The sequence below is a fragment of the Stenotrophomonas sp. FR010 genome, assembly GCF_047520755.2.
GTDB classification, from domain to species: Bacteria; Pseudomonadota; Gammaproteobacteria; order Xanthomonadales; family Xanthomonadaceae; genus Stenotrophomonas; species Stenotrophomonas sepilia.
Genome location: NZ_JAXBQT020000001.1, coordinates 213747 through 268651, shown reverse-complemented (window position 1 = coordinate 268651; position 54905 = coordinate 213747). Strand labels below are relative to the sequence as shown.

The window sequence follows — 54905 nt, the reverse complement described above, 5'->3', positions numbered from 1 at the left end:
CCGTGAATCCCGGATGCTTGCGCCATCGTATTCATCTGGAGATCTCGATGGGCAAGGCACTCACCTGGCGCACCCTGGCCTGCACCCTGTTGCCGATGCTGGCGGCCGCCGGCGGCGCCCAGGCGCAGAGCTATGGCTACGGCTACGACGACGACCGCTACGGCGGCCGCGATGGCAGTGGCATCGTGCGCTGCGAGTCGGTCAAGAACCGCAGCAATGAGTGCCGCTTGGATGGCCGCGCGCGGTTGATCCGCCAATTGTCCGGTTCGCCCTGTGTGGAAGGTGAGACCTGGGGCCAGTCGCGCAACGGCGTCTGGGTCACACAGGGGTGCCGTGCCGAATTCGTCGGTGAATACCGCCGCGGCGGCGGCTGGGGCGGCAATGGCGGCGGCTGGGGCAACGGCAATGGATGGGGTGGTGGCGATGTGGTCACCTGCCATTCCAATGGCCACCGGCAGGAGTACTGCGATGCCCGCATCCGCCGGGGCGTGCGCCTGATCCGCCAGGACTCGCGCAGTGCCTGCATCGAAGGTCAGAGCTGGGGCTGGGATCGCCGCGGCATCTGGGTGAGCGATGGCTGCAGGGCGCAGTTCCAGGTGAACTGAGCTTTACGGGATCAACCCGTGAAAATCAGAATAATCTGATACAGCTCACATTTTGAACGACGTATCGTCTGTGATCAGGGCGCCCTGCGTGCCCTGATACCCGGTGATGTCGATTGCCGTAGCCGGCATCAGCATCGCGCCGCTGTCGATACGCTGCCTCAAGGAGTGAGCTGCATGTTGATCCGCCTGCAATGCGAACAGCGCCAGTGGCGCGTGCTGCACCCGGATAGGCCGGAGCCGATCGAGTTCCGTGATGGCGCACGAGCCTATGACTTTGCCGAGACCCTGGCCCGCCTGCACTTCGTCGACACCGGGCAGCGCGCCGCCGTGCGCGTGGAGGCCAGCGGGGCGTTCGTGGAAGCGGTCAGTTACGGTTGAGCGTGGGGCGCCTGCCGGGGTTCGGCCATCCACGCATGGCGTGGAACCACCTGCTTCCACCGTGGAAGGTGCGAGCCTTCGACTGCACCTTCCCGTGATGCGTGGATTCCTGATCGGCCTCAGCCTGCGGCACTCAGCGGCGGGCTGCCTGCGGCCAGCTGCGGCCAACGCTTGAGCACGGCGGCGCGGATGCCGGCCGCATCGATACCGGCTTCGGCCAGCAGGTCCTCGCGGCTGGCGTGGTGCTGGTAGCTGTCGGGCAGGCCCAGGTGCAGGATCGGACGCAGCACGCCTTCGGCATTGAGCAGTTCACCGACACCGGAACCGGCACCACCGGCCACGACGTTGTCTTCGATCGTGACCAGGCCCTCGTGCTGGGCGGCCATGGCCAGCACCAGCTCGCGATCCAGTGGCTTGATGAAGCGCATGTTGACCACGCTCAGGCCCAGTTCGCGGCCGACCTGCTCGGCGGCGGGCACGGTGCTGCCGAAGGCAAGCAGGGCGATGCGGTTGCCCTGCAGGCGCAGCTCGCCCTTGCCGATCGGCAGGGTCGACAGGTCGGTGCCGGCCGCAACGCCGGTACCCGTACCGCGCGGGTAGCGCACGGCAGCCGGACCCGGGTGCTGCAGGCCGGTGCTGAGCATCTGCCGGCACTCGGCTTCATTGGAGGGTGCCATCACCACCATGTTCGGCACGCAGCGCAGGAAGCTGAGGTCGAGGTTGCCGGCGTGGGTCGCGCCGTCCGGACCGACCACGCCAGCGCGGTCGATCGCAAACAGCACGTCCAGATCCTGGATCGCCACGTCGTGCACCAGCTGGTCGTACGCACGCTGCAGGAAAGTGGAGTAGATCGCCACCACCGGCTTGCCACCCTGGGTGGCCATGCCGGCGGCGAGGGTGACCGCGTGCTGCTCGGCGATCGCCACGTCGAAATAGCGCTGCGGATATTCCTTGCTGAAGCGCACCAGGCCAGAGCCTTCGCGCATCGCCGGAGTGATGCCGTAGAGGCGCGGCTCGGCGGCGGCGGCATCGCACAGCCAGTCGCTGAATACATCGGTATAGGTCGGCTTCTTGGCCCCGGCCTTGGCCACCAGGCCCTTGTCCGGATCGAACGGGCCCACGGCGTGGTAACCGATCTGATCGCCTTCTGCCGGCTCGTAGCCCTTGCCCTTGGTGGTCATCACATGCAGCAGCTTCGGGCCCTTGGAGGCGCGCAGCGTCTTCAGGGTGGACAACAGCGCCGGCATGTCGTGGCCGTCGATCGGGCCGGTGTAGTGGAAGCCCATTTCCTCGAACATCGTGGAGGGCACGAACATGCCCTTCCAGTGTTCTTCCCAGCGCTTCACGAAACGCGCCGGGTTGTTCTTCTTGTCACCGAGGATCTTCTTGCCACCTTCGCGCAGCGCGTTGAGCGTACGGCTGCCGGTCGCTCGGCCCAGCATCTTGGTCAGGCCGCCCACTGCCTCGGAGATCGACATGTTGTTGTCGTTGAGGATCACCAGCAGGTTCGGCTCCGGCTCCATGCCACCGGCGTGCATCAGCGCCTCGAACGCCATGCCGGCAGTCATCGCGCCGTCACCGATCACTGCCACGACCTTGCGGTCGTCGCCTTCGGACTGGCGGGCAATGGCCATGCCGAGCGCGGCCGAGATCGAGGTGGAGGAGTGGCCGACGCCGAAGGTGTCGTACTCGCTTTCCTCGCGCTTCGGGAACGGCGCGACACCGTCCTTCTGCTTGACGGTATGGATCTCGTCGCGGCGGCCGGTCAGGATCTTGTGCGGGTAGGTCTGATGGCCGACGTCCCACACCAGCTGGTCGACCGGGGTCTGGTACAGGTAGTGCAGGGCCACGGTGAGCTCGATGACGCCCAGGCCGGCGGCGAAGTGACCTCCGCTCTTGCCCACCGATTCGATGAGGTAGGCGCGCAGTTCGTCGGCGACCGCCCTCAATTCGGATTCGTCGAACGTGCGCAGGTCATCCGGTGTCTGGATGCGCGCGAGGCGGGGATAGCGGGCAGAGTCGATCATCATGTTCGCACTTTTTCTGAACGCCCATTTTCGCCCTCAAACGGGGGTGGGGCAAGCAAACGCCGCCGTCCGTGACAGGACGGTGAGGGTTGCATGTTCGGGCGTTCAGGTGCTGAGTTTCGAGCGCTTGGGCAACTGCGCCTTCAGGAAGGCCATCTGGTCGGCCAGGATGTTGCGGTTGGACAGGATCAGGTGCTCGATCCAGCTGGGCCGGTAGGGCACTGCCAGCAGGGGCATGCCGGCCTGCTGCGGGGTGCGGTCGCTCTTGCGCGAATTGCAGTGGAAGCACGCGGTGACCACGTTTTCCCAGCAGTCCAGGCCACCTTTGGACAGCGGCATGACATGGTCGCGGGTGAGCGTGGGGCGGGTGAACTGCTGGCCGCAGTACATGCACAGATGGGCGTCGCGGGCGAACAGGGCCTGGTTGGTCAGGTTCGGCGTCGGGTCGATCGCGCGGGAGCGGGCGTGGCCGCGGGCAGCGATGATCGGGTGCAGGTCCATGCCGCTCTGCAGGCCGCTGAAGCGGTTGGTGCCACCGTGGATGTGCAGGCAGGGATCGCCGAGCGTCCAGGCCACTGCCTCGCGGGCGTAGAGGCAGGCCGCATCCTGCCAGGTGATCCAGTCCAGTACGCGTCCGTGGGCATCAAGCGAGAGCAGCCGGACCGAACCGGGGCGATGCAGCGTCGTGGCGTTGGGCGATGCTTCGGCGCCCGGAGCAGAAAACGGAGCTCCGGCTTCGATCAGACCCAAGCGTGTAGTGTCTGTCTCCATCGGGAGAACAGCTTATACCTGAATGTTGACGATTTGTGTATCGCCGACAGGCGATACACAAATCGTCAACATTCAGGTCCGCGCATTCCTCCTATCCCCCGCACCTGTCGGTGCGCCCCCCTTAACAAAGGGGGGCTTTTCTCCAGATGGATTCCGGTGGTTCTCATCCACGCGTGGCGTGGATCTACGGCAGTTCGCGGGGAACTGTCAGAGGCGGGGCGGTGTGGGGTGGCAGGACCGTTGGCGCCATGGATGGCGCCATCGAGCCCCCATGGATGGGTTTACGGCGTGTCCTGCCAGGCCACACCGCCCCGCCATCCACCGGGATGCAGCTGTTGCTGTTGCGGTTGCCGGCCAGCGGCCGGCACTACCGTGGGTGCCGGGCGGCAGCCCGGCTCAGACGCCGAATCGCTCGTCGTCCATCGCCATCAGCGGGGCGGCGCCGGACTGGATCGCGGCGGCGTGGCTGAGGGTGCGCGGCAGCACACGGGCGAAATAGAACCGCGCAGTCTCGCGCTTGCCCTGGGCGAAGGCGGCGCCGTGCGCGCTGGCATCGGCGGCGGCCACGCTGCGGGCCCACCAGTAGGCCAGCACCACGTAACCCGAATAGAACAGATAGTCGTAGCTGGCCGCGCCCAGTTCGTCCGGATTGCCGGCCGCGCGCTGTAGCACGTCCATCGTCAGCTTGCCCCAGTCGGCGGCCTTGGCGCGCAGCGGGCCAATGAACTCGGCCAGCGCTTCGTTGCCCTCGTGTTCCTTGGCGAAGGCTTCGATCTCGGCCAGCATCAGCTTCAGGCCGGCGCCCTGGCTGGACGCGGTCTTGCGGCCGATCAGGTCCAGCGCCTGGATGCCGGTAGTGCCTTCATACAGCGTGGTGATGCGGGCGTCGCGGGCCAGCTGCTCCATGCCGTGCTCGCGGATGTAGCCGTGGCCACCGAAGCACTGCAGGGCGTTGTAGGTGTTCTCGATGCCCCATTCGGTCTGGCAGGCCTTCGAGATCGGGGTCAGGAAGCTCACCAGGGTGTCGGCGCGCTCGCGCTCAGCGGCATCCTCGGCATGGTGGGCAACGTCGATGAGGGTGGCGGCGTGCAGCGCCAGCAGGCGGCTGCCTTCGACCAGCGACTTCACCGTCAGCAGCATGCGGCGCACATCCGGGTGGACCAGGATCGGGTCGGCCGGCTTGTCCGGGAACCTGGCACCACTCAGGGCGCGCGACTGCAGGCGCTCACGGCTGTACTTCAGCGCGTTCTGGTAGGCGCGCTCGGACAGGCCGATCCCCTGCAGGCCGACCCCCAGGCGCGCGGTGTTCATCATGGTGAACATCGCCTGCAGGCCCTTGTGCGGCTGGCCGACCAGGTAGCCCTGCGCGCCATCGAAGTTCATCACGCAGGTGACCGACCCCTTGATGCCCATCTTGTGCTCGATCGAGCCGCAGCGCAGTGCGTTGCGCTCGCCAACGTTGCCGTCGCGGTCGACCTTGAACTTCGGGGTGACGAACAGCGAGATGCCCTTGGCACCCGGGGGAGCGTCGGGCAGCTTGGCCAGCACCAGGTGCACGATGTTCCCGGTCAGGTCATGCTCGCCGGCGGTGATGAAGATCTTGGTGCCGGTGATCGAATAGCTCCCATCGGCGTTCGGCTCGGCCTTGGTCTTGAGCAGGCCGAGGTCGGTACCGCAGTGCGGTTCGGTCAGGCACATGGTGCCGGTCCAGCGGCCCTCGATCAGCGGCTTGAGGAAAGCCTCGTGCTGCCAGGCCTCGCCGTGCTGCTTCAGCGCTTCGATGGCGCCGTGCGAGAGCAGCGGGAAGTTGCCCCACGCCAGGTTGGCGGCGTTGATCATTTCGTTCAGCGGCACGCCCAGGGTGTGCGGCAGGCCCTGGCCGCCCAGCTCCGGCGAGGCGGTCAGGCCGGTCCAGCCGCCATCGACGAACTGGTCGTAGGCCTGCTTGAAGCCGGGCGGGGTGGTCACTTCACCGGTGGCCTGGTCGAGCACGCAGCCGATCTCGTCGCCGACGCTGTTGAGCGGGGCCAGCACGGTGGCGCTGAAGCGGCCGGCTTCCTCCAGCACGGCATCGACCACGTCGGCGGTGGCGTCGGTGAAGCCCAGGCGGGCGAACAGGGGTTCGACCTTGAGCACGTCGTGCAGCGCGAAACGGAGGTCGGAAAGCGGGGCGGTGTAGCTGCTCATCGGTACGTCTCGATTTGATCAGGGCAGGGGAGAGCGGCGCCGGGCGCCGCCACGAAAGGCGGGTTCAGCGCAGCACGCCGGGCAGGCCGGGGGCCTGGTTGAGGGTGCTGCGGCTGTTGATGTCGAAGCTGCGCTGCTTCTTCTCCTGCGGCGTGGCCGCCACCGTTCCCTTCAGGCCATAGGCCAGGGTGCGGTTGCTGGCCAGCGCATCGGCCACCACCAGGCGCGCGGCCGAGCTGGGCACGAGGTCGACATTGATGACGTCGGCGGAGGTGCCGCCGATGGAGATGCCGGGCTTGGCCTGCAGGGTGCCGGCTTCGTTGTCGCCGACGGTCAGCGCCAGCGAGACGTCATCGAAGGTCATCGGCATCGAGCTGAAGTTCTGCAGGCGCAGGGCCACGGTCCAGTTGCCGTCGGCACGCACGGTCAGCTGCTGCAGGCTGGCCGCCGGTTCCGAAACACGCTTGACGATGCCGTTGTTGCAGGCAACAAGGGCGAGGGTGCACAGGACAATCAAGGCGATACGGAAACGGTGGAGCATGGGCGCAAGTCCTCTGGAGGGGTGCGTTTGAATAAGCATACTACGGCGTATGGTCGTTTGGATCGCCTGTGGCGACCCGTCGCAGAGGGTAGCGCGTGAAGATGGTGGCCGGGCGTGCGCGGCGCCGCGGTTGCGACGCGGTTCAATCGGCGGGCGTATCGCGAAGCGGGGCCATCAGGCGCAGCGGGCGCAGGTCGTAGCCCATGGCCTCGGCTTTTTCTTTCAGCGCTTCGAAGCGTGCGCGATCCATTTCCGGCAGGCGCGAGAGGATCCACAGGTACTTTCGGTCCGGTTCACCGACCAGCGCCCACTGATAGTCCGGATCCAGCGCCAGCACCCAGTAGTCGGCCCAGACCAGCGGGACCCAGCTCAGCCAGTCCGGCGCGAAGCGCACCTGCAACTGGCCGGGATGGCCGGCCACCGCGCGAGCCACGCCTTCGGCGACCACGCGCTCACCGTCGCCGTTGCGGCAGGCGTTGGTGACACTGATGCGGCCATCGCTGCGCAGTCCGTAGTTGGCGGTGATCTCGCCCACGCACTGCTTCTGGAACGAGACCGGAAGATGCGCAATCTCGTGCCACTGGCCGGCGTAGCGATCGATGTCCAGGCGCTCGACCGCGCGCACAGGTTCAGTGGCGATCACCGGGAAAGCGGCCAGCAGCAGGCAGGCGAACAGGGCGGGGCGCAGAGGCATCGTCAGGCTCCAGGCAGGAGTCTGGAGCGTAGGTGCCGCCGCGCATGCCGGTGTAAATGTTTCGTCAACCGGGCGTGTGCGCAGGCGCCGCATCCGCCACTCGTGCAGTGCGCGAAGCACGGACAAAAAAAGACCTGCATCTCTGCAGGTCTCGAAAGATGGTGGCCGAAGACGGAATCGAACCGCCGACACGGGGATTTTCAATCCCCTGCTCTACCAACTGAGCTACTCGGCCAAACTGTGTGGCAATCACGATCAACTGCGATTCCCGAAAAAAAGACCTGCATTTCTGCAGGCTGTCGAACGTGGTGGCCGAGGACGGAATCGAACCGCCGACACGGGGATTTTCAATCCCCTGCTCTACCAACTGAGCTACTCGGCCACGTAGTTCATTGCAGCGAGGTCGCTGCCAAGGACGCGCATATTACGGAGGTCAGCCGCCTACGGCAAGCATTTTGGCAAAAAACCTTCACATTGCCGTCTGCGCAGGCGCAAGTACTTGATCCGCCGTCGCGGAGCGGGGGCGCGCTGGATGCCGATTCAACCGGGTGCGGCGGCGCGGTGATCATCGCGTGCGGCGGAATTCAGCGGGCCACGGTGATCGACAAACGCGGCGTGGCGCGGCCTGCGCGTGGACGGCACCAATACCGGACATGGAACGCTGTTTTCGTGACCGCCATGGGGGAACGCTGCGGCGTAGTGTCGGCGTTCCTTTCCTGATGCTGGCAACAGCAGAGACCGTCGTCATGTCCGACTCATCGACCACCACCCGCATCGTGCTGGCGTCGCGTCCGCAGGGGGCGCCCACCGCAGCCAATTTCCGCCTGGAGCAGGCCGCGCTGCCGCCCTTGGGCGACGGCGAGGTGCTGCTGCGCAATCGCTACCTCTCACTGGACCCGTACATGCGTGGACGCATGGATGAGGGACCGTCGTATGCCGCGCCGGTGGCAGTGGGGGCTGTGATGGAAGGCCAGACCGTGGCCGAGGTGATGCAGTCCAGGGCCGAGGGTGTCGCAGTGGGCGAACGGGTGCTGGCGCCGGGCGGGTGGCAGACCCACGCCGTGCTGCCGGCCAAGGCGCTGGGCCGCCGCCTGGACCCGGCCGGGCTGCCGTTGAGTACGGCGCTGGGGGTGTATGGCATGCCGGGCTTCACCGCCTATTCCAGCCTTCATGAAATCGCCCGCCTGCAGCCGGGAGAGACGCTGGTGGTGGCCGCCGCAACGGGGCCGGTCGGCGCGACCGTGGCGCAGTTGGCCAAGCTGCAGGGCGCGCGCGTAGTGGCTATCGCCGGTGGCGAGGCCAAGCGTGCCTATCTGCAGACGCTGGGCGTGGACGTGGCGCTGGATCATCGCGCGGCTGATTTTGCCGAGCAGCTGCGCACGGCGGTACCTGCGGGTATCGACGTGTACTTCGAGAACGTCGGGGGCCATGTGCTGGATGCGGTGCTGCCGTTGCTCAACGACTTCGCCCGCATTCCGGTGTGCGGCACCATCGCCACCTACAACAATCGTGGTGTTGCGCAGCCTGGCCCGGACCGCCTGCCGGTGCTGTTCAGCCAGATCCTGCGCCAGCGCCTGACCGTGCGCGGTTTCATCGTGCACGACTTCAAGCACCTGTGGCCGGACTTCGAGCGCGAGATGGCGCAGTGGCTGCGTGAGGGCCGCATCCAGTACCGCGAGGATGTAGTGGAAGGGCTGGAAAATGCACCGGAGGCGTTCTTCGGGCTGCTGCAGGGGCACAACTTCGGCAAGCTGGTGGTGAAGCTGGACTGAGGGCTTGGCCGATGCCGGCCAAGGTTGGTGGCTACCGGAGGTTGGGTGCGCCGACAAGGTCGGCGGCTTGCGGGTCGCGTCAGCCGTTGGCGACCTTTTCCCGGCGCAGCAGTTCGCGCTTGCGTGCCACGCCCCAGGCATAGCCGGACAGGTCGCCGTCGCGGCGCACCACCCGGTGGCAGGGCACCGCCACGGCCAGCGGATTGCTGGCGCAGGCGCGTGCCACCGCGCGGCTCGATCGCGGCGCGCCGATACGCGCGGCGATTTCGGCATATGAGGCCGTCTGTCCGCGCGGAATCTGCTGCAGCGCCTGCCATACACGTTGCTGGAAAGCCGTGCCGCGGATGTCCAGCGGCAACGTGGCGCCTCGCGAGGGATCCTCGACCAGGCCCACCACCTGTGCCACCAGTTGCTCATAGCCGCTGTCGGCCCCGACCAGTTCGGCCTGGCGGAAGCGCTGCTGCAGTGACTGCAGCAGCGCTTCCGGATCGTCGCCGAGCAGGATCGCGACCACGCCGGTGGCACTGCTGGCCACCAGCACGCTGCCCAACGAACTTTCGGCAAGCGCGAAGTGGATGACTTCGCCGCGACCACCGGCACGCCATTGCTTCGGCGTCATGCCCAGCAGCTTCGGCGCGTTCTCGTAGAAGCGTCCGCTGGAGCCGAAGCCGGCATCGTGGAAGGCGTCGGTGATGCGTTCCTTCTGCTGAAGTCCGCTGCGCAGGCGGTCGGCGCGCAGCGCGGCAGCGTACTGCTTCGGGGTCAACCCGGTTGCTTCCTTGAAAAGGCGATGCAGACGGGTTGGGCTGCAACCCGCGATCCCGGCCAGTTCCTGCAGCGAGGGTTCGTCGTGGCTGGCTTGAAGGTGGCGGCAAACCCGTTCGACGCGGGCATCGAGGGCGGTGGTGGCGGTGCTGTCCATGGCCGGATTCTGGCACGTGCTGGTTCTGCGGAAACTCCGTTTCCTGCACCGATGGGCCGGGCCCGGAAACGGAGTGTTGGCAGGCGATAGGCGCGGCATCGTGGCGGCCACTTCACAACCGGTACCACGACCATGCGGCTGAACAACAAGATCGCTCTCATCACCGGTGCCAGCGCCGGCATCGGCCGCGCCAGCGCCCTGCGCTTCGCTGCAGAAGGGGCAAAGCTGGTGCTCAACGCACGGCGGCCGGAGCCGCTGCAGGCGCTGGCCGAGCAGATCCGCGCCGCCGGTGGCGAGGTGGTGGTGCATGCCGCGGACGTGGCTGATCCGGCCACGGCACCGGCGCTGGTGGAACTGGCCCAGCAGTCATTCGGTGGGTTGGACATCGCGCTCAACAATGCCGGCATGCTCGGCCCCGGTGCACCGGCAGCAGAGTTCCCGGTGGATGCGTGGCGCGAGGTGATGGCCACCAATCTCGATGCCGCCTTCCACGCCGCACGCGCCCAGTTGCCGGCGTTGCTGGCACGCGGCGGTGGCTCGCTGGTGTTTGTCGGCACCTTCGTCGGCCACACCGTCGGCTTCCCGGGCATGGCGGCCTATGCGTCGAGCAAGGCGGGGCTGATCGGCCTGAGCCAGGTGATCGCGGCCGAGTACGGCGCGCGCGGCGTGCGCAGCAACGTGCTGTTGCCCGGCGGCACCGATACCGAAATGGGCCGGCAGGCGGCACCGACCGGTGATGCGCGTGATTTCGTGCGCTCGCTGCATGCACTCAAGCGCATGGCCGAGCCGGAAGAGATCGCCAATGCGGCGTTGTTCCTGGCCAGCGATGAAAGCAGCTTCGTTACCGGTACCGCAATGCGCGTTGAAGGCGGCGTGTCGATCACCCGAACCTGAGCGCCGTCACGTGCGAGGCGAGTAGCGGATGCCGCTGCTCGCCATGAATCCCTTCGGGTCGAACCGGGCCCAGGCCTCGCCCCAGCCGAAGCGGGCGTGGCCGCCGCTCAACGTGCGACCCAGGGCTGCACCCAGCGTGCGGCGCATGAAGGCAACTTCGGCATTGATCGCGGCCTGGCTCGGCCAGCCGTCTTCCAGCGTCGCACCAGGCAGGTCGACACTCATGGTCACCATGTCGAGGTATTGGCCGTGGAAGCACACGCTGATGCCAGCGGGTGCACCGCCCAGGCTGAGCCGGTGCAGGCTCAGCCAGACGTAGCCGGTGCCGACATCGCGCTCGCCATGCGTCAGCGTGGCGAAGGCGATGCGCGCCTCCTGCAGTGAGAGGCTGGGACAGATCAGGTTCGGCAGCGTGCCGAGCTGGATGCTGCCGTCGGTTGGATTGAAGTTCATCGGCACGGTGTGTGCCGCGTGCTGGGCGGGCGGGGGCATGGGTGTACGCGGAGTTCGTGCTGCATCGGATTCTGGGCGTGTGTTCACCGTCGCAGCAAGTGGGTTCGTGCACACGCTGTTGGCGCGGGACTGACCTGTGGATTACCCGCCGGCCTCTAGCGTGGGGCAGAACGTCGGCCTGATGCCGATGAGGGAGCAATCAGATGAACGAGCCAGACAAGGATCAGGACCCAAAGCAGGGTATCCAGGAAAGCCGCCAGGACAGGAAGCAGGACGATGTGGCCAAGCAGCGGCCGGGGCAGCGCGATCAACAGGTGCGCGATGCGCACTCGCGCGGCCCGCAACGCAAGGATGGTGACCAGGAGCCGGCCTGAGCCGGAGGCGCTGAAAAGAAAAAACCCGCAGATCATGGCGATCTGCGGGTTCTTCTGAAGAGTGGTGGAGCCAAGGAGGATCGAACTCCTGACCTCGTCATTGCGAACGACGCGCTCTCCCAGCTGAGCTATGGCCCCACGGCAGGCTTTCAGTGTAGCGCCGCCCGCCGCGCTTGCCAAGCGCCCGGCCGGGACGTGGCGGGGACGGGATCCACCGCCGTCCCGGACCGTTTCAGGCCAGGGCCTGCCGCAGCAGGGCGAATTCGACAGAGACCAGGCGTTGCGCAAGGCAATGCCGGGGGCGGCAGCAATGAGCAGTCGTTCCGCGAAGCCGCGACGCCGTAGCGCGAAGCCGCGGCGCCGTAGAAGTAAAGGCGAGAGTTGGTTTCGCAGCGCGCACGCGGGCGACTTGCGAGGGTCGATGTCGCGCTGACCCGGCTGCCAGGAGCTTCGGGGTCAGATCCGTTTTCCTTGGGAGAACGGAGCTGACCCCAAGGTGGTGCCGGCGTACTGTGCCGAAACCGCTTGTTTCGCCGGGTTCGGGTGCCGCGCAACGAAATCGTAACAATTTGGGGGATAATGGCCGCTTGCGCAGTTTCCCCCCTTTTTGCCGCCCGGCTCGCGCAGGCCGCACGGACGCCTCCTCAGAGCATTCCATGCCCTCCCATTCCGATTCCCGCCGCCTGTCGGGTCTGTCGTCTTCCTTCGTTTCCTTCCGCCGCCATCCGCTGGCCCTGGCCTGTGCCGGCCTGGCCCTGGTCGGCAGCTTCGGTGCCGCCGCGCAGGACAGCGCGCCGACCCCGACCGGCCTGGACACGATCACCGTGACCGCCGAACACCGTGAGCAGAACCTGCAGGAAGTGCCGGTTTCGGTGGGGGTGGTGCAGGGCGAGCGCATGCGCGACTTCACCGCCGGCGGCGACGACACCCTGCTGGCACTGTCCGGCCGCGTGCCGAGCCTGTATGCGGAAACCACCACCGGCCGCATCTTCCCGCGCTTCTATATCCGTGGCCTCGGCAATATCGACTTCTACCTGGGTGCCTCGCAGCCGGTGTCGATCATCCAGGACGATGTGGTGCTGGAGCACGTGGTGCTGAAGTCCAACCCGGTCTATGACGTGGACCAGGTGGAAGTGCTGCGTGGCCCGCAGGGCTCGCTGTTCGGCCGCAACACCACCGCCGGCATCATCAAGTTCGACACCCTGAAGCCGACCCAGGACTACACCGGCCGGGTCAACGCCAGCTACGCGACCTACAACAGCGTGTCGATCGACGGCGGCTTCGGCGGCCCGATCAACGACATCGCCTCGTTCCGCGTGTCGGCGCTGTACCAGCACCGCGATGACTACGTCGACAACACCTACAAGGGCCCGAGTGCCGACGGCACGGTCAGCCCGAAGAAGAACGCGATGGGCGGCTTCGATGACCGCAACGTACGTGCGCAGCTGCTGCTGACCCCGAGCGACCAGTTCTCGATCCTGGCCTCGGCCCACGCCCGTGACTACGAAGGCACCTCGACCCTGTTCCTGCGCGGTGCGCTGACCAAGGGTTCGAACAAGACCGACGTGCCGCGCGACCAGGTCGCCTACGACGAAGCCGACAACAACCCGCAGGCCTACAAGACCTACGGCGGCTCGGTGAAGGCGCGCTACGACTTCGGCGCGATCGACTTCACCTCGATCACCGCCTACGAGACCACCTCCGGTTACAGCCGTGGCGACACCGACGGCGGCGCTGCGGTGAACTTCCCGGTGAACGGCGTACCGAACGGCTACGGCCAGTCGATGGGCCGCATCCGTGACCTGGATCAGTGGACCCAGGAATTCCGCCTGGCCAGCCATGACGACAGCGCGCTGCAGTGGCAGGCCGGTGCCTTCTACTTCAACGGCAGCGACACCACCGACTTCTACCAGCGCGCCTGGTTCCTGCAGGGCGCGGCCCGCAACCCGAACAACTGGGTGCGCCTGCGCAACAAGAACACCTCGTGGGCCGGTTTCGGCCAGCTGAGCTATGCCTTCACCGACAAGTTCACCGTCACGGCCGGCCTGCGCCAGACCCGGGACGAGAAGCACACCCGCCTGCTGAAGACGGCTGACACTGCCGCTGGCGTGGTCACCTACAAGGGCCGCACCGACGTCAAGATGTCCGACACCACTCCGAGCTGGGATCTGAGCGCGATGTATCAGATCACGCCGGACGTGAGCGTCTATGCCAAGGTCGCCCGCGGCTTCCGCGGCCCGACCATCCAGGGCCGCTCGGCCGTGTTCAATGCTGACTTCACCACCGCCGATTCCGAGACCATCCTGTCCTGGGAAGCAGGCGTGAAGAGCAGCCTGTGGGACAACCGCCTGCGCTTGAACGCCACCGCGTTCACCTACACCGTCAACGACATCCAGCTCAACGGCAACGATTCGGACGGCAACGGCGTGCTGTTCAACGCCGACAAGGCCAAGGCCTATGGTTTCGAAGCGGACATGGAGCTGCGCCCGATCCCGAACCTGACCCTGAGCGCCGGCCTGAGCCTGCTGCACAGCGAAATCAAGGACAAGCGCGTCTACGCGCAGGTCTGCGGCCTCAACGGCCAGGTGGTGTGCACGGTGAATGACCCGACCATCAAGGTCGGTGCCAACACCTTCGCGCAGATCGACGGCAACCCGCTGCCGAACGCGCCGAAGTACAACGTCAACCTGGCCGCCCGTTACGACTTCCCGGTCAGCGACGCGGGCACCATGTTCGTGTCCACCGACTGGAACAAGCAGGGCTACACCAGCTTCGTGCTGTACGACAGCAAGGAGTTCAACTCCAAGGGTGATTTCGAAGGCGGCCTGAAGATCGGCTACTCGGGCAACTACGGTGCCTACGAAGTGGCGCTGTTCGCGCGCAACATCACCAACGAGAATAACCTCAAGGGTGTGATCGAGAACTACATGGCTGCGGTCTACAACGAACCGCGCACCGTCGGTGTCTCGCTGAACATGAACTGGTAAGGCGTTGCCACGGTGGCGGGTCTTCCCGCCATCGCACTGCTGGAATGCAAAGGGCGGCCCGGTGATCCGGGTCGCCCTTTTTCATGGCCTTCCACGGTAGCCGGACCGCAATCCGGCGCCGTGCTCGGCGCTTCAACGTGCCGGCAGCAGCGCCTGCAGCCGCGACTCCAGCTCCTGCTGGCGCCAGCCGGCCAGTGCGGCCGGCCATTGGCGGCGCTCCAGGTAGCTTTCCAGATGCTTGCGCGAGGCCAGCACGCCATCCGGCAGGCCCAGCTCGCGGCTGCGCTCGGCAACGGCGTCCTGCAGCCTCTTCAGTGCCTGCTTGTTGGTGTCGTTGGCGGGCAATGCCAGTGGTGCCTCGGCCTCATCGGCCAGCGGCGTGTCCAGCGCCTGCCACACCGCGCCGGCGAGCTTGCGCGGTGCCTTCGGGAACTGTTCAAACAGCGTGGCCAGCGCGGCGGCATCGGCCGGTGGCGTGCGTGCCAGCGTGGCGGCCAGTTCGTTGTCCAGGATCCAGCTGCGCGGGCGGTCGCTGCTGCGTGCCTGCACATCACGCCAGCGCAGCAGGCGCAGCAGGCGGCGCTGCGCGGGAGCATCGAGAAACTGCGCTGAGCGCATCGCCAGATGCGGCCAGCGGTCCTCGTCATTGGCGACGCTGGCCAGCAGGCGCTCGCCGTCGTCGTGCAGCCACTGCTGGCGGCCCAGCGCCTGCAATTTGGCATCAATGGCATCATGCAGCGCGAACAGATGCTCGACGTCGTCGGCGGCGTATTGCAGTTGCGACTCCGAGAGCGGACGGCGCATCCAGTCCGAGCGCGTTTCGCCCTTGGCCAGCGCCACGCCGGTGATTTCCGCGACCAGCTTCTGGTAGCCCATGCCGCCACCAATGCCGGCCAGCGAGGCGCCGATCTGTGTGTCGAACAGCGGTCGCGGCAACACGCCGCAGGTCCACTTGAAGGCAACCAGGTCTTCGCTGGCGCTGTGCATCACCTTGGTGATCGATTCATCGGCCAGCCAGGGCGCCAGTGCCTCGGTCATGCCGGGAATCAGCGGATCGATCAGCAGGATGTCCTGCCCGACCGCCATCTGCACCAGAGCCAACTGCGGCCAGAACGTGCGTTCACGGATGAATTCGGTGTCCAGGCCGATGCGGGCCGGACGCTGCTGGAAGTACGCATCCAGCTCGGCGGGGGTGGTGATCCAGGTTGCCACGGGTCAGGGCCTACTACTCGGGTTTGCTCAGGCAGGGGAGAATAGCCTAACGTCGGTCCGCGTCCGTGCCGAAGGAGATCCTGCTTGCGTTTTCCGCTGTCGTCCGTGCTGTGCACCGCTCTGGCCGTGGCCCTGGCCGGTTGCACACCGTCGCCCTCGGCGACACCGGAGCCGGGGCCGGCTGCTGGCGAAGACGCGCGGCCGCAGGAAGGTTCACTGGCGGAGCCGACACCGGGGACCGGGCAGGGCAGCGTCACCATTGCCGGTGAGGATGCCACCGAGGACGTGCAGCGGTGGACACCGCCACGGGTCGACCGGCAGGGCCGCAGCGTCGCCCAGCTGCGCCGCGCAGCCGAAAAGGCGTTCAGCGAAGGGCACCTGTACGAGGACGCCGACGCGGCGGTTCCGCTGTGGCTGGCGGTACAGGAGGAAGACCCGGATGACCGCCTGGCCCGCAGCGGCCTGCAGCGTGCTCGCCAGCGCCTGCAGCAGCAGGCCGATGCCCTGCTGGTTCGGCCGCTGCGGCAGCGCGAGGCGCTGGCCGAGGCGAGTCGCCAGGCACTGGTGCTGCTGACCCTGGCGCCGAAGGATGAGAAGGTGCGCGCGCTGCAGGGCCGGGTGGAGCTCGCCCAGCGCGTGGTGGCCTATAACCGTGCCGGCGAGGAAGACCTGCGATCGGGGCGGATCGGCGAGGACGGTGACGGTGCGATCGGCAACTTCCGTGAAGCGCTGGCTCTGGACGAACACAACAGCCGGGCGCGGCAGGGCCTGGCGGCGGCCGAAAGTGGCCTGATCCGCCGGGCCGAGGACGCCGCGCGCGTACGCGACTTTGCCAGTGCGGGCACCTGGCTGGCCGAAGCCAGCAAGGTCCGTGACTCGTCACCGACCATTGCCGATGCCTTCGAGCGCATCGAGCAGATCCGCGCCGCCGCGCTGCTGCAGCTGCGTGATGAGGGCCTGCGCGAGCTGGCGACGCCGCAGGGGCTGAAGCCGGCGCGCGAAAAGCTGGCCGAGGCCCTGCGCATCGCCTTGCCGGGGGATACGGTGGTGGCCCAGCTGCGCGAACGCATCGATCTGGCCACCCATTACGGCAGCTTCCGCCCGGGGCAGGTGTTCAGCGACGCGATGCGTGATGGTGGGCGCGGTCCGCAGATGGTGGTTGTGCCGCATGGCGGCTTCCAGATGGGCGCGGGTGATGCCGAGCCCGGCTCCACCGACGCCGAGCGCCCCTCCCATTACGTTCGCTTTGACCGCGGCTTCGCGATGGCGATCACTGAGGTTACCGTCGGCGATTTCGAGCGCTATGTGAAGTCGACCAATGCCCGACCACGTGCGACCCGGCGCGGCCACTCGGTGGTCTATGACGAGCGCAGCGGCAATTTCATCCGCCGCAGCGGCGTCGACTGGCGTTCGGATTACGATGGCGCGCGCGCACTGGGCAACTCGCCGGTGATGCATGTCAGCGTGCGGGATGCCGAGAACTACGCGGCATGGCTGTCCGAGCAGACCGGACGCAGCTACCGGCTGCCGAGCGAGGCCGAATTCGAATATGCGCTGCGCGCCGGGAGCAGTGGCCGCTACCCCTGGGGAGACGCGGGTACGCCGCCGCCGGGCAGCGGCAATTTCACCGGCAGCAAGGACGTCTCGCCTTCGGGTCGGCACTGGCACAACGCTTTCATCGGCTATGGCGATGGCTGGTGGGGACCGGCGCCGGTGGCCAGTTTCCAGGCCAATGCTTTCGGCCTGCACGACATGGCCGGGAATCTGAGCGAATGGGTGGCCGACTGCTGGCACGCCAGCTACCGGCGTGCGCCGTCCGACGGTGTCGCCTGGTTCAACCCGGGCTGCCGGTCACGGGTGATCCGGGGCGGCAATTGGGCCAATGCGCCCGAGCAGACCCGTGCGGCCTGGCGGCAATCGCAGGATTCGGACACCACCAATGCGCGCATCGGCTTCCGTCTGGTGCGCGGCATCTGAGCGGCGTCGGGCTTCACCCGCTGCTGGCGTCCGCGCACTAAGATTGCGCCGTGCCCGCCAGCCGGCGGGGTCTGCTGGAAGACCACCGATGCGCAACGATCCCTTTTCCCGCTCGCCCCAAGGCCCGCAGCGACGCGGCCTGTTCGGCAACATCCGCTGGTGGGTGCTGCTGCTGGCGGCGGGCTATGCGGTGTTCTACTGGTTCTCCAATCGCACCGTCGATCCCTACACCGGCGAGAAGGTGATGATCGACAGCAGCCTGGATGCGCGCCAGGAGACCGCGCTCGGTCTGCAGGCCTACCAGCAGATCCTCTCGCAGGAACGGCCGATGGATCCGAATGCGCCGATCGCGCGCGATGTGCGCGACATCGCGCAGCGCCTGATCGCCAAGGTGGATGTGGTGGAGACCGCGCTGGCACAGGAGCACGGCGTGCAGCCGGCGCATTTCGCGCGGGATTTCCAGTGGGAAGTGAATGTGATCCCGTCCGAGCAGGCCAATGCGTTCTGCCTGCCGGGCGGCAAGATGGCGGTCTACACCGGCCTGGTGCCGGTGGCGCGTACGCGTGATGCGATGGCGGTGGTGATGGGCCATGAGATCGCCCACGCGCTGCTGCGCCATGGTGCGCAGCGGATGGCGCAGCAGAAGCTGACCCAGATCGGGCAGATGGCCGGTGCCGCCAGTGGCATGGATGCGCAGCAGCAACAGATGATGATGTCGGCGATGGGCTACGGCTATCTGCTGCCCTATGCGCGCAGCCACGAGACGCAGGCCGACGAAGTGGGGCTGATGCTGGCTGCAGCGGCGTGCTTCGATCCCCGCGAGGCAGTGCCATTGTGGCAGCGCATGGGCCAGGCCAGTGGTGGCCAGGCGCCGCCGGAGTTCGCTTCCACCCACCCGAATCCGGGCACCCGCATCCAGAACCTGCAGGCACTGATGCCGAAGGCGCTCGAGTACCGGCAGAAGTTCTGCGAGCAGGCAAAGTAGGGGGTTGTTCGTCAGGGCTGCGCCCTGCACCTGCCGAAGCCAGAGCAACAGCAACAGCAACAGCAACAGCAACAGCAACAGCAACAGCGTGCATTCCGTGGGATGGCGCGGTGGGTCCGGTTGCGGGGGCCGCTGCAAGTACGTCCATGTAAGCTCGGTCGCCGCATCCATGCGGCTCACGCCCCCGCAACCGGACCCACCCCGCCTTCGACATATTTCTGCTGCTGTTGGTAGGTGTAGACCTTGGTCGACACGGTAGATCCACGCCATGCGTGGATGCTTGTCGATCTCGATTCGAAGTATTCGATTTCGATGGAGATTCATCCACGCATGGCGTGGATCTACCCCATCGCGGAAAACTGTCAGAGGTGGGGCGGTGCCGGAGTGCGGGGTGTCAGCCGCATGGATGCGGCTGCCAAGCCCCCATGGACGGGTTTACGGCGTCCCCGCACTCTGGCACCGCCCCGCCAACCCGCGGAATGCCAGCTTTTGCTGTTGCTTCGGCCGTTGCTTGAAGCCTCTGCGGGTGCAGGGCGCAGCCCTGCCGAACCCCCCTCTACTTGACCTGTACGTCGATCACGCCGTCACCAACGCGGGCCTGCAGCGCGTCACCGGGCTGTACCTGATCAACCTTCCGCACCAGCGTACCGTCATCGCTGCGGGTCAGGATGCTGTAGCCACGCGCCACGGTCGCCAGCGGGCTGACTGCTTCAAGTGAACGCGCCAGTCCGCGCAGTCGCAGTGCATCGCGCTCCAGCAGACGCTGCATCGCTGCCTGCGGCCGCCCACGCAGGGCGGTCAGGCGACGCTGCATCGCGTCCAGCTGGCGCTGCGGATGATGCCCACGCAGTACCGCAGACGCGTGACGCAGGCGCGCGGTACGGCGCTCCTGCTGCTGGTTGAACGCGGCATGCAGGCGCCGGCCCAGATCGAGCTGGCGTCGACGCAGCAGATCCAGTCGTGCCTGCGGGCTCTGGGCGTTCAGGCGCAACAGGGCGCGGTCGGCGCGCTGCATCGCCTGCTGCATCGCATGCCGTTGCAGCTGCACCATGCGGGCGGCCGTGCGGCGCAGGCGCAGGACCAGTTCGCGCTGGTCGGGTACCAGCAGCTCGGCCGCCACCGAGGGCGTTGGTGCACGCAGGTCGGCGGCGAAGTCGCTCAGGCTGAAGTCGGTTTCGTGGCCCACCGCCGAGACCACCGGCGTGCGGCTGGCGGCGATCGCACGGGCCAGTGTTTCATCGTTGAAGGCCCACAGGTCTTCCAGCGAACCACCACCGCGGGTCAGCAGGATCACGTCGTAGCGGCCACTGGCATCGGCGGCCTGCAGCAGCCGGGTGATCTGCGCGGCGGCACTGCTGCCCTGTACCAGGGTCGGCAGCAGGTCCACTTCCAGCAGCGGGAAGCGCCGGCCGAGCACGCTCAGCACGTCGCGCACGGCGGCGCCGGTGGGCGAGGTGATCACGGCCAGGCGCTGCACGTGCGCCGGCAGCGGCCGCTTGCGTGCCGGGTCGAACAGGCCCTCGGCCTCCAGCCGTGCCTTCAGCTCCTCGAAGGCGCGGCGCAGCGCGCCTTCGCCGGCTTCCTCCATGTGGTCCAGCACCATCTGGTACTCGCCACGGGCGTCGTACAGGGTCACCTTGCCGCGCACCAGCACGCGCATGCCTTCGCGCGGCACGAACTTCAGGTACTGCGCCTTCATCCGGAACATCGCCGCACGCAGCTGCGCGCGCGCGTCCTTCAGGGTGAAGTAGAGGTGTCCGGAGGCAGGACGCGCCACGCTGCCCAGTTCGGCCTCGACCCAGATCGCCGGGAAGCTGCCTTCCAGCAGGTTGCGGGCCAGGGTGTTGAGCTGGCTGGGGGTGAGGATGTCGTTGTTGCGTGGCTGCATGGAAACGGCGTGCTGCGGGCGGAACGGGGGCTCAGGATCGCACGTCAGCGCGCCGTGTGCTGGCCCAGTGCCCACTGCACGTGTTCACGCACCAGCGGCGAGGGATCGTCGATGCGGGTCTGCAGCGCAGCCAGCGCTTCGGCCGAGGACGGCGCATTGCCCAGCGCTACGGCGATGTTGCGTAGCCAGCGCTCATGGCCGCTGCGCCTGATCGGGCTGCCTTCGGTGCGGCGCAGGAACTCGGCCTCGTCCCAGGCGAACAGCTGGTCCAGGCGCGCGGTATCGAGGTTGTTGCGCGCGCGGAAATCGGCTTCGTCGGTGCGCTTGGCGAACTTGTTCCAGGGGCAGACCAGCTGGCAGTCGTCGCAGCCATAGATGCGGTTGCCGATCAGCGGGCGCATCTGTTCGGGAATGGCGCCGTCGTGTTCGATGGTCAGGTAGGAAATGCAGCGCCGCGCGTCCAGCCGCTGCGGGCCGGTGATGGCCTGGGTCGGGCAGACATCGATGCAGCGCGTGCAGGTGCCGCAGTGCGCCGTGGCCGGCGTATCGATCGGCAGCGGGATGTCGATGTAGATCTCGCCGATGAAGAACCAGGAACCGCCATGGCGGTCGATCAGGCAGGTGTGCTTGCCGATCCAGCCGAGCCCGGCGTTGCGGGCCAGTGCGCGCTCCAGGACGGGGGCGGAATCGACGAACACGCGGTAGCCCAGTGGCGCGACTTCGTCGTTGATCTGCGTGGCCAGCTTCTGCAGGCGGTTGCGCATCAGCTTGTGGTAGTCGCGGCCCAGCGCATAGCGCGCCACGTAGGCGCGGCCCGGGTCGGCCAGCGTCGCCCACGCTTCGGTGTCATCCTTGTGGCTGTAGTCCATGCCCACCGAGATCACGCGTACAGTGCCGGGCAACAGCTCGGCCGGTCGTGCGCGCAGGGTGCCGTGGCGCGCCATCCAGTCCATCGTGCCGTACAGGCCCTGGCCCAGCCAGTCGGCCAGGTGCGCCTCGTCCTCGCCGAGCTCGATACCGGCGATGCCGCAGCGCTGGAAGCCATGCGCACGGGCCAGTTCGCGGATGCGCTGCACGGCCTGGGCTGGATCGACGGGGGAGGGGGCGAGGGACATGCGCACCAGTATAAAATCCCTGCATGGCCAACCTCGCCGATCTGTTCGATTCCGCTGCCGCGCGTGCGCTGGATGCCCAGGCGTCCACCTTGGCGGGGGATGCTGGCTGGGGACTGATGGCGCAGGCCGGCCAGGCCGCCTGGCAGTGCTTGCTGCAGCATTGGCCGCAGGCGCAGCGCATCGGCGTGGTGGTCGGTGCGGGCAACAATTGCGGAGACGGCCTCGTGCTGGCTCGCCACGCGTTGCAGGCCGGGCGCGAGGTGAGGGTGATCGCCCTGCCGGGCCGGGCGCCATCGACCGCGCTGGCGCAGCGTGCAACATCGGAGTTCAGGTCCGACGGCGGCGCCATCACCGAGTTCGACGGCGCGCTGCCCGAGGCCGACCTCTGGGTCGATGCCCTGTTCGGGCTGGGTTTCGATCGCGCGCCGGAGGGCGCGGCGCAGGCGCTGATCGTTGCGATCAATGCGCAGGCGGCACCTGTGCTGGCCCTGGATGTGCCCAGTGGCGTCGATGCCGACCGCGGTGCGGTACCTGGCGCGGCAGTACGCGCTGCGCTGACCCTGCAGTTCATCGTGGCCCATCGCGGGCTGTACACCGGCGACGCGCTGGATCATTGCGGGCACAAGGCCCTGGCACCCCTGCAGTTGCCCGCGGCCGCATGGCAAAGCGTGTCGCCTGCCGTGGAGTACTGGACGCAGGCACGGTTGCCTGCCCTGTTGCCGCCGCGCCGCGCAAATACCCACAAGGGTGAATCCGGCCACGTGCTGTGCGTCGGCGGCAACCACGGCAGCGGCGGTGCCATCGCCATGGCAGCCGAGGCCGCCTTGCGCGCAGGGGCGGGGCTGTTGAGCCTGGGCACCCGCCGCGACCACGTCGGTCCACTGCTGGCTCGGCTGCCCGAGGCGATGACCCACGCGCTGGAAGACGGCGAGGCGCTGCCGGCCTTGCTTGACAGGGCGAAGGTGGTAGCGATCGGGCCCGGTCTGGGCCAGGACGAATGGGCGCGCGCACTGTTTGCGCGGGTGCTGGCCAGCGCCAGACCACTGGTGGTCGATGCTGACGCGCTGAACCTGCTGGCGCAGGATCCGCGTGCCTTGCCTGGCGCCGTCCTCACACCGCACCCGGGCGAGGCCGCACGCCTGCTCGGCTGCAGCACCAGCGACATCCAGGCCGATCGCTACGCCTGTGCGCAGACGCTCGCCGAGCGTTTCCACGCGGTGGTGGTGTTGAAGGGCGCCGGCAGCATCGTGGCGGCGCCCGGGCAAACGCCCCGGTTGATCGCCGCCGGCAATCCCGGCATGGCCGTGGGGGGCATGGGCGACCTGCTCACCGGCATCATCGCCGGCCTGCGTGCGCAGGGCCTGGCCGCCTTCGATGCCGCCGCGGCGGGCGCGTTGCTGCATGCGCTGGCCGGCGACGCGGCTGCCGCTGACGGCGCACGCGGCCTGCTTCCTACTGATCTGCTGGCGCCGCTGCGGCGACTGGCCAACCCGGAACGCTTCCCATGACCGATTTCTTCCTTGCCGACAGCGACGCCACCGAACTGCTCGGGCAGTGGCTGGCGGCCACCCGGCCGCCGCAGGCGCTGATCGAACTGCGCGGCGACCTGGGCGCCGGCAAGTCCACTACGGCCCGCGCGCTGCTGCGCGCGCTGGGCGTGCATGGCGCGATCCGCAGCCCCACCTACACCCTGGTCGAGCGCTATCCGCTGGCCAGTGGCGGTGAGGCGTGGCACCTGGACCTGTACCGCATCGGCCAGGCCGGTGAGCTGGATTTCCTCGGCCTGGACGAGGGCAGCGCGGTGCTGTGGCTGGTGGAATGGCCGGAACGGGGCGCCGGCGCGCTGCCGCCGACCGACCTGGTGGTTGCACTGGAGATCGAAGGACATGGACGCCGCGCCAGTCTCACCGCGGGCAGCGACGTTGGACATGAATGGCTGAAACGGCTGCCCCAAGGGGGCGACTTGCAGGCCATTTCTGTCGGCTGACGAGAACAAAGATCGGCAGGTTACGGATTATTAAGGAAAAAGGTGTTGCATTCCGTTCAGCGCGGTGATTGAATCCTGAGCCATGCGCCCGGGGAACCGTCTCATCGCCATCTGTGCCGCCGTCGGACTGGGTCTGGCGAGCGTCAGTGCGTGGGCGGGTGAAGTCCGCCAGGTGCTGCTGAACACCGGCGCGACCGGCACCCGTGCCGAGATCTCACTGGTCGGCAGTGGCGGCTACAAGACCCTGTCGCTGGCCGGCCCGAACCGCCTGGTGGTCGATTTCCCCGACTCCAGCGCCGTACGCAACCTGAAGATGCCGGCCGCGCAGGGCGTGGTCACGGCGGTGCGTACCGGACAGCCGGTCCCGGGCACTTTCCGCGTCGTGTTCGACCTTGCCGAATCGGTGGCGCCGTTCCGCCCGCAGATGCAGCGCGAGGGCAATGAATCCAAGCTGGTGATCGAATGGCCGGGTGATGGCCCTGCCGTGGCCACCACCAGCCGCCCGGCGACGCCACCGGCGGTGCAGCCGCAGGCGGCCGCTGCGGGGGGCTCAGTCGCGCCCACGCCGGCCGAGAACGCGCAGTCACGCACCGATGCTGCGCGGGCCACCGCCCTGCTGACCGCACAGGTGCAGCAGCAGGCCAGCGCCAGCGCCGCCGCACCCGCCACGCCGACCCCCGCACCGACCAGCGCGCCGGCCCAGGTTGCTGCGGCAGGCGTCGCGGCCAGCAGCACGCCTTCATCCTCGCCGGCTGCAATCCTCGCCGGCCAGCGCACTGCTGCGGTGGTGACCACGCCGCCGGCAACGGCCCCTACACCGGCACCGACGCCGGCCGAGCCGCCGCGTCCGGCCATGCCCAGCGATGCATCGCGCATCCGCATGCAGCCCGGCATGCGCCATCTTGTGGTGGCGATCGATCCCGGTCATGGTGGCCAGGACCCGGGTGCGATCGGCCCGACCGGCAAGCGCGAGAAGGATGTCACCCTGGCCGTGGCGCGTGAGCTGGCCCGCCAGGTCAACGCCACGCCGGGCCTGAAGGCCTACCTGACGCGCGACAGCGATGTGTTCATCCCGCTGCCGATGCGTGCGCAGAAGGCGCGTGCGAACAAGGCGGACATCTTCATTTCGATCCATGCCGACGCGGCCGAGAACCGTTCGGCCACGGGTTCGTCGGTGTACGTGCTGTCGACCAAGGGTGCCTCTTCGCAGCGCGCCCGCTGGCTGGCAGACAAGGAAAACGCGGCCGATCTGGTCGGTGGCGTTCGCCTGCAGCAGACCGAGGGCACGCTTGCCAATGTGCTGTTGGACCTGGCGCAGAGCGGCTACATGAAGGCGTCCGAAGACGCCGCCGGCCACGTGCTGGGCGGCCTGAAGCGGATCGGCAACAACCACAAGCCGAACATCGAGCGCGCCAACTTCGCGGTGCTGCGCACGTCGGACATGCCAGCGATGCTGGTGGAAACGGCGTTCATCTCCAATCCGGATGAAGAGCGCCGCCTGACGGACCCGGCTTACCAGCGCAAGGTCGCTGGCGCTGTGCTGGATGGTGTGCACACCTTCTTCAGCCGCCAACCGCCGCCGGGCACGTTGTATGCCGCCCGCGCGCAGGCCGAGATCGACGCCGCAGCCACCATGGCCGGCGGCAGCAAGTAAGCCGCCGAAGGCGGATTACTGCTTTCCGTAGAGTCGACTGTCAGTCGACTGCGCGCGCAGTGTGGGGGTTTCGGTGGCCGGCGAAGAGCAGTCGACTGACAGTCGACTCTACATGCGCAGCCTCCGTTATCATCCCCGCATGACGTCTGCTACCCATCCGCGCCCGATCCGGCCGTTGCCGGAGATCCTCATCAACCAGATTGCCGCGGGCGAAGTGGTCGAACGACCCGCGTCGGTGGTCAAGGAGCTGGTCGAGAACGCGATCGACGCCGGCGCCAGCCGCGTTGATATCGATCTTGAAGAGGGCGGCGTGCGCCTGATCCGCATCCGCGACAACGGCAGTGGCATCGCGCCCGAGCAGTTGCCCCTGGCGGTGTCGCGCCATGCCACCAGCAAGATCGCCGATCTTGACGATCTCGAATCGGTGGCCACGCTCGGTTTCCGGGGAGAAGCGCTGCCGTCGATCGCATCGGTCAGCCGCTTCACCCTGTGCTCGCGGCGCGCGCACGACGAGCACGGTTCGGCACTGCAGATCGAAGGCGGCAAGATCGGCGAGGTGACCCCGCGCGCGCATGCGCCGGGCACCACGGTGGAAGTGCGCGAGTTGTTCTACAACGTGCCGGCGCGGCGCAAGTTCCTGCGCGCCGAGCGTACCGAACTGGGCCATATCGAAGAGTGGCTGCGTTCGCTGGCACTGGCACGGCCGGATGTCGAGCTGCGCGTGTCGCACAACGGCAAGGCCTCGCGGCGCTACAAGCCGGGCGATCTGTACTCCGATGCGCGCCTTGCCGAAACGCTGGGCGAGGATTTCGCCAACCAGGCCGTGCGCGTGGACCACAGCGGCGCCGGCCTGCGCCTGCATGGCTGGATTGCGCAGCCGCGTTATTCGCGCGCGAGCGCCGACCAGCAGTACCTGTACGTCAACGGTCGCTCAGTGCGTGACCGCAGCGTCGCCCACGCAGTGAAGATGGCCTACGGCGACGTGCTGTATCACGGCCGCCAGCCGGCCTATGTGCTGTTCCTCGAACTGGATCCGACCCGCGTCGACGTCAACGTGCATCCGGCCAAGCACGAGGTGCGCTTCCGCGATTCGCGGCTGGTCCACGATTTCGTCTATCGCACGTTGAGGGATGCGCTGGCCGATACCCGTGCCGGCATGTCGGCGCAGGAGATCGGTGCCGGCCCCGCACATCCGGTGGACGCCGCCGCCGTCCCGACCGCATCGAGCGCCGGCGCGTCGGGGTTCGGGCTGGTGCGCGGGGCTGCGCCCGGCTCGGGAGGTGGTGGTGGCGGATTTTCAGGCTGGCGTCCGCAGCAGCCGCTGGGCCTGCAGGTGGCCGATGCACCGGCCGCCTACGCCGCGCTGTATGCCACGCCGGCCGGTGCCGAACGCGCAGCGGCGTTGCCGCCGATGCCGAGCGAGAACGGGTTGCCGGTGACCAGTGCCGACGCGGGTGTACCGCCGCTGGGCTACGCGATCGCGCAGCTGCATGGCATCTACATCCTGGCCGAGAACGCTGAAGGCCTGATCGTGGTCGACATGCATGCGGCCCACGAACGCATCGGCTACGAGCGCCTGAAGAATGCGCACGATGGCATCGGCCTGCAGTCGCAGCCGTTGCTGGTGCCGATCACGCTGGCGGTGGGCGAGCGCGAGGCCGACACCGCCGAAAGCGAAGCCGACACACTGGCGGCGCTCGGCTTCGAGGTGACCCGGGCCGGCCCCGGGTCGCTGCACGTGCGCAGCATTCCGGCACTGCTGGCGCATGCCGAACCGGAAGGACTGCTGCGCGACGTGCTGACCGACCTGCGCGAGCATGGCCAGAGCCGCCGCGTGGCCAGTGCACGCGACGAGCTGCTGTCGACCATGGCCTGCCATGGCGCGGTGCGTGCCAACCGGCGCCTGACCGTGCCGGAAATGAACGCGCTGCTGCGCGACATGGAAATCACCGAACGGTCCGGCCAGTGCAACCACGGCCGACCGACCTGGGCCCGTTTTTCGCTGGCGGAGATCGACCGCTGGTTCCTGCGCGGACGTTGAGGGGAGCATCGATGCGTTATCGGGGAGTGGCGGGCCTGCTGGCCGCCGTGGTGTTGGCCGCCTGCAGCCCGGCAACTCCGCCGGCGCCGACGGTCGCTGAAGATCCGGCCTACGCGGCCGCGCAGCAGCAATGGCGTGTAGCGCGCTACCAGGACCTGACCCGGCCCGATGGCTGGACGGCCCTGGTCGGCCTGCACTGGCTGCAGAACAAATCCCATTTCGTTGGCAGCGGCGCCACCAACGGCATCCGCCTGTCGGTCGGCCCGGACAGGCTGGGCCTGCTGCGCCGCGACGGGACGCAGTGGTGGTTCACGCCTGAAGCCGGTGTCGATGTCAGCCACGACGGCCAGCCGGTGCGTGGCCGCATCCGTGTCGACACCGACAAGGACGCGCAGCCGACGCTGCTGGCCTTCGATGGCGGCAAGGGCCAGCTCAGCATCATCCGCCGGGGGCCACGGGACGCGCTGCGGGTCAAGCATGCCGAGGCACCTGCGCGGCGTGATTTCGCCGGCCTGCAGTACTGGCCGGGCGGCGCGGACTGGCAGGTGCAGGCGCGCTTCATCGCGCATCCGCCGGGGAAGACCTTGCCGATCGTCGACATCACTGGCCTGACCACCGAGATGCCCAATGCCGGTGCGGTGGAGTTCGAACGTGATGGCCGCAGCTGGCACCTGGAGGCGATCGGTGCGCCCGGGCAGCCACTGTTCCTGATCTTCGCCGACCGCACCAGCGGCCGCGGCAGCTATCCGGCCGGGCGCTATCTGGATACCGAGGCCCCCGCTGCAGACGGCACGGTGCGCATCGATTTCAACCATGCCTACAACCCACCGTGCGCGTTCACCGCCTACGCGACCTGCCCGCTGGCGCCGCCGGAAAACCGGTTGGACCTGCGCGTGGAAGCCGGCGAGAAGGCCTACCACCTGCCTGAAGGAGAAGGCTGACCATGCCGATCAAACACCTGTTCCGTACCGCGCTGTTGCTGGCGGCCTGCGCAGTGGCGCCACTGGCCACGGCCCGCGATGGCCAGGCCAGCCCTGCCGCGGCCGCGGCCGCAACGGCGGCCAAGCCGCCGGTACCCCTGTTGTGGAAAGTCACCGGCCCGGGCGATGCACGCGTGTACCTGCTGGGATCGTTCCATCTGCTGAAGCCACAGGACTACCCGCTGTCGCCCGATGTCGAGCAGGCGTTCGAAGCCTCGCAGCGGGTGGTGTTCGAACTGTCGCCGGAAGACATGCAATCGCCCCAGCTGGCCAGCCGCATGGTGCAGGCTGCGACCCGCACCGATGGCAGCGAGCTGAAGCGTGATCTGGATGCGGCCACCTGGCAGAAGCTGCAGGCCTTTGCTGCCCAGAACCAGTTGCCGCTGGCGCAGATGCAGGGCATGAAGCCCTGGTTCGTCGGTCTGAGCATTTCGATCGGGCAGATGCAGAAGCTGGGCCTGGACCCGGCGCTGGGGCTGGACCGCCACTTCATGGAACGCGCGCAGAAGACCGGCCGCAAGACCGCGGGACTGGAAGATATCGATACCCAGATCGGCATGCTGGACGGGATGACGGTGCAGGAACAGCGGCAGATGCTGGCCGAAGCACTGGACCAGGCCGGCAAGGCCGATGAGCAGGCGCGGCTGCTGCATGATGCATGGCGTCGCGGCGACGAGCGCCTGCTGTGGACCAAGATGGCGGCAGAGATGCGCCAGCAGTATCCGCAGCTGTACCAGCGCATCAACACCGGTCGCAACGATGCCTGGGTGCCGAAGCTGGAGCCGTACCTGCAGGCCGGGCAGGGCGGTACGCTGGTGGTGGTCGGCACACTGCACCTGCTGGGCAGTGATGGCGTGGTCGAGAAGCTGAGGGCGAAGGGCTACAAGGTCGAGCGCGTGTGCACGGGGTGCAAGGCCAAACGCTGACGCACGGTTGGCGCGATGCCAAACAAGACGGCGCGCCAGGGGCGCGCCGTTTTCGTATCAGCCGTTGCTGCAGCTCAGCGGCGGGTCTTGCCGCCGGTGCCGGTACCGGTGCCGGGTTCGCCGGGCTTGTTGCCGGTTCCCGTTCCGGTGCCGCCCGGGCGCGGGCCACCGAAGCCGCTGCCCATGCTGCGCTGGAATTCCTGCCACAGCTCCAGATTGCGCTCGGTCAGCTGGTTCATCATCGCCCACGGGGTCTGGCCCAGCAGGTTGCCCATCTGCTGGCGGAACTGCTGCTGCTGGTCGAGGAAGACCTGCATGCTGCGCTCCAGGTAGTTGCCCATGAAGCCCTGCAGGGAATCGCCGTAGAAGCGGATCAGCTGGCTCAGCAGCTGGGTGGACAGCATCGGTTCGCCGTCCTGTTCCTGGTCGGCGATGATCTGCAGCAGGACCGAACGGGTGAGGTCGTCGCCGCTCTTGGCGTCGCGGACTTCGAAGTCTTCACCGTCCAGGATCAGCTGGCGCACGTCCTCGATGGTGATGTAGCTGGAGATCTCGGTGTCGTAGAGACGGCGGTTCGGATACTTCTTGATGATGCGGGTCGCAGCCATGAAGCGGTACTCGTCACAGTAGACGCGCAGCATGGCGCAGTGCAGCAGCGGTTGCAACCGCCCCAGCCCCCGCCAGGCTTGGCTTTCAGCAGCGATCATGTTGCGCAGCAAGGGTTTGCGTGCTGCGCAGCATGACCATCGGCAGGGGCCGTCAGCGCACGCCGCAGCGGCCCCTGCGCGGCTTACCAGCCCATGTGGTGGCCGCCGTTGATGTCCAGGTTGCTGCCGGTGATCCATGAGGCTTCCTCGGCCACCAGGAAGGACACGCCATAGGCGATTTCCTCCGGCTTGCCGAGGCGCCCGGTGGGGATATCGGCGATGATCTTGGCGCGCACGTCCTCCGGAACCGCCATCACCATGTCGGTGGCGACGTAGCCGGGCGAAATGGTGTTCACGGTGATGCCGAAGCCGGCGTTCTCGCGGGCCAGCGAAATGGTGAAGCCGTGCATGCCGGCCTTGGCCGCGGCGTAGTTGGCCTGGCCGTACTGGCCCTTCAGGCCGTTGATCGAGCTGATCTGGATGACCCGGCCCCAGCCGCGGCGCCGCATGCCTTCGATGACCGGACGGGTGACGTTGAACACCGAATTGAGGTTGGTGTTGATCACATCGTGCCACTGGTCCGCGCGCATGCGGTGGAACGTTGTGTCGCGGGTGATGCCGGCGTTGTTGACCAGGATCTCGACCGGGCCCAGCTCGGCCTCGACCGCACGCACCAGCGCCTCGGCGCTGCCTGGATCGGAGACATCGCCCGGGAAGATCGACACGTTGTAGCCGCGCTCGGTCATCGCCTGCTGCCATGCGCGGGCCTTGTCCTCGTCGCGGTAATTGGTGGCGACCCGGTGGCCCTGGTCGGCCAGGCGTTGGCAGATGGCGGTACCGATGCCGCCGGTTCCGCCGGTGACCAGTGCGACGCGAGATGTCATGGAGTGCTGTCCGGGAATCAGATGGGGAAAGGGGGATTCTGCAACATCGGCGCGGAAAGTGCGCCGGCCGGCAACAGGATGTCGGTCCGCGGCAGTCGAACCGGGTCGAATGCCCGTTGCGCAGCGTGCAGCAGCGCATCCCGGTCATCGGCGCCGTCCAGTGCGGCAGGGGCCTGGCCCAGCAGCTGCCAGAGCGCGCGCAGTACCGGCACCGGCCGTGTACTGTCCACCGGCAGCGACGCCAGCGACTTGGACAGTTTGTGGCCGGGGGCGTCGAGCAGCAGCGGCAGGTGCCAGTAGCGCGGCACGGCCAGGCCCAGCGCCTGCTGCAGCAGGATCTGCCGCGCGGTGGAATCGAGCAGATCGGCGCCGCGCACCACTTCGGTCACCCCCTGCGCGGCGTCATCGACCACCACCGCCAGCTGGTAGGCCCAGCAGCCGTCGGCACGGCGCAGCACGAAGTCGCCGACTTCGGCATGCACGTCCTGCTGCTGCGGGCCACGCAGGCCATCGTCGAAGTGCACGACGCTGCCCGGTGGCACGCGGAAGCGGACGGCAGGGTCCGGTCGCGGTTGCCGCGCAACGCAGCGGTGGTGGATGCCGCCGCTGGCAGCCAGTTCGCTGCGGCTGCAGTGGCAGATGAAGGCCTGGTCGCTGGCCAGCAGCACGTCCAGCGCGGCCTGGTAGGCCTCGCCTCGAGCGCTCTGCCACAGGACCGGGCCGTCGTGGACCAGGCCGAACGCAGCCAGTGCCTGCAGCTGTGACTGCGCGGCGCCGGGCACGGTACGCGGCGGGTCAACGTCTTCGATGCGCAGCCGCCACAGGCCGCCGTGGTGGCGGGCCAGCAGCCAGCTGCCGAAGGCGGCAAGCAGGGATCCGGGGTGGAGCAGGCCGGTCGGCGAGGGCGCGAAGCGGCCGCAGGGAACAATGGCGGTCATGCAGGCTGAATCGTCGGTCAGGTTGGCGCTTGAATTCAAGCTGAGCGCACCGCAAATTGACGGATATCGACCCCTTCCGAGCCGGATTTTCCCATGTTCACCCGTATTGCCCTGTTCCTGGCGACCAACCTCGCGGTCCTGATCCTGGCCGGCATCGTCATGTCGATCCTGGGCGTGGACGCGCGTTCGATGAGCGGCCTGCTGGTGATGGCCGGCATCTTCGGTTTCGGTGGCTCCTTCATCTCGCTGCTGCTGTCCAAGTGGATGGCCAAGCGCTCCACCGGTGCGGTGGTGATCACCGAGCCGCGCAACCAGACCGAGCGCTGGCTGCTGGCCACGGTCGAGCGCCAGGCCAAGGCCGCCGGCATCGGCATGCCGGAAGTGGCGGTCTATGACGGCCCGGAGATCAACGCCTTCGCCACCGGTGCCAACCGCAACAACGCGCTGGTGGCGGTGTCCACCGGCCTGCTGCACAACATGAGCGAAGACGAGGCTGAAGCCGTGCTGGGCCACGAGATCGCCCACGTCGCCAACGGTGACATGATCACCATGGCGCTGCTGCAGGGCGTGCTGAACACCTTCGTGATCGTGCTGGCCCGCGTGGTCGGCGGCATCATCGACAGCGCGCTGTCGGGCAACCGCGAAGGCGGCGGCCGTGGCTTCGCCTACTACATCATCGTGTTCGTGCTGGAGATGGTGTTTGGCCTGTTCGCCACGATGATCTCGATGTGGTTCTCGCGCCACCGCGAGTTCCGCGCCGATGCCGGCGGTGCCGCGCTGGCCGGTCGCCAGAAGATGATCGCCGCGCTGGAGCGCCTGCAGCTCAACCACGGCCAGAGCACGCTGCCGACCCAGATTGCCGCGTTCGGTATTGCCGGTTCGACGGCGAAGAAGCTGTTCATGAGCCATCCGCCGCTGGAAGAGCGCATTGCCGCGCTGCGGGCGTCGACGGTGGCGTAAGCTTCTGCTTTCAAGATAGTGCAGGAACGCCTGGCCTCGCGCCGGGCGTTTTTGTTTGCGCGCACGGAGAGTCATTTCCGCGACCGCGGAGGGGTGTCACTTTCTTTGCTCGTGCAAAGAAAGTAACCAAAGAAACACGCCGCCGGGGCGCGAGCCGATGCTGCGCATCGGTACCCTGTGCTCCTCGGCCCGTCGAGGGACGGTGCGGGAACTCGCTGCGCTCAGACACCGGCACCTCTTCGCCCTCGCCGGACCTGCGGTGCTCGGCTCGCTCAAGGCGGACCCAAGGTCAAATGCCACAGCTGCACCCAGTACATCTTCGCGACGGGTGGATGCTGTTGTTCTTGATCTTGATCTTCCAGTCCGCCTTGAGCGAGCCGAGCATCGCAGGCGAATCAGGGGCGAAGAGGCGCCGGTGTCTGAGCGCAGCGAGTTCGGCGCCGTCCCCTGATTCTCCGAGAAGCGCAGGGCACCGGCGCGCAGCGACGGCTCGCGGCTGGCGGAGCGTTTCTTTGGTTACTTTCTTTGCGCGCAAAGAAAGTGACACCCCCCGCGGTCGCGGAAACGAATCTCCGTGCGCACAAACGAAAACGGCACCCTCGCAGGCGCCGTCTCCATGAACCGCTTTACACGGAACCTCAGAACTTCGCGTCGAACTCCGCCGCGTAGCCAGTGTTCACCAGTACCTTCTGCAGCGACTCGGCCACCTTCAGGTTGCCGGCCACGATCTGGTGGGTCTCCGGGCCACGGTTGTCCATGCGGCCCAGGGTCGCGCCCTTGAAGTCACAGACCTTGCCGCCCGCCTCGCGGACCAGCAGCAGGCCGGCAGCGATGTCCCACGCCTTCACGCCGGCTTCGAAGTAGGCATCGGCACGGCCGCAGGCCACGTAGGCCAGGTCCAGTGCCGCCGAACCGGTGCGGCGGATGTCCTCACCGTGCACCAGCAGGGCGTCGACCGCCTTCAGCTGGGCGCTGGCGCGGCTGCGCTCGCGCGGGGCGAAACCGGTGTGGATCATCGTGCCTTCCAGATCCTTGCGGTCGGCCACGCGGATGCGGCGGTCGTTCAGCACGGCGCCGGCGCCACGGCTGGCGGTGAACAGTTCATTGCGCAGCGGGTCGAAGATGACCGCGTCGGTCGGCTCGCCGTTCTCGACCAGGGCGATCGACACGCAGTAGTGCGGCACGCCACGCAGGTAGTTGCTGGTGCCGTCCAGCGGGTCGATGACCCACATCTGGCGGCGCTCGCCCTGCACGCCACCTTCTTCGCCGAAGATGCCGTAGTCCGGGTAAGCGCGCTTGAGTTCCTTGACGATGACCTTTTCCGCGTCCGCATCCACTTCGCTGGCATAGTCCATCCGGCCCTTCTGCACCACGTTCAGTGCCTCGAGCTTGTTGATGTTGCGCAACAGGACGTTGCCGGCGAGGCGGGCGGCCTTGACCATGACGGTGACGGCGGGTTTCTGCATGGCGTGGGCTCCCGGAAAGGCAGAAGAGATGGACTGGCGGGGGAAAAGAGCGGGTCCGGCGCAGTGGCCGGCCGCACAGTTTACCATTGGTCATCGTCCAGCTCGACCTTTTCCCTGTTCATGTCCCAGTTTCCCGCCGCCACCCGCCTCCGATTCGTCCTGGTCGGTACCCAGCACCCCGGCAACATGGGGGCCGCCGCCCGTGCCCTGAAGACCATGGGCCTGGCCCGCCTGGTGCTGGTCGCCCCCGAGAAACCGCTGGACGAGGAGGCCTTCCGCCGCTCGGCCGGTGCCGAAGATGTGCTGGGGGACGCCCCGGTGGTCGCCACCCTGGCCGAGGCCGTGGCCGATTGCCGCCTGGTGCTGGGCTGCACCGCGCGTGCCCGCCGCGTGCAGCTGGAGGAGTACCTGCCGGCCGATGCCGCCGCTCGTGCGGTGGCCAAGGCGGGCGAGGGCGCCGAGGTGGCGCTGGTGTTCGGCCGTGAGCGCACTGGCCTGACCAACGAGGAGCTGCAGCTCTGCCACGCCGCAGTGCACATCCCGTCAGACCCGGCGTTCAGCTCGCTCAACCTGGCGGCCGCCGTACAGGTGCTGGCCTATGAAACGCGCATGCAGCTGCTGGGCGCGCAGCCGGCCCCCAATGCCGAGCCCGGCTTCCGCGAACAGGCAGCAAGCCATGAACAGATGGAGAGCTTCTTCGCCCAGCTCGGTGACACGCTGGACGAGATCGATTTCCACAAGGGCCGCGCCCCGGAGTCGGCGATGCGCAAGCTGCGCCGCCTGTTCCTGCGCAGCGAGCCGAGCGAGCAGGAAGTGCGCCTGTTGCGCGGCATCCTTGCCGACACCCAGCGGATGGCGCGGCTGGCACAGGCGGGCAACAAGGACAGCTGACGACGTTCTCATTTTTTCGGGTAGTCTGTCCGGATACCCAGGGGGGATGAAGCCTGTGTCGGGTCTGCGAAGGGCAGTGCAGAGGGGACTGCTGAGCCTGGTCATGATCCTGCTGGCCGGGACGGTGCATGCAGCACCGGACCCGGTGCTGGTGCTGGGCCGGATCAGCGATGATCCCAAGGCCCATTACGAGCAGCTGCAACCGTTGCTGGACTATGTAGTGGCACGCATGCACGACGTCGGCATCACCGAAGGGCGGATCCTGATGGCACGCGACCCGCAGCAGATGGCCAGCTATCTGCGGCGGGGGCGGGTCGACTGGGTCACGGAAACGTCGGGTACGGCGGTGGCACTGGGCCAGCGCAGTGGCGCGCGGCCGCTGCTGCTGACCGAGCGCAACGGCGTGCGTGAGTACCAGACCGTGTTCTTCGTGCGTCGCGACAGTCCGATCCAGCGGATCCAGGACCTGCGCGGGCATCGCCTGGCGCTGCAGAACACGGCGTCCACCAGTGCCTACCTGGTGCCGGTGATGACGCTGCTGCAGGAAGGGCTGGCGCCGCAGATCCTGGCCGGTGTGTGGGACGTGCCGGGCCGGGACAGCGTGGGGTACGTGTTCGCACGTAGCGAGTTGAACATCGCCACGTTCGTGCACAAGGGCATGGTCGAAGTGGGGGCGGTGAGCAGCGTGGACTGGAATGACGAGCGACGGATGCCTGCGGCATTCCGGCGCGACTTCCGCGAACTGCTGCGCACCGAACCCTACCCGCGGGCGGTGGAAATGGTTCGCGCCGACCTTGACCCGCGGGTGCGTGACCGGCTGCAGGACGTCCTGCTGCAGGCGGCCAGCGACCCGCAGGCACAGGGGGCGCTGCATCGGTTTTTCGGCACTTCCGGTTTCCACCGCGTCGATGCGCATGCGCAGCAGCGGCTGGATGAATTGAAACAAGGATTGACGCGCGTGCGGATGGAAGTGGAATGAAGTGGCTCGGCTCGGGAATGCAGGCCCGGTTCCTGCTGGCGATGGGCGGGGCGATGGTCGTGGTGGTGGCGATCCTGGCGGTGTTGCTGGGGCGGCAGGCAGCGATGCAGGGTGAGGTGCGCAACCTCAGTGGTGGCGTCATCCATGAACTGTTCGACCGCAGCGTGCGCAGCCGCGGCGAAGCAATGGCGCGCGAGCTGTCCGACGCGCTGGCCAACCCGCTGTACTACCGCGACCTGGCTCAGGTCGGTGCGCTGGTGCGCAACTCCGCACGGCAACCGGTCGTGCGCTATGTGCTGGTGTTCGACGAACGCGGCCGGCTGGTGCATGACGGCTCGATCGAGGTGTCCGGCTTCGGCCAGCCGATGACCGACCCGCTGGCCCCCAAGGCCGCGGTGGCGCAGGCACTGGTGGTGCAGGAATCGCCCAAGGTGCTCGACAACACCATGCCGATCATGGTCGGCAACCAGCGCATCGGCGGGGTCCGCGTCGGCATGGCGCTGGACGAGGTGCAGCAGCGCGAACAGGCCGCCAATGCCACGCTTGGCGAGCGCCTGCAGCAGGTCGGCAGCCGCCACCTGGGCTGGCTGCTGCTGATGCTGGGCCTGCTGGTGGTGATCGGCGTGGTGGTGATCCTGTACGTGCAGCGCACCCTGGTGGCGCCGATCCGGGACCTGGCCGCTGCGGCGCGCCGCATCGAAGCTGGCGACTACCAGGCGCCGCTGGCCGAGAACACCCGCGACGACGAGGTCGGCGAGCTGGTGCGCGGCTTCGCCCGAATGCGCGATGCCATCGCCCGGCATGACCGCGAGGTGCGGCGCATGGCCTATACCGATGCGCTGACCGGGCTGACCAACCGGCTGGCATTCCGGGAAGCGCTGGACCATCGCCTGATGGCCGCGCGCGCATCCAATCATCGGCTGGGCCTGCTGTTTGCCGATATCGACGATTTCAAGCGCGTCAACGACACCCTGGGCCATGAGGCCGGTGACGAAGCGCTGTTGCAGTTCGCGCAGCGCATCGGCAGTGCGGTTGCCGAGGCCGGTGGCGATGAAGCCCTGCTGGCCCGCTTTGGCGGCGACGAGTTCGTGATCCTGGTCGGTGATGGCGACGTGGCGGCCAACGCACGGCTGCTGGCCGAAGTGCTGGTGCGCGAGCTGGGCAAGCCGCTGGTGGTGCAGGGCCGGGAACTGTTCCTGGGCACTTCGATCGGCGTGACCCTGTTCCCGGACGATGCCGCTGATGCGACCACGCTGCTGAAGAACGGCGACATCGCCATGTACCAGGCCAAGATGGCCGGCAAGAACTGCTACCGCTATTACAGCCGTGCGATGGACCACGCGGTCGAGCGCCGCGTGCACATGGAGCAGGAGCTGCGCGGGGCCTGGGAGCGCGGCGAGCTGCGCCTGGCCTACCAGCCCATCTTCCGCATGCGCGACCGGCGCATGGTCGGCGTGGAAGTGCTGCTGCGCTGGCAGCATCCGACCCTGGGCACGATTCCGCCGTCGGTGTTCATCGAAGTGGCCGAGCAGAGCGGGCTGATCGAGCTCATCGGCCCGAAGGTGCTGCGTGCGGCCTGCATGGAAGCCTCGCAGTGGCCACGCGGGGCGGGCGGCGATGATCTGTTCGTGTCGGTGAATGTGTCGCCACGGCAGCTGCGCGGCGGTGAACTGCCGGCATTGGTCGCGCAGTGCCTGCACGAGTCCGGGCTGCCGGCGTCGCGCCTGCACCTGGAGTTGACCGAAACCGCGGTGATCGGCGACGAAATGGTTGCCGCGCAGCTGCTGGACAAGCTGCACCGCACCGGCGTGAAGGTCTGGCTGGACGATTTTGGCACCGGCTTCTCCGGTCTCAGCCATCTTCGCCAGGTACCGGTGGACGGCGTGAAGATCGACAAGAGCTTCGTGGCCGACATGCAGCGCGATCCCGACGATCTGGCGCTGACCACGGCGATCATCGCCATGGCCCACGCACTGGGCATCACCGTGGTGGCCGAGGGCATTGAGCAGCAGGCGCAGTTCGAACTGCTGGTGCAGCGCGGCTGCGATCTCGGCCAGGGCTACTGGCTGAGCCACCCGGTGACCGCCACCGAAGTGGTGCGGATGATCGAGTCGGGCCTCTGACCTGCTGCCGTTGTCCTGGGGTCAGATCCCTTTTCCGCAGGAAAAGGGATCTGACCCCGCCCCCGGATTACAGCGCGCGCTTGCTCGGGTCGCCGGGCAGTTCGCGCACCAGTTTCGGAATCAGATAGCCGGACAGGCGTGCGGTCAGGCCGGCAATCAGCGCCTTGGCCTGGGCATCGTCCACTTCGAAGTGGGCCACGCCTTCGACCCGGTCCAGCTGGTGCAGGTAGTAGGGCAGCACGCCGGCGGCGAAGCTGCGCTCGCTCAGGTCCTGCAGTGCCCGCACGCTGTCGTTGACCCCGCGCAGCAGTACCGCCTGGTTCAGCAGCTGGGCGCCGACGCCGCGCAGGCGGGCCATCGCCGCGTCCACGCTGGCGTCGAATTCATTGGCGTGATTGGCGTGGACCACGATCGCCAGCGGCCATGGCAGGCTGCCCAGCCAGCACACCAGTTCATCGTCCACGCGTTCCGGCAGCACGATCGGCAGCCGGGTATGGATGCGCAGGCGGCGGATATGCGGAATCGCGCGCAGGGCGTCGGTCAGCTCGACCAGCTTGTGCGTGGCCAGTGACAACGGGTCACCGCCGGACAGGATCACCTCGTCGATGTCCGGGTCGGCCGCGATGGCGGCTACGGCCTCCTGCCAGCCGCCCTTGGCAGCGTTTTCCGCGGCATAGTCGAAGTGGCGGCGGAAGCAGTAGCGGCAGTTGATCGCGCAGCTGCCGGTGGCGACCAGCAGAGCACGGCCACGGTACTTCTGGATCACCCCGGTAGCCTTCCTGGCGGCACCATCGCCCACCGCGTCGAAGCTGAACCCGGGCGCCGGGCGCATTTCCTCGCCGATCGGCAGCACCTGGCGCAGCAGCGGGTCGGCCGCATCGCCCACGCGCATGCGGGCCACGAAGCCCTCGGGCACGCGCAATGCGAACTGGTTCATGGCCGCCTCCGAGACACCCAGCGCCGCCGGGTCCAGCTGCAGCCGGGCCAGCAGGGCGTGCGGGTCGCGCAGCGCCTGGCGCCAGAGCTGCTGCCAGCGCGCGGGCGCGCCTGGCGACTGGGGCCGGGGGAAGGCGGAAAGCTGCATGGAGAGGGGGCCTGCGGTTATCATGGGGGCAGAAAAACAGTCGCCCACCGGCATCCGGTGGGCTTTCCATTCTAACGGCTCGCCGCACCCGCGGCGTTTCTGCCACTCAGGAGTTTACGCATGGCCAGCTACGGCATGAACGACGTCAAGAACGGGATGAAGATCCTGGTCAACAACCAACCGGCCGTCATCATCGACACCGAATACGTCAAGCCGGGCAAGGGCCAGGCCTTCACCCGCGTGAAGTACCGCCTGATCAAGGACGGGCGTACCCAGGAAGTGACCATGAAGTCGACCGACTCGCTGGATGCAGCCGACGTCGTCGATACCGACATGAACTTCATGTACAGCGACGGCGAATACTGGCACTTCATGGATCCGGAGTCCTTCGAGCAGGTCCAGGCCACCAAGGCCGGCATGGGCGGCGCCGAGAAGTGGCTGAAGGGCGAAGAGTCCTGCGTGGTCACCCTGTGGAATGGCGAGCCGATCTTCGTTCAGCCGCCGAACTTCGTCGAACTGAAGATCACCGAAACCGATCCGGGCGTCCGTGGCGACACCTCGGGCGGCGGCGGCAAGCCGGCCACCCTGGAAACCGGTGCCGTGGTCCGCGTGCCGCTGTTCGTCAACCAGGACGAAGTGATCCGTGTCGACACCCGTTCGGGCGAATACTCCGCACGCGTCAAATAAGGTTCCGGCGGTTGGCCGACCTCACTGTAGAGCCGAGCCCGCGCTCGGCTTTCCGGGCGCCGCCCGGACCCGTTGCTGGCGCCCATGGCGCCGCAGCGGACAGCCGCCGGGCATGGCCCGGCGCTACCGCCTCCCGCCAGGCCCTTCTCCAATAGCCAGTGAGCCCGCATGAGCGATAGCCCGCACCTCCCCGAAGCCTGCGACCTGCTCATCGAAGCCGGTCATGTCGTTCCCATCGAGCCGCATGCGGTGGTGCTGGAAGACCATGCCGTTGCCGTGCGTGGCAGCGAGATCGTGGCCATCCTGCCGCGTGCCGAGGCGCGCGCACGCTTCCGTGCCGCGCAGGTGGTCAGCCGCCCCGAGTCGGCGCTGATGCCGGGCCTGGTCAACGCGCACACGCACAACCCGATGACCCTGCTGCGCGGCGTCGCCGACGACCTGCCGCTGATGACCTGGCTGCAGCAGCACATCTGGCCGGTGGAAGCGGCGGTGATCGGCCCCGAGTTCGTCGCCGACGGCACCACCCTGGCCATCGCCGAGATGCTGCGCGGCGGCACCACCTGTGCCAACGAGAACTACTTCTTCGGCGACGTGCAGGCTGCGGTCTACAAGAAGCACGGTTTCCGCGCACTGGTTGGCGCGGTCATCATCGATTTCCCCACCGCCTGGGCCAGGACCGACGACGAATACTTCGCCAAGGCCGGTGAACTGCATGACCAGTGGCGCACCGATCCGCTGATCGGCACCGCGTTCGCGCCGCATGCGCCGTACACGGTCAACGATGCCAACTTCGAGCGGGTGCGGATGCTGTCCGACCAGCTCGACATGCAGGTGCACCTGCATACCCACGAGACCGCGCAGGAGATCAACGATTCGATCAAGCTGCACGGCCAGCGCCCGCTGGCGCGGCTGGATCGGCTCGGCCTGGTCAACGACCGCCTGATCGCGGTGCACATGACCCAGCTGACCGATGCGGAAATCCACCTGTGCGCCGAACGCGGCGTCAGCGTCGTGCATTGCCCCGAATCGAACCTGAAGCTGGCCTCCGGCTTCTGCCCGGCCTGCGCCCTGCAGCGCGCCGGCGTGAACCTGGCGATCGGCACCGATGGCTGCGCCAGCAACAACGACCTGGACATGTTCAGCGAGAACCGTACCGCAGCGATCCTGGCCAAGGCCGTGGCCGATGATGCCACCGCGCTGGACGCGGCGACCACGCTGCGCGCAGCGACGCTGGGCGGCGCCCGTGCGCTGGGCTTTGCTGACCGCATCGGTTCGATCGAAGTCGGCAAGCAGGCCGACCTGGTCTGCGTCGACCTGTCGGCGCTGGAAACCCAGCCGCTGCACAACGTGCTGTCGCAGCTGGTGTATGCCACCGGCCGCCAGCAGGTCAGCGACGTCTGGATCGCCGGCAAGCCGAAGCTGGTGCAGCGCGAGCTGGTCGGCATGGACCTGCCGGGCATCATCGCCAACGCGCGCCAGTGGCGCGAGCGCATCCGTCATATCCGCGCCTGATCCCTGGCGCCGCAAGGACCCCTCATGACTGCCCCTCACGCTTCCTCCAATTTCGATCAGGCCGAGCTGGACAAGTTCGCCGCGCTGGCCAACCGCTGGTGGGACGCTGACGGCCCGCAGAAGCCGCTGCATGCGCTGAACCCGGTGCGCCTGAAGTACGTGACCGACCGCGTGCCGTTGCGTGGCGCGCGCGTGCTCGACATCGGCTGCGGTGGCGGGCTGCTGAGCGAAGCACTGGCGCAGGCCGGCGCCGACGTCACCGCCATCGACCTGGCCCCGGAACTGGTGAAGGTCGCGCGCCTGCATGCGCTGGAAAGCGGCGCCAAGGTCGACTACCGCGTGCAGGCCGCCGAGGATCTGGCCGCCGAGCAGCCGGGAAGTTTCGACGTGGTCACCTGCATGGAAATGCTGGAGCACGTGCCAGACCCGGGCGCGATCATCGACGCCTGCAAGCGCCTGCTGAAGCCGGGCGGCCACCTGTTCCTGTCGACGATCAACCGCACCGCGGCCGCCTTCGCGGTGGCGATTGTCGGCGCCGAGTACGTGGCGCGGCTGCTGCCCAGGGGTACCCACCACTACCAGGAATTCATCAAGCCGGCCGAGCTGGCGCGCTGGCTGCGCGAGGCCGACCTGCAGCTGGTGGATGTCAGCGGCATGGCCTACGAGCCGTGGCGCAACCATGCCCGCCTGAGCAGCCGCACCGACATCAACTACCTGGCCTACGCGGTCAAGCCGGCATGACCTCCGCCCGCTTCCCGCGTGCGGTGCTGTTCGACCTGGATGGCACGTTGCTGGACAGCGCGCCGGACTTCGTCGCCACCTGCAATGCGATGCTGGCCGAGCGGGGCCGGGCAGCGATCGATCCGGCGCAGCTGCGGCCGGTGGTCTCCAAGGGCTCGCGCGCGATGGTCGGGACCGCTTTCCCGGACCTGGATGCCGCTGCGCGCGATGCATTGATCCCGGAATTCCTGCAGCGCTACGAAGCGCTGATCGGCCAGCACGCGGTGCTGTTCGACGGCGTGGCCGGCATGCTCGCCGCGCTGGATGAGGCCGGTACGGTATGGGGCATCGTCACCAACAAGCCGGAGTACCTGGCGCGCCTGATCCTGCCGCAGCATGGTTGGCAGCAGCGCTGCGCGGTGCTGGTCGGCGGTGACAGCCTGGCCGAGCGCAAGCCGCACCCGCTTCCACTGCTGCACGCTGCGCAGGCCATTGGCATGGCCGCCGAAGACTGCGTGTACGTGGGCGATGACGAGCGCGACATCATCGCTGCACGTGCTGCCGCGATGCCGTCGGTGGCGGCGCTGTGGGGCTACCGCCTGCACAGCGACGATCCGCTGGCCTGGCAGGCCGACGTGCTGGTCGAGAACGCTGAACTTCTGCAACTGGCCAGTCTCTGGCCGACCCGGCCGGCAGCCCCGGCCCAGCCGTAAGGAATCCCGTAGTGAGCAGTACCGCGCTGGACAGTTTCCTCGACAAGTGGCGCAGCCGTTGGCCGGAATGGTCGGTGGCCGCTCCGTTCGTGGCCGAACCGCAACGCGAGCTCGCAGTGGCGTGGTTTGCGCTGCTGCAGGAGTTTGACGACATGCTCAACACCAGCGGCGATCCGCTGCCGGCCGATGCCAAGCTGGCGTGGTGGGGCGAGGAACTGCGCAGCTGGGCAGGGCATCGTTCGCGCCATCCACTGGGCCGTCTGCTGGAGCCGGTGCGTGCGCCGTGGGTGCAACTGGCCGAAGCGCTGCCGGACCTCGTTGAAGCGCGTACTGTTGCGTTGGATGCAGCCGGTGCCGAGCGTGCGCTGGCCAATTACGCCGAGGCCGTGGCCGCAGTGGAAGCGGCCTTGTTTGCCGACAAGCCGCGCACCGGCGCCGGTCGTGCGGTGCAGCTGCAGACGCTGGCCCAGCGCCTGCAGGATGCCGGCGTAGCCGGTGTGCCGCGCAGCCTGTTGGATGAGGATTCCAGCACGGCCGCGCAGCGCTGGGCCCAGTACCTGCTGAAAGGATGGGGCAGCCGCGTGCCGGGCCCGCGCCCGCGGCGCGTGTGGTCGAGCCTGGCGCGCGCCCGCGTTGCCGCGCAGGCCGCAGGCAAGCCAATCGAAGCCACCCCGGTGCGCACGTTGCTGCGCGTGTGGTGGGCAGCGCGCGGTTGATCCCGCGCTCCGCCGGGCATGGCCCGGCGCTACCTCGCGCGGTTGATTGAATGCTGTCTGTACAGCCGAGCCCATGCTCGGCTCATCTCTGCGCGACAGCCGAGCGTGGGCTCGGCTCTACAACAGCGGCTCACCACCGCACCGGGCGATGGGCGTTACTTCCGCTCCAGCACCAGCAACGGGTCGATGCGGGTGTCGAACCAGTTCATGCCCCAGTGCAGGTGCGGGCCGGTGGCACGGCCGGTGGCGCCGACGGCAGCGATCACCTGGCCCTGCTCCACACGGTCGCCAACTTTTACGTCGATGCGCGAAAGGTGCAGGAAATTGGAGCTGACCCCGAAGCCGTGGTCGAGCAGCAGCGTGCCACCGGTCAGGTACAGGTCCGGACCGGCGAAGGTCACGATGCCGGCCGCCGGCGCCTTCACCGGGGTGCCGGTCGGCACCGCGATGTCCATGCCGGAGTGACCGGCCCCCGGCTGCCCGTTGTAGACGCGTGCATTGCCGAAGCGGCCGCTGATGCGGCCCTGTACCGGCCAGATGAAGGTCTGGGTGAAGTCGGTGCGGTCGTCATCGCGGGCACGTGCGGCGGTCACCTGCGCCTGTTCGCGCTTGATCCGCTCGGCGATCGCCGCCGGCGGATTGACCGTCTTCGGTGGCACCCCGTTGACCCGCTCGGTGGGCCAGTCACGCGGCGTCACCGCAATGGTCGCGGTCTCGCTGCCACCATCGGGGCGTTGCACCTGTACGCGCAGCGGACCCTTCTCGTCGCGGCCGATGCCGAACACCACGCTGCCGTAGCCGCTCACCCGCAGCTGGCGGCCGGCGTACTGCACGCGACTGCCTGCGGGCACCTTGCCGATCACCAGCGCGCCCTGCGAGGCACTGGCCGGGAACACCACGCGGCTGTCGATCAGGCTGCCGATGCCATCCTGCGCGTTGGCCGAAGATGTGCAGAGCAGGGGCGCGGCCAGCAGCAGCGCCCCGATCATCAGTGCCGAACGCATCAGCGGTCGTAGGTCATGCGCTGGCCGGCGGGCTCACCCACCAGCTTGCTGCCGTCCCACACCAGCTGGCCGTTGACCCAGGTGGAGGCGATGCGCGAGCGGAAAGTGGTGCCTTCGAACGGCGACCAGCCGCACTTGGACAGCACGTCCTCGCGCTTGACGGTGAACGGCACGTCCTCCACCAGCACCAGGTCGGCAAAGTAGCCTTCGCGCAGGAAGCCGCGTTCTTCCACGTCGAACAGCTGCGCCGGCGCATGTGCGAATTTCTGCACCACCTGCTCGCGGGTCAGCTTGCCTTCGTGCACCCGCTCCAGCGCGGCCACCAGCGCGTACTGCACCAGCGGCAGGCCCGACGGCGCCTGCGCGTAGGGCTTCTGCTTCTCTTCCCAGGTATGTGGCGCGTGGTCGGTGGCCAGCACGTCCAGCACGTCATCGGCCAAGGCAGCGGTGATTGCCTCGCGGTCGGACACTTCCTTGATCGCCGGGTTGCATTTGATCAGGTTGCCCTTGGTCGCGTAGTCCGGGCGCGCGAAGTGCAGGAAGTGCACGCAGGTTTCGGCGGTGATCTGCTTGCGGCTGCCATCGGCGCGGATCAGCGGGCCCTTCTCGAACAGCGCCAGCTCATCGGCGGTGGAGATGTGCAGTACGTGCAGGCGGGTGCCGTGCTTGCGTGCCAGCGACATTGCCAGGCGGGTCGACTTGATGCAGGCTTCGCGCGAACGGATGTCCGGGTGCATGTCCGGGGTCAGCGCATCGCCGTACTTTTCCTGGAAGGCCTTGAGGTTGGCATCGATCATCGGCGTGTCTTCGCAGTGCGTGATGATCGGGGTCGGGCATTCGCGGAAGATCGCGTCCAGCGTTTCCGGGTTGTCGACCAGCATGTTGCCGGTCGAAGCACCCATGAACACCTTCACGCCCGGGGCCTTCTTCGGGTCCAGGGCACGGATCGCGTCCAGGTTGTCATTGCTGGCACCGTGGTAGAAACCGTAGTTGGCCCAGGCGCGGCCGCGCGCGAGCTCGTACTTGGCTTCCAGGATGGTTGAATTCAGCGTCGGCGGGTTGGTGTTGGGCATGTCCATGAAGCTGGTCAGGCCACCGGCCACGGCGGCCGCCGATTCGCTGGCGATGTCGCCCTTGTGGGTCAGGCCCGGTTCGCGGAAGTGCACCTGGTCATCGATCATGCCGGGCAGCAGCCAGCGCCCGGCCGCGTCCACCACCTGCTCGCCGTCGCGCGGCGCGAGCCCGCTGCCGATCTGCGCGATGCGGCCGTTCTCGATGCGCAGGTCACCATCGAAGGTGCGGCCTTCGTTGACCATGCGGGCGTTGGTGATGAGGGTGGAGGACATGTCAGTGTTTTCCTGTGCAACGGCAAGAGGGGGCGTTGGGGGACTCGGGCACGGGATCGAAGCCGCCGGGATGGAACGGATGGCAGCGGCCCAGCCGGCGCGCAGCCAACCAGCTGCCGCGCAGCGGGCCGTGCCGCGAGATGGCGTCCATCGCGTATTCAGAACAGCTCGGCACGAAACGGCAGCGCGGCCCCAGCAGGGGGCTGATGAAGCGCTTGTAGAAGCGCAGCAGGGCAATGAGCAGGCGCGAGATCACCCAGTCATCTTATGCCAGTTGGCATGAAGGACGCATTTGTGCAGGATGGGGCGTTGGTCGCATGTCGCCGATGGCCTGCGACCGGTACCAGCACCGTCGGGTGCTGGCCAGGTTCCGTACCGCGCAAGGCGGTCCGTGTTCGTCGGACTGCCCTCCAGGGCGCCTTGGCTCCAGGACTGAATGGAGCAGGGTGCCGAGGTTGCTGCTGCGGGTCGGGTAGGCTATAAAGGCCCGCTTTCCCGGGCCCCGGGAAATCCAAGGAAGAGCGTTTCGTGGCTGCTAAAAAAACTGCAAAGAAGGCCGCAACGGCCGCCAAGAAAACCGCCAAGCCTGTTGTGAAGAAGTTGGCGGCAAAGCCCGTTGCCAAGAAGCCGGCCAGCAAGCCGGCGACCAAGGCAGCGTCCTCGCAACCGGCGGCCAGGAAGGCCACCGCAAAGAAAACGCCGGTCAAGGCAACCAAGCCGGTGGCGAAGAAGGCCGCTGCGCCCGCCAAGGCCAAGCCAGCCGCCGCCAGCAAGAAGGCGCCGGTGAAGAAGACCGTCAGCAAGGCCGCGCCAGTGAAGAAGGCCGCCGCCAAGCCGGTGGTCAAGAAGGCCGCCGCCAAGCCGGCGCCGAAGGCGGTGGTGAAGAAGGCTGCAGCCAAGCCGGTCGCCAAGCCCGTAGCAAAGAAGGTCGCTGCGGCTAAACCGGCCGCCACGCCCGCCGCTGTAAAGAAGGTTGCCAAGAACGTTGCCGCGCCGGCCGCAAAGCCGACCCCGGCCCCAGTAGTGAAGTCCGCACCGAAGCCTGCTGCCAAGCCGGCTCCGGCCAAGCCTGTCCCGGCCAAGACCGTGGCAGTGGCGGCAGCCCAGCCGGCCTCAACGCCGGCCCCGGCCGCCGCTCCTGTCGCTTCGAAGGCCCCGCAATCCAAGAATCCCGTGCCCGTTTCGAAATCGCCTGCCAAAACCGCCGTGAAATCCGATTCCGCCCCGAAGACCGTGTCGCGCCCTGTCGGCAAGGTTGCCGTGGCCGTCGCCGCCCGCTCGGCAGCACCGGCCCCGCGCAGCAAGTACAAGGTGGTCGAGTACAAGACCGACGAGGCCACCGGCCGCCCGATCCTGCCGGCTGGCTACAAGCCGTCCTCGGAAGAGGAATACATGAGCCCGCTGCAGCAGGAGTATTTCCGCCAGCGCCTGCAGAACTGGCGCGCGGACCTGGTGGAAGAGTCCAAGCAGACCATCGAGAATCTGCGCGAGGAAGTGCGTGACATCGGCGACGAAGCCGAGCGTGCGACCCGCGAGACCGAGAACTCGCTGGAACTGCGTACCCGCGACCGCTACCGCAAGCTGATCGGCAAGATCGACAGCACCCTGAAGCGCCTGGAAGCAGGTGACTACGGCTACTGCGTCGACACCGGCGAAGAAATCGGCCTGGAGCGCCTGGAAGCGCGCCTCACCGCAGAGCGCACCATCGACGCCCAGGAGCGTTGGGAGCACCTGCAGAAGCAGCAGGGCGACTGATTCCAGTTCGTTGTCTGGTCATGCGAAAAACCCGGCTTCGGCCGGGTTTTTTGTTGGGTTCGTGTTGGCTGCGTAGGGCGGCGCCTTGCGGGTATCGGCGTGAGCCTGCGGGTGGGTCCGGGCAGGACAGGCTGCAAGTACATCCCTGTAAGCTCGGCCGCGGCATCCATGCCGCGGACGGTCCTGCCCGGACCCTCCCGCAGGCTCTCGACGGTTTCCTGCGTGCGCGGCCGATGTAGAGCCGAGCCCACGCTCTGCTCAGGCCGACAGGAGCGGTCATGCGTGCTCGCGGCTGTTGAGTCCGCCTTGTAGCGAGCCGAGCACCGCAGGGGAATCAGGGGCGAAGAGGCGGCTCTATCCTGTAGAGCCGACTGCTAGTCGGCTGGCTCTCCGCGCCGTCCCCTGATTCACCGAGGAGCACAGGGCACCGGTGCGCAGCACCGGCTCGCGGATGGCGACGCGTATCTTTGGTTACTTTCTTTGCGCGCGCAAAGAAAGTTACACCCCACCGCGGTCGCGGAAAGAGCCCGCCGGGCATGGCCTGGCGCTACCGGTTCATGGGTGCACGGAAATGCGCAGCCGAGCATGGGCTCGGCTCTACAGGTTCACTGCAGGTCGCGAAGATTCAGTTTCCGCAGCGTTGGGTTCTTCCACGCGGTGATCCCGGCCACGCTCAGCACCGCGAATCCGCCCAGCACCACCGCCGGCACCAGGCCGAGCAGCTTCGCCATCGTGCCGGCATAGAACGCGCCCAGCTCGTTGGACGAACTGATGAAGATGCCGTTGATCGACGATACGCGACCGCGCATCTCTTCCGGCGTAGCCAACTGCAGGATGGTCGAGCGGATCACCACCGAGACACCATCGAACGCGCCGTAGAACAGCAGGATCAGCGCCGACAGCCAGAAATGCTGCGACAACCCGAAGCTGATCACGCACAGGCCGAAGCCGGCCACCGCGAACAGCAGGACGCGGCCGGCATTGCGCTGCAGCGGGTGGCGCGCCAGCCACAGGCCCACGCACACCGAGCCCAGCGCCGGCATCGCGCGCAGGATGCCCAGGCCTTCCGGGCCGTGGTGCAGGATCTCGTGCAGGAACGCCGGCAGCATCGCTACCACGCCGCCCAGCAGCACCGAGAACATGTCCAGCGCCATCGCGCCGACCATGATCCGGTTGCCGACCACGAAGCGCGCGCCTTCGGCGATGCTCTTGAAGATCGGTGCGGCCGGACCGGTATGCACCGGTTCTTCCACCTTCAGTGTGGCCAGGCAGGCCATCGCCACCAGCGCAAAGGCCGTAGCCACCGCGTAGGACAGACCCTTGCCACCGAAGCCGACCAGCACGCCACCCAGTGCCGGGCCGGCGATCATGCCGGCCTGGAACACCACCGCGCCCAGGCCGGCGCCACGGGCGAACTGGCCACGGGCCAGCACGCGGGCGAACAAGGCGTTGTAGATCGGCGACAGGAAGGCGCGGACCATGCCGGTCAGCGCGATGGCCGCATAGATCGGCCACACGCCGTCAATCGGCAGCCAGCCCATGGCTACGCTGGTCAATACCAGTGCAGTGGCGATCAGCCCGCAACAGGCGACCATGCCCAGCCGACGGCGCGGCAGGTGATCTACCAGGTAACCGGCGAACGGAGCCACGCAGAAGAACGGCACGACCTCGGCCAGGCCGATCAGGCCCAGCGAGAACGGATTGCGGGTGACTTCGTAGATGTGCCAGCCGACAGTGACCGCGACCACCTGGTAGGACAGCATCGCGAAGATGCGGTAGGCCAGCAGCCTGGCGAAACCGGGGCGGGACAGCAGGCCCAGTGCACTGTCTTCGGCTGTGGCGGGTTCGCTCACGACGGGTCGCGCTGCAGCTGCGCCTGCGCCGTCTCGCGGATGAAGGCCAGCATCGCCGCCACACCATTGCTGCGGGTGGGCGAGAGGTGGCGGGCCAGGCCGATGTCCTGGATGTAGCTCGGCTCGGTGTCCAGGATCTCCTGCGCCGAGCGCCCGGAGTACACGCGCAGCGCCAGGAAGATCAGGCCGGAGACAATCGCCGAATCGCTGATGGCATGGAAGCGCAGCGACTGCGCGTTGCCTTCCGGCACGATCCAGACCATCGACTGGCAGCCGAGCAGGCGATGCTCTTCGGTCTTCCATTCTTCCGGGAAGGGCGGCAGCTTGCGGCCGAGGTCGATCAGGTACTGGTAGCGCTCGGACCAGTCGCCGAAGAAGCCGAATTCCTCGGCGATGGCGGCCTGGGCCTCGGCGGCGGTGGGTTCAAGCGGGAACGGGGAGTCGGTCACAACAGTCTCTACGGTGGGGCGTGGCCGGCGGACCGGCCACGGGGCAGGGCAGGTCAGCTGCGCTTGCGCGACCAGCGAACGCCCTGCGGGGTGTCATCCAGCACGATGCCTTCGGCGGCCAGCTGGTCGCGGATGGCGTCGGCACGGGCGAAATCGCGTGCCTTCTTGGCCGCGGCGCGCTCGTCGATCAGGCCCTGGACGCGGGCATCGTCGTCCTCGTCGCCCGCTGCGGTGCCGAACCACTGCGCCGGGTCGGCCTGCAGCAGGCCCAGCACCAGGCCCGCACCGAGCAGCTCGCCCTTCAGGCGTGCCTGTTCGGCCGGGTCGGTGGCACGACGCGCGTCGGCGGCGATGCGGGCCACTTCGGCCAGCGCCTGGGGTGTGTTGAGATCGTCGTCCAGGGTCGCTTCGACGCTGGCGGGGATCACTGCCGTGGCCTCGATCGACGCCAGTTCGCGCAGGGTGCCGTACAGGCGGTCCAGGGTGCGCACCGATTGTTCGATCAGCGCATCAGACCAGTCCAGCGGCTGCCGGTAGTGGGCCGACAGCAGGGCCAGGCGCAGCGCCTCCGGCGGATGCTGGCGGACCAGGTCGTGTACGCGCTCGATGTTGCCCAGCGACTTGCTCATCTTGGCGCCGCCGAAGTTGAGCATGCCGTTGTGCAGCCAGAAACGGGCGAAGATCCTACCTCCGTGGGCGCATTCGCTCTGCGCGATCTCGTTCTCGTGGTGCGGGAACTGCAGGTCGACGCCGCCGGCGTGGATGTCGATGGTCTCGCCCAGGTGGGCTGCGGCCATCGCCGAGCATTCGATATGCCAGCCCGGACGACCCCGGCCCCACGGCGATTCCCAGCCGGGCAGGTCGTCGCTGGACGGCTTCCACAGCACGAAATCACCCGGGTCGCGCTTGTACGGGGCCACGTCGACACGGGCACCGGCCAGCATTTCTTCCGGGTCACGGCGCGAGAGCTTGCCGTAGCCGTTGAAGCTGGCGACCGCGAACAGTACGTGACCCTCGGCGGCGTAGGCATGACCATTGGCGATCAGCTGCTCGATCATGGTGATGATCTGCGGCATGTGCGCGGTCACCTCCGGCTCGATGTCCGGCGGCACCACGCCCAGCGCGGCCATGTCTTCACGGTAGGCGGCGGCGAACTTGCCGGTGATGGTGCTGATCGGTACGCCCTGCTCGCGCGCGGCGGTGTTGATCTTGTCGTCCACGTCGGTGATGTTGCGGGCGTAGCGCAGCGCGCCGAAACGGCGCCGCAGCAGATCGGCCAGCACCCCGAACACCACTGGGCCACGGGCGTTGCCGATGTGCACGTAGTTGTAGACCGTGGGGCCGCACACATACAGGGTCGGACAGGCCGGGTCGAGCGGAATGAACGGTTCGAGCTGGCGAGTCAGGTTGTTGTGCAGGCGCAGGGTCATGGGGCTGTGGCTGGGGGACAAGCCTGTGATTTTAGAACGTGTCGGCCCCCTTTGGGGGCACTGGCTGCCACCGGTGGACGCCGGGTCCATCCAGGGTGGGGTGGGCAGGAGCAGCGTGGACGGGTAATGTTCAGCCCCTTGCGCTCGCCACTGCCTACACTATTGCCGTGTCCTTGCTCCCGTCGCCAATGAAATCCACCGCGTTGCTGACCCTGGCCTGCCTGTCGGCGCTGCCCGCCGTGGTGCTGGCCCAGGAGGCCGAGCCCCGCAACCGGGTGGTGATCGTGGAGAACGTGAAGTTCGACTACGCCCAGGTGCTGAACGTCGAGCCGGTGTTCCAGACCCTGCGCGCGACCCGCACTGAGGAGCACTGCGAGCCGGTGTCGACACGGACCCTGGCCCCGGTGAACGTGACCGGCGAGGAGCCGGTCGAGGACAAGGGCCGGATCAGCCGCTTCTGGGATTCGGTGCGCTCGATGTTCAAGCGCAGCGACGAGGAGCCCTCCGAAGAGGCCGGCCCCGAAACGCCGGCCCCAGCGCCTGCCAACAATGGCCCGATGCTGACCCGCGACTGCCGCATCGTGCCGGTGGGGCGTGAATTCCGCCGGCCCATCGCCTACGACGTGGACTACGTCTACAAGGGCACCAAGTATCGGTCGCGGCTGCCGGAAGACCCGGGCAACCGGCTCAAGATCCGGGTGTCGATCACCCCCTGGGTCGGTCCGGAGCAGGGCGCCGCCGGCAATCCCTGATTCTGCGACCCCGGCCCCTTGCGCCGGTCACGGCCGCATGCAAAGATATTCGGCCATGAAGCTCACCGACTTCCAGCACGACAGCAGCGCAGCCCGACAGGCGTCGGGCATGACCTCGCGTGCGCGTCGACCGGAACCCCACATTCTCGCTGGGTAACCGGAGCTTTTTGCTGTTCGTCCGAAAAAAACCCAGCCCGCCGGCTGGGTTTTTTCGTTTCCGCCTTCTGAAAGCTGCAACTGCAACCTTTTCGTTTCACCTTTGCTTCCTGTTTTCCCTTCCACCGCGTCGAACCCGGCGCCGCCACGCAAGGAAAGATGATGTCCCCCAAGCACTTCCTGAACACCCAGGACTGGAGCCGCAGTGATCTCGACGCGCTGCTGACCCAGGCCGCGCTGTTCAAGCGCAACAAGCTCGGCGACCAGCTCAAGGGCAAGTCGATCGCGCTGGTGTTCTTCAACCCGTCCATGCGTACCCGCACCAGCTTCGAACTGGGCGCATTCCAGCTCGGTGCCCACGCGGTGGTGCTGCAGCCGGGCAAGGATGCGTGGCCGATCGAGTTCAACCTCGGCACGGTGATGGACGGCGATACCGAAGAGCACATCGCTGAGGTGGCCAAGGTGCTGGGCCGTTACTGCGACATCATCGCCGTGCGCGCGTTCCCCAAGTTCATCGACTGGGCCTACGACCGCCAGGACATCGTCCTCAACAGCTTCGCCAAGTACTCGCCGGTGCCGGTCATCAACATGGAGACCATCACCCATCCGTGCCAGGAGCTGGCCCACATCATGGCCCTGCAGGAGCACTTCGGCACCCAGGACCTGCGCGGCAAGAAGTACGTGCTGACCTGGACCTACCACCCCAAGCCGCTGAACACTGCCGTGGCCAACTCGGCGCTGACCATCGCCACCCGCATGGGCATGGACGTGACCCTGCTGTGCCCGACCGCCGACTACATCCTCGACGAGCGCTACATGGGCTGGGCCGAGCAGAACGTGGCCGAGAGCGGCGGTTCGCTGAAGATCAGCCATGACATCGACAGCGCCTACGCCGGCGCCGACGTGGTCTACGCCAAGAGCTGGGGTGCGCTGCCGTTCTTCGGCAACTGGGAACCGGAAAAGCCGATCCGCGACCAGTTCAAGCACTTCATCGTGGACGAGCGGAAGATGGCGCTGACCAACAACGGGGTGTTCAGCCACTGCCTGCCGCTGCGCCGCAACGTGAAAGCCACCGATGCGGTGATGGATTCGCCGCAGTGCATCGCCATCAACGAAGCCGAGAACCGCCTGCACGTGCAGAAGGCGATCATGGCCGCCGTTGCCGGGCGCTGATTTTTTCCGATTCAATCATTTCCGCCGGGCACGGCCCGGCGCTACCAGGACATACCCTCCCCATGAGCAACAAAGACGTCGTTCTCGCCTTCTCCGGCGGCCTGGATACCAGCTTCTGCGTGCCCTACCTGCAGGAGCGTGGCTACAACGTGCACACCGTGTTCGCCGACACCGGCGGCGTGGATGATGAAGAGCGCGATTTCATCGAGAAGCGTGCCGCCGAGCTGGGCGTGACCAGCCACGTCACCGTCAATGGTGGCCCGGCCATCTGGGAAGGCTTCGTCAAGCCGTTCGTGTGGGCCGGCGAAGGCTACCAGGGCCAGTACCCGCTGCTGGTTTCGGACCGCTACCTGATCGTCGATGCCGCGCTGAAGCGTGCTGTCGAGCTGGGTACCCACATCATCGCCCACGGCTGCACCGGCATGGGCAACGACCAAGTCCGCTTCGACCTGGCTGTGAAGGCACTGGGCGACTACCAGATCATCGCGCCGATCCGCGAGATCCAGAAGGAACACACCCAGACCCGCGCCTACGAGCAGAAGTACCTGGAAGAGCGCGGCTTCGGCGTGCGCGCCAAGCAGCAGGCCTACACCATCAACGAGAACCTGCTGGGCGTGACCATGTCCGGCGGTGAGATCGACCGTTGGGAAGCCCCGGGTGAAGGCGCGCGTGGCTGGTGCTCGCCGCGCAGCGAATGGCCGGAACAGGCGCTGACCGTGACCCTGAAGTTCGTTGAAGGCGAAGCCGTGGAACTGGACGGCAAGGCGCTGCCGGGCGACCAGATCCTGGCCCAGCTCAACAAGCTGTTCGCCCCATATGGCGTTGGCCGCGGCGTCTACACCGGCGACACCGTGATCGGCCTCAAGGGTCGCATCGTGTTCGAGGCCCCGGGCCTGGTTTCGCTGCTGGCCGCGCACCGCGCGCTGGAAGATGCCGTGCTGACCAAACAGCAGAACCGCTTCAAGCCGGACGTCGCACGCAAGTGGGTGGAGCTGGTGTACGAAGGCTTCTACCACGACCCGCTGAAGACCGACATCGAGGCCTTCCTGAAGTCCTCGCAGGCCAAGGTCAACGGCGAAGTGGTGCTGGAAACCCGCGGTGGCCGCGTCGACGCGGTGGCGGTGAAGTCGCCGCATCTGCTCAACACCAAGGGCGCCACCTACGCACAGTCGGCCGACTGGGGCGTGGAAGAGGCTGAAGGCTTCATCAAGCTGTTCGGCATGAGTTCGACTGTCTATGCGCAGGTCAATCGCGGTTGACCTGTGACGGGGGCGCCGGCCGCTGGCCGGCGCCTCCC

The 54905-nt window shown here is 67.5% G+C and carries 48 protein-coding genes and 3 tRNA genes; 27 read left to right on the top strand and 24 right to left on the bottom strand.

What is annotated here, in order from left to right:
* The first annotated feature begins 47 nt into the window (after positions 1-47).
* Positions 48-605, top strand: a complete 558-nt coding sequence (locus tag ACM0PK_RS01230) for a DUF3011 domain-containing protein (protein ID WP_005417825.1) — start codon at positions 48-50, stop codon at positions 603-605.
* 174 nt (positions 606-779) lie between these two features.
* Positions 780-983: a hypothetical protein gene (locus ACM0PK_RS01225; RefSeq protein WP_005417823.1), complete on the top strand. Its 204-nt coding sequence runs from the start codon at positions 780-782 to the stop codon at positions 981-983.
* A 119-nt stretch (positions 984-1102) separates the two neighbouring features.
* On the opposite strand, the gene dxs is transcribed toward ACM0PK_RS01225, so the two are convergent.
* From dxs to ACM0PK_RS01190, 7 genes are all read right to left on the bottom strand, one after another.
* Entirely contained in the window at positions 1103-3010 is a 1908-nt protein-coding gene (gene dxs / locus ACM0PK_RS01220; protein ID WP_061478102.1) for a 1-deoxy-D-xylulose-5-phosphate synthase, read from the bottom strand.
* A 105-nt stretch (positions 3011-3115) separates the two neighbouring features.
* Positions 3116-3781, bottom strand: a complete 666-nt coding sequence (locus ACM0PK_RS01215; RefSeq protein WP_032954353.1) for an HNH endonuclease — start codon at positions 3779-3781, stop codon at positions 3116-3118.
* Between the two features lie 396 nt (positions 3782-4177).
* Positions 4178-5968 (bottom strand): acyl-CoA dehydrogenase C-terminal domain-containing protein, encoded by a 1791-nt coding sequence (locus tag ACM0PK_RS01210; protein ID WP_111202252.1) that lies wholly within the window; start codon positions 5966-5968, stop codon positions 4178-4180.
* Positions 5969-6032: 64 nt separating this feature from the next.
* On the bottom strand, positions 6033-6509 hold the full coding sequence (locus ACM0PK_RS01205) for an LEA/WHy family protein (protein ID WP_111202251.1): 477 nt from the start codon (positions 6507-6509) through the stop codon (positions 6033-6035).
* Between the two features lie 142 nt (positions 6510-6651).
* Positions 6652-7203: a lipocalin family protein gene (locus ACM0PK_RS01200; RefSeq protein ID WP_005417806.1), complete on the bottom strand. Its 552-nt coding sequence runs from the start codon at positions 7201-7203 to the stop codon at positions 6652-6654.
* 159 nt (positions 7204-7362) lie between these two features.
* A tRNA-Phe gene (locus ACM0PK_RS01195) sits at positions 7363-7438 on the bottom strand.
* Positions 7439-7509: 71 nt separating this feature from the next.
* Positions 7510-7585, bottom strand: a tRNA-Phe gene (locus ACM0PK_RS01190).
* A gap of 364 nt (positions 7586-7949) precedes the next feature.
* Here ACM0PK_RS01190 and curA point away from each other — a divergent pair.
* On the top strand, positions 7950-8975 hold the full coding sequence (gene curA / locus ACM0PK_RS01185; protein WP_111202250.1) for an NADPH-dependent curcumin/dihydrocurcumin reductase: 1026 nt from the start codon (positions 7950-7952) through the stop codon (positions 8973-8975).
* A gap of 79 nt (positions 8976-9054) precedes the next feature.
* Here curA and ACM0PK_RS01180 read toward each other — a convergent pair whose 3' ends face one another.
* Entirely contained in the window at positions 9055-9897 is an 843-nt protein-coding gene (locus ACM0PK_RS01180) for a bifunctional transcriptional activator/DNA repair enzyme AdaA (protein WP_111202249.1), read from the bottom strand.
* Between the two features lie 132 nt (positions 9898-10029).
* Between ACM0PK_RS01180 and ACM0PK_RS01175 the strand changes: the two genes are divergently transcribed.
* The gene (locus ACM0PK_RS01175; RefSeq protein ID WP_414608061.1) at positions 10030-10791 is read left to right on the top strand and encodes an SDR family oxidoreductase; all 762 of its coding nucleotides are present in this window, start codon (positions 10030-10032) and stop codon (positions 10789-10791) included.
* Positions 10792-10797: 6 nt separating this feature from the next.
* On the opposite strand, the gene ACM0PK_RS01170 is transcribed toward ACM0PK_RS01175, so the two are convergent.
* Positions 10798-11283, bottom strand: a complete 486-nt coding sequence (locus ACM0PK_RS01170; RefSeq protein ID WP_111202247.1) for a hypothetical protein — start codon at positions 11281-11283, stop codon at positions 10798-10800.
* A 164-nt stretch (positions 11284-11447) separates the two neighbouring features.
* Between ACM0PK_RS01170 and ACM0PK_RS01165 the strand changes: the two genes are divergently transcribed.
* Positions 11448-11618: a hypothetical protein gene (locus tag ACM0PK_RS01165; protein WP_181452522.1), complete on the top strand. Its 171-nt coding sequence runs from the start codon at positions 11448-11450 to the stop codon at positions 11616-11618.
* A 62-nt stretch (positions 11619-11680) separates the two neighbouring features.
* Here the strand turns inward: ACM0PK_RS01165 and ACM0PK_RS01160 are convergent.
* Positions 11681-11756 (bottom strand) — tRNA-Ala (locus ACM0PK_RS01160).
* A gap of 518 nt (positions 11757-12274) precedes the next feature.
* Between ACM0PK_RS01160 and ACM0PK_RS01155 the strand changes: the two genes are divergently transcribed.
* Positions 12275-14605, top strand: a complete 2331-nt coding sequence (locus tag ACM0PK_RS01155; RefSeq protein ID WP_111202246.1) for a TonB-dependent receptor — start codon at positions 12275-12277, stop codon at positions 14603-14605.
* A 132-nt stretch (positions 14606-14737) separates the two neighbouring features.
* On the opposite strand, the gene rnd is transcribed toward ACM0PK_RS01155, so the two are convergent.
* Positions 14738-15817, bottom strand: a complete 1080-nt coding sequence (rnd, locus tag ACM0PK_RS01150) for a ribonuclease D (protein ID WP_019660532.1) — start codon at positions 15815-15817, stop codon at positions 14738-14740.
* 84 nt (positions 15818-15901) lie between these two features.
* Here rnd and ACM0PK_RS01145 point away from each other — a divergent pair, with 84 nt between their 5' ends.
* The gene (locus ACM0PK_RS01145) at positions 15902-17794 is read left to right on the top strand and encodes a formylglycine-generating enzyme family protein (RefSeq protein ID WP_111202245.1); all 1893 of its coding nucleotides are present in this window, start codon (positions 15902-15904) and stop codon (positions 17792-17794) included.
* Positions 17795-17882: 88 nt separating this feature from the next.
* Positions 17883-18779, top strand: a complete 897-nt coding sequence (locus tag ACM0PK_RS01140) for a M48 family metallopeptidase (protein WP_005417787.1) — start codon at positions 17883-17885, stop codon at positions 18777-18779.
* A 556-nt stretch (positions 18780-19335) separates the two neighbouring features.
* Here ACM0PK_RS01140 and xseA read toward each other — a convergent pair.
* Both xseA and queG read right to left on the bottom strand, forming a co-directional pair.
* On the bottom strand, positions 19336-20667 hold the full coding sequence (xseA, locus tag ACM0PK_RS01135; protein ID WP_414608030.1) for an exodeoxyribonuclease VII large subunit: 1332 nt from the start codon (positions 20665-20667) through the stop codon (positions 19336-19338).
* A gap of 44 nt (positions 20668-20711) precedes the next feature.
* A complete protein-coding gene (queG, locus tag ACM0PK_RS01130) occupies positions 20712-21782 on the bottom strand; it encodes a tRNA epoxyqueuosine(34) reductase QueG (protein ID WP_061478065.1) in 1071 nt (356 codons plus the stop codon).
* Between the two features lie 23 nt (positions 21783-21805).
* Between queG and ACM0PK_RS01125 the strand changes: the two genes are divergently transcribed.
* The 6 genes from ACM0PK_RS01125 (at position 21806) to ACM0PK_RS01100 (ending at position 29370) form a co-directional block, all read left to right on the top strand.
* Positions 21806-23290 (top strand): NAD(P)H-hydrate dehydratase, encoded by a 1485-nt coding sequence (locus ACM0PK_RS01125; protein ID WP_414608029.1) that lies wholly within the window; start codon positions 21806-21808, stop codon positions 23288-23290.
* Positions 23287-23769 (top strand): tRNA (adenosine(37)-N6)-threonylcarbamoyltransferase complex ATPase subunit type 1 TsaE, encoded by a 483-nt coding sequence (gene tsaE / locus ACM0PK_RS01120; protein WP_414608028.1) that lies wholly within the window; start codon positions 23287-23289, stop codon positions 23767-23769. Before ACM0PK_RS01125 ends, tsaE begins: the two co-directional genes overlap by 4 nt.
* 82 nt (positions 23770-23851) lie before the next feature.
* A complete protein-coding gene (locus ACM0PK_RS01115; RefSeq protein ID WP_061478062.1) occupies positions 23852-25423 on the top strand; it encodes an N-acetylmuramoyl-L-alanine amidase in 1572 nt (523 codons plus the stop codon).
* A gap of 139 nt (positions 25424-25562) precedes the next feature.
* A complete protein-coding gene (gene mutL / locus ACM0PK_RS01110; protein ID WP_414608027.1) occupies positions 25563-27464 on the top strand; it encodes a DNA mismatch repair endonuclease MutL in 1902 nt (633 codons plus the stop codon).
* A gap of 11 nt (positions 27465-27475) precedes the next feature.
* Entirely contained in the window at positions 27476-28405 is a 930-nt protein-coding gene (locus ACM0PK_RS01105) for a DUF1684 domain-containing protein (RefSeq protein ID WP_414608026.1), read from the top strand.
* Between the two features lie 2 nt (positions 28406-28407).
* Positions 28408-29370: a TraB/GumN family protein gene (locus ACM0PK_RS01100; RefSeq protein WP_414608025.1), complete on the top strand. Its 963-nt coding sequence runs from the start codon at positions 28408-28410 to the stop codon at positions 29368-29370.
* A 74-nt stretch (positions 29371-29444) separates the two neighbouring features.
* On the opposite strand, the gene phaR is transcribed toward ACM0PK_RS01100, so the two are convergent.
* From phaR to gluQRS, 3 genes are all read right to left on the bottom strand, one after another.
* On the bottom strand, positions 29445-29978 hold the full coding sequence (gene phaR, locus ACM0PK_RS01095) for a polyhydroxyalkanoate synthesis repressor PhaR (RefSeq protein ID WP_005417756.1): 534 nt from the start codon (positions 29976-29978) through the stop codon (positions 29445-29447).
* A 182-nt stretch (positions 29979-30160) separates the two neighbouring features.
* Positions 30161-30901, bottom strand: a complete 741-nt coding sequence (phbB, locus tag ACM0PK_RS01090; protein WP_111200717.1) for an acetoacetyl-CoA reductase — start codon at positions 30899-30901, stop codon at positions 30161-30163.
* Positions 30902-30918: 17 nt separating this feature from the next.
* On the bottom strand, positions 30919-31839 hold the full coding sequence (gene gluQRS / locus ACM0PK_RS01085; RefSeq protein ID WP_414608024.1) for a tRNA glutamyl-Q(34) synthetase GluQRS: 921 nt from the start codon (positions 31837-31839) through the stop codon (positions 30919-30921).
* Between the two features lie 93 nt (positions 31840-31932).
* Between gluQRS and htpX the strand changes: the two genes are divergently transcribed.
* On the top strand, positions 31933-32799 hold the full coding sequence (gene htpX, locus ACM0PK_RS01080; protein ID WP_061478057.1) for a protease HtpX: 867 nt from the start codon (positions 31933-31935) through the stop codon (positions 32797-32799).
* Positions 32800-33437: 638 nt separating this feature from the next.
* Here htpX and ACM0PK_RS01075 read toward each other — a convergent pair.
* Entirely contained in the window at positions 33438-34265 is an 828-nt protein-coding gene (locus ACM0PK_RS01075; protein WP_005417749.1) for an inositol monophosphatase family protein, read from the bottom strand.
* A 120-nt stretch (positions 34266-34385) separates the two neighbouring features.
* Here ACM0PK_RS01075 and ACM0PK_RS01070 point away from each other — a divergent pair, with 120 nt between their 5' ends.
* The 3 genes from ACM0PK_RS01070 to ACM0PK_RS01060 all read left to right on the top strand — a co-directional run bounded on the left by ACM0PK_RS01070 (position 34386) and on the right by ACM0PK_RS01060 (position 38258).
* Positions 34386-35156, top strand: a complete 771-nt coding sequence (locus tag ACM0PK_RS01070) for an RNA methyltransferase (protein WP_061478056.1) — start codon at positions 34386-34388, stop codon at positions 35154-35156.
* A 103-nt stretch (positions 35157-35259) separates the two neighbouring features.
* Positions 35260-36135, top strand: coding sequence for a phosphate/phosphite/phosphonate ABC transporter substrate-binding protein (locus ACM0PK_RS01065; RefSeq protein WP_229298570.1), 876 nt, complete (start codon positions 35260-35262; stop codon positions 36133-36135).
* Positions 36132-38258, top strand: a complete 2127-nt coding sequence (locus ACM0PK_RS01060; protein WP_061478054.1) for a putative bifunctional diguanylate cyclase/phosphodiesterase — start codon at positions 36132-36134, stop codon at positions 38256-38258. Before ACM0PK_RS01065 ends, ACM0PK_RS01060 begins: the two co-directional genes overlap by 4 nt.
* 67 nt (positions 38259-38325) lie before the next feature.
* On the opposite strand, the gene epmB is transcribed toward ACM0PK_RS01060, so the two are convergent.
* Positions 38326-39342 (bottom strand): EF-P beta-lysylation protein EpmB, encoded by a 1017-nt coding sequence (gene epmB, locus ACM0PK_RS01055; protein ID WP_181452472.1) that lies wholly within the window; start codon positions 39340-39342, stop codon positions 38326-38328.
* A 120-nt stretch (positions 39343-39462) separates the two neighbouring features.
* On the opposite strand from epmB, the gene efp reads away from it, so the two are divergent.
* The 5 genes from efp (at position 39463) to ACM0PK_RS01030 (ending at position 43690) form a co-directional block, all read left to right on the top strand.
* Entirely contained in the window at positions 39463-40029 is a 567-nt protein-coding gene (efp, locus tag ACM0PK_RS01050; protein ID WP_005410381.1) for an elongation factor P, read from the top strand.
* Positions 40030-40197: 168 nt separating this feature from the next.
* Positions 40198-41541 carry a TRZ/ATZ family hydrolase gene (locus ACM0PK_RS01045; protein ID WP_053500540.1) on the top strand — a complete coding sequence of 448 codons (1344 nt, stop codon included), beginning with the start codon at positions 40198-40200 and terminating at the stop codon, positions 41539-41541.
* A gap of 24 nt (positions 41542-41565) precedes the next feature.
* Positions 41566-42282: a bifunctional 2-polyprenyl-6-hydroxyphenol methylase/3-demethylubiquinol 3-O-methyltransferase UbiG gene (gene ubiG / locus ACM0PK_RS01040; protein ID WP_061478052.1), complete on the top strand. Its 717-nt coding sequence runs from the start codon at positions 41566-41568 to the stop codon at positions 42280-42282.
* Positions 42279-42974, top strand: a complete 696-nt coding sequence (locus ACM0PK_RS01035) for a phosphoglycolate phosphatase (protein WP_061478051.1) — start codon at positions 42279-42281, stop codon at positions 42972-42974. Before ubiG ends, ACM0PK_RS01035 begins: the two co-directional genes overlap by 4 nt.
* Positions 42975-42985: 11 nt before the next feature.
* A complete protein-coding gene (locus tag ACM0PK_RS01030; RefSeq protein ID WP_061478050.1) occupies positions 42986-43690 on the top strand; it encodes a squalene/phytoene synthase family protein in 705 nt (234 codons plus the stop codon).
* A 155-nt stretch (positions 43691-43845) separates the two neighbouring features.
* On the opposite strand, the gene ACM0PK_RS01025 is transcribed toward ACM0PK_RS01030, so the two are convergent.
* The 3 genes from ACM0PK_RS01025 to yidD are packed head-to-tail and all read right to left on the bottom strand — an operon-like array spanning position 43846 to position 46296.
* Entirely contained in the window at positions 43846-44694 is an 849-nt protein-coding gene (locus ACM0PK_RS01025) for a M23 family metallopeptidase (RefSeq protein ID WP_072168400.1), read from the bottom strand.
* A complete protein-coding gene (locus tag ACM0PK_RS01020; protein ID WP_414607935.1) occupies positions 44694-46040 on the bottom strand; it encodes a dihydroorotase in 1347 nt (448 codons plus the stop codon). Before ACM0PK_RS01020 ends, ACM0PK_RS01025 begins: the two co-directional genes overlap by 1 nt.
* Before the next feature lies 1 nt (position 46041).
* Positions 46042-46296, bottom strand: coding sequence for a membrane protein insertion efficiency factor YidD (gene yidD / locus ACM0PK_RS01015; RefSeq protein ID WP_014037867.1), 255 nt, complete (start codon positions 46294-46296; stop codon positions 46042-46044).
* A gap of 272 nt (positions 46297-46568) precedes the next feature.
* On the opposite strand from yidD, the gene dksA reads away from it, so the two are divergent.
* Positions 46569-47795 carry an RNA polymerase-binding protein DksA gene (gene dksA / locus ACM0PK_RS01010; protein ID WP_072168399.1) on the top strand — a complete coding sequence of 409 codons (1227 nt, stop codon included), beginning with the start codon at positions 46569-46571 and terminating at the stop codon, positions 47793-47795.
* Positions 47796-48400: 605 nt separating this feature from the next.
* Here dksA and ACM0PK_RS01005 read toward each other — a convergent pair.
* The 3 genes from ACM0PK_RS01005 to cysS are packed head-to-tail and all read right to left on the bottom strand — an operon-like array spanning position 48401 to position 51527.
* Positions 48401-49648 (bottom strand): MFS transporter, encoded by a 1248-nt coding sequence (locus tag ACM0PK_RS01005; RefSeq protein ID WP_111200723.1) that lies wholly within the window; start codon positions 49646-49648, stop codon positions 48401-48403.
* Positions 49645-50097, bottom strand: coding sequence for a SufE family protein (locus ACM0PK_RS01000; protein ID WP_061478045.1), 453 nt, complete (start codon positions 50095-50097; stop codon positions 49645-49647). The genes ACM0PK_RS01005 and ACM0PK_RS01000 overlap by 4 nt, the downstream gene beginning before the upstream one ends.
* Positions 50098-50150: 53 nt before the next feature.
* Complete coding sequence (gene cysS, locus ACM0PK_RS00995; protein ID WP_111200724.1) at positions 50151-51527, bottom strand: cysteine--tRNA ligase; 1377 nt, start codon at positions 51525-51527, stop codon at positions 50151-50153.
* Between the two features lie 188 nt (positions 51528-51715).
* Between cysS and ACM0PK_RS00990 the strand changes: the two genes are divergently transcribed.
* From ACM0PK_RS00990 to ACM0PK_RS00980, 3 genes are all read left to right on the top strand, one after another.
* On the top strand, positions 51716-52279 hold the full coding sequence (locus ACM0PK_RS00990) for a glycine zipper 2TM domain-containing protein (RefSeq protein ID WP_111176208.1): 564 nt from the start codon (positions 51716-51718) through the stop codon (positions 52277-52279).
* A gap of 318 nt (positions 52280-52597) precedes the next feature.
* The gene (locus ACM0PK_RS00985) at positions 52598-53608 is read left to right on the top strand and encodes an N-acetylornithine carbamoyltransferase (RefSeq protein ID WP_069139794.1); all 1011 of its coding nucleotides are present in this window, start codon (positions 52598-52600) and stop codon (positions 53606-53608) included.
* A gap of 62 nt (positions 53609-53670) precedes the next feature.
* Positions 53671-54867, top strand: a complete 1197-nt coding sequence (locus tag ACM0PK_RS00980) for an argininosuccinate synthase (protein ID WP_414607934.1) — start codon at positions 53671-53673, stop codon at positions 54865-54867.
* Positions 54868-54905 lie beyond the last annotated feature (38 nt).

Excerpts from the sequence above, each read along its gene's own strand:
- cysS (WP_111200724.1), bottom strand. The coding sequence starts at position 51,527 with ATGACCCTGCGCCTGCACAACAACCTGACTCGCCAGCTCGAACCGTTC.
- ACM0PK_RS01165 (WP_181452522.1), top strand. The coding sequence starts at position 11,448 with ATGAACGAGCCAGACAAGGATCAGGACCCAAAGCAGGGTATCCAGGAA.
- mutL (WP_414608027.1), top strand. The coding sequence starts at position 25,563 with ATGACGTCTGCTACCCATCCGCGCCCGATCCGGCCGTTGCCGGAGATC.
- ACM0PK_RS01075 (WP_005417749.1), bottom strand. The coding sequence starts at position 34,265 with ATGCAGAAACCCGCCGTCACCGTCATGGTCAAGGCCGCCCGCCTCGCC.
- ACM0PK_RS00980 (WP_414607934.1), top strand. The coding sequence starts at position 53,671 with ATGAGCAACAAAGACGTCGTTCTCGCCTTCTCCGGCGGCCTGGATACC.
- ACM0PK_RS01125 (WP_414608029.1), top strand. The coding sequence starts at position 21,806 with ATGGCCAACCTCGCCGATCTGTTCGATTCCGCTGCCGCGCGTGCGCTG.
- ACM0PK_RS01115 (WP_061478062.1), top strand. The coding sequence starts at position 23,852 with ATGCGCCCGGGGAACCGTCTCATCGCCATCTGTGCCGCCGTCGGACTG.
- ACM0PK_RS01035 (WP_061478051.1), top strand. The coding sequence starts at position 42,279 with ATGACCTCCGCCCGCTTCCCGCGTGCGGTGCTGTTCGACCTGGATGGC.
- ACM0PK_RS01045 (WP_053500540.1), top strand. The coding sequence starts at position 40,198 with ATGAGCGATAGCCCGCACCTCCCCGAAGCCTGCGACCTGCTCATCGAA.
- ACM0PK_RS01225 (WP_005417823.1), top strand. The coding sequence starts at position 780 with ATGTTGATCCGCCTGCAATGCGAACAGCGCCAGTGGCGCGTGCTGCAC.
- ACM0PK_RS00985 (WP_069139794.1), top strand. The coding sequence starts at position 52,598 with ATGTCCCCCAAGCACTTCCTGAACACCCAGGACTGGAGCCGCAGTGAT.
- ACM0PK_RS01140 (WP_005417787.1), top strand. The coding sequence starts at position 17,883 with ATGCGCAACGATCCCTTTTCCCGCTCGCCCCAAGGCCCGCAGCGACGC.
- ACM0PK_RS01065 (WP_229298570.1), top strand. The coding sequence starts at position 35,260 with ATGATCCTGCTGGCCGGGACGGTGCATGCAGCACCGGACCCGGTGCTG.
- gluQRS (WP_414608024.1), bottom strand. The coding sequence starts at position 31,839 with ATGACCGCCATTGTTCCCTGCGGCCGCTTCGCGCCCTCGCCGACCGGC.
- ACM0PK_RS01060 (WP_061478054.1), top strand. The coding sequence starts at position 36,132 with ATGAAGTGGCTCGGCTCGGGAATGCAGGCCCGGTTCCTGCTGGCGATG.
- xseA (WP_414608030.1), bottom strand. The coding sequence starts at position 20,667 with ATGCAGCCACGCAACAACGACATCCTCACCCCCAGCCAGCTCAACACC.
- ACM0PK_RS01210 (WP_111202252.1), bottom strand. The coding sequence starts at position 5,968 with ATGAGCAGCTACACCGCCCCGCTTTCCGACCTCCGTTTCGCGCTGCAC.
- ACM0PK_RS01020 (WP_414607935.1), bottom strand. The coding sequence starts at position 46,040 with ATGTCCTCCACCCTCATCACCAACGCCCGCATGGTCAACGAAGGCCGC.
- ACM0PK_RS01100 (WP_414608025.1), top strand. The coding sequence starts at position 28,408 with ATGCCGATCAAACACCTGTTCCGTACCGCGCTGTTGCTGGCGGCCTGC.
- phbB (WP_111200717.1), bottom strand. The coding sequence starts at position 30,901 with ATGACATCTCGCGTCGCACTGGTCACCGGCGGAACCGGCGGCATCGGT.
- epmB (WP_181452472.1), bottom strand. The coding sequence starts at position 39,342 with ATGCAGCTTTCCGCCTTCCCCCGGCCCCAGTCGCCAGGCGCGCCCGCG.
- phaR (WP_005417756.1), bottom strand. The coding sequence starts at position 29,978 with ATGGCTGCGACCCGCATCATCAAGAAGTATCCGAACCGCCGTCTCTAC.
- ACM0PK_RS00990 (WP_111176208.1), top strand. The coding sequence starts at position 51,716 with ATGAAATCCACCGCGTTGCTGACCCTGGCCTGCCTGTCGGCGCTGCCC.
- ACM0PK_RS01215 (WP_032954353.1), bottom strand. The coding sequence starts at position 3,781 with ATGGAGACAGACACTACACGCTTGGGTCTGATCGAAGCCGGAGCTCCG.
- ubiG (WP_061478052.1), top strand. The coding sequence starts at position 41,566 with ATGACTGCCCCTCACGCTTCCTCCAATTTCGATCAGGCCGAGCTGGAC.
- ACM0PK_RS01025 (WP_072168400.1), bottom strand. The coding sequence starts at position 44,694 with ATGCGTTCGGCACTGATGATCGGGGCGCTGCTGCTGGCCGCGCCCCTG.
- ACM0PK_RS01155 (WP_111202246.1), top strand. The coding sequence starts at position 12,275 with ATGCCCTCCCATTCCGATTCCCGCCGCCTGTCGGGTCTGTCGTCTTCC.
- curA (WP_111202250.1), top strand. The coding sequence starts at position 7,950 with ATGTCCGACTCATCGACCACCACCCGCATCGTGCTGGCGTCGCGTCCG.
- efp (WP_005410381.1), top strand. The coding sequence starts at position 39,463 with ATGGCCAGCTACGGCATGAACGACGTCAAGAACGGGATGAAGATCCTG.
- htpX (WP_061478057.1), top strand. The coding sequence starts at position 31,933 with ATGTTCACCCGTATTGCCCTGTTCCTGGCGACCAACCTCGCGGTCCTG.
- queG (WP_061478065.1), bottom strand. The coding sequence starts at position 21,782 with ATGTCCCTCGCCCCCTCCCCCGTCGATCCAGCCCAGGCCGTGCAGCGC.
- tsaE (WP_414608028.1), top strand. The coding sequence starts at position 23,287 with ATGACCGATTTCTTCCTTGCCGACAGCGACGCCACCGAACTGCTCGGG.
- ACM0PK_RS01200 (WP_005417806.1), bottom strand. The coding sequence starts at position 7,203 with ATGCCTCTGCGCCCCGCCCTGTTCGCCTGCCTGCTGCTGGCCGCTTTC.
- ACM0PK_RS01105 (WP_414608026.1), top strand. The coding sequence starts at position 27,476 with ATGCGTTATCGGGGAGTGGCGGGCCTGCTGGCCGCCGTGGTGTTGGCC.
- ACM0PK_RS01230 (WP_005417825.1), top strand. The coding sequence starts at position 48 with ATGGGCAAGGCACTCACCTGGCGCACCCTGGCCTGCACCCTGTTGCCG.
- ACM0PK_RS01170 (WP_111202247.1), bottom strand. The coding sequence starts at position 11,283 with ATGCCCCCGCCCGCCCAGCACGCGGCACACACCGTGCCGATGAACTTC.
- ACM0PK_RS01175 (WP_414608061.1), top strand. The coding sequence starts at position 10,030 with ATGCGGCTGAACAACAAGATCGCTCTCATCACCGGTGCCAGCGCCGGC.
- ACM0PK_RS01180 (WP_111202249.1), bottom strand. The coding sequence starts at position 9,897 with ATGGACAGCACCGCCACCACCGCCCTCGATGCCCGCGTCGAACGGGTT.
- ACM0PK_RS01205 (WP_111202251.1), bottom strand. The coding sequence starts at position 6,509 with ATGCTCCACCGTTTCCGTATCGCCTTGATTGTCCTGTGCACCCTCGCC.
- dxs (WP_061478102.1), bottom strand. The coding sequence starts at position 3,010 with ATGATCGACTCTGCCCGCTATCCCCGCCTCGCGCGCATCCAGACACCG.
- ACM0PK_RS01070 (WP_061478056.1), top strand. The coding sequence starts at position 34,386 with ATGTCCCAGTTTCCCGCCGCCACCCGCCTCCGATTCGTCCTGGTCGGT.